The organism is Actimicrobium sp. GrIS 1.19 (assembly GCF_035984655.1).
Lineage (GTDB): Bacteria > Pseudomonadota > Gammaproteobacteria > Burkholderiales > Burkholderiaceae_D > Actimicrobium.
The window spans coordinates 55,852-110,035 of the sequence record NZ_JAXCHT010000013.1 but is presented as its reverse complement, the minus strand read 5'-3'; the positions used below and the strand labels follow the sequence as shown (position 1 = coordinate 110,035).

General features: G+C 60.2%; 58 protein-coding genes, 1 tRNA gene and 3 pseudogenes (2 of these 62 running past the window's edge). 25 read left to right on the top strand and 37 right to left on the bottom strand.

Features of this window, described 5'->3' with window-relative positions; all coding sequences use genetic code 11:
* The 7 genes in view from cobA to RCH09_RS11190 are tightly spaced (at most 27 nt apart) and all read right to left on the bottom strand, a layout consistent with a single transcriptional unit that may run on beyond the window.
* Positions 1-353: the start of a uroporphyrinogen-III C-methyltransferase gene (gene cobA / locus RCH09_RS11220; protein ID WP_326941174.1), read on the bottom strand. 370 nt of this gene lie to the left of the window's left edge; only the first 353 of its 723 coding nucleotides appear in the window; it begins with the start codon at positions 351-353; the stop codon falls past the left edge of the window.
* A gap of 3 nt (positions 354-356) precedes the next feature.
* The gene (locus tag RCH09_RS11215; RefSeq protein WP_326941173.1) at positions 357-1,685 is read right to left on the bottom strand and encodes a sulfate adenylyltransferase subunit 1; all 1,329 of its coding nucleotides are present in this window, start codon (positions 1,683-1,685) and stop codon (positions 357-359) included.
* The gene (gene cysD, locus RCH09_RS11210) at positions 1,685-2,620 is read right to left on the bottom strand and encodes a sulfate adenylyltransferase subunit CysD (RefSeq protein WP_326941172.1); all 936 of its coding nucleotides are present in this window, start codon (positions 2,618-2,620) and stop codon (positions 1,685-1,687) included. The genes RCH09_RS11215 and cysD overlap by 1 nt, the downstream gene beginning before the upstream one ends.
* 19 nt (positions 2,621-2,639) lie before the next feature.
* On the bottom strand, positions 2,640-3,353 hold the full coding sequence (locus tag RCH09_RS11205) for a phosphoadenylyl-sulfate reductase (RefSeq protein WP_326941171.1): 714 nt from the start codon (positions 3,351-3,353) through the stop codon (positions 2,640-2,642).
* On the bottom strand, positions 3,350-3,871 hold the full coding sequence (locus RCH09_RS11200; protein ID WP_326941170.1) for a DUF934 domain-containing protein: 522 nt from the start codon (positions 3,869-3,871) through the stop codon (positions 3,350-3,352). Before RCH09_RS11200 ends, RCH09_RS11205 begins: the two co-directional genes overlap by 4 nt.
* Positions 3,864-5,561: a nitrite/sulfite reductase gene (locus tag RCH09_RS11195; protein WP_326941169.1), complete on the bottom strand. Its 1,698-nt coding sequence runs from the start codon at positions 5,559-5,561 to the stop codon at positions 3,864-3,866. Before RCH09_RS11195 ends, RCH09_RS11200 begins: the two co-directional genes overlap by 8 nt.
* A gap of 27 nt (positions 5,562-5,588) precedes the next feature.
* Positions 5,589-6,362, bottom strand: a complete 774-nt coding sequence (locus tag RCH09_RS11190) for a sulfite exporter TauE/SafE family protein (RefSeq protein ID WP_326941168.1) — start codon at positions 6,360-6,362, stop codon at positions 5,589-5,591.
* 128 nt (positions 6,363-6,490) lie between these two features.
* On the opposite strand from RCH09_RS11190, the gene RCH09_RS11185 reads away from it, so the two are divergent.
* The 5 genes from RCH09_RS11185 (at position 6,491) to map (ending at position 11,363) form a co-directional block, all read left to right on the top strand.
* Positions 6,491-7,432 carry a CysB family HTH-type transcriptional regulator gene (locus RCH09_RS11185; RefSeq protein WP_326941167.1) on the top strand — a complete coding sequence of 314 codons (942 nt, stop codon included), beginning with the start codon at positions 6,491-6,493 and terminating at the stop codon, positions 7,430-7,432.
* A 10-nt stretch (positions 7,433-7,442) separates the two neighbouring features.
* The gene (locus RCH09_RS11180; RefSeq protein ID WP_326941166.1) at positions 7,443-8,093 is read left to right on the top strand and encodes a class I SAM-dependent methyltransferase; all 651 of its coding nucleotides are present in this window, start codon (positions 7,443-7,445) and stop codon (positions 8,091-8,093) included.
* A gap of 10 nt (positions 8,094-8,103) precedes the next feature.
* Positions 8,104-10,176, top strand: a complete 2,073-nt coding sequence (locus RCH09_RS11175; protein ID WP_326941165.1) for a TonB-dependent receptor family protein — start codon at positions 8,104-8,106, stop codon at positions 10,174-10,176.
* Positions 10,177-10,317: 141 nt separating this feature from the next.
* A complete protein-coding gene (locus tag RCH09_RS11170) occupies positions 10,318-10,572 on the top strand; it encodes a ParD-like family protein (RefSeq protein ID WP_326941164.1) in 255 nt (84 codons plus the stop codon).
* Positions 10,572-11,363, top strand: a complete 792-nt coding sequence (gene map / locus RCH09_RS11165; RefSeq protein ID WP_326941163.1) for a type I methionyl aminopeptidase — start codon at positions 10,572-10,574, stop codon at positions 11,361-11,363. Before RCH09_RS11170 ends, map begins: the two co-directional genes overlap by 1 nt.
* Before the next feature lie 191 nt (positions 11,364-11,554).
* Here the strand turns inward: map and RCH09_RS11160 are convergent, their stop codons facing one another.
* Positions 11,555-11,938 (bottom strand): tautomerase family protein, encoded by a 384-nt coding sequence (locus tag RCH09_RS11160; protein ID WP_326941162.1) that lies wholly within the window; start codon positions 11,936-11,938, stop codon positions 11,555-11,557.
* Positions 11,939-12,095: 157 nt separating this feature from the next.
* Here RCH09_RS11160 and RCH09_RS11155 point away from each other — a divergent pair, with 157 nt between their 5' ends.
* The 4 genes from RCH09_RS11155 to RCH09_RS11140 all read left to right on the top strand — a co-directional run bounded on the left by RCH09_RS11155 (position 12,096) and on the right by RCH09_RS11140 (position 15,530).
* Complete coding sequence (locus RCH09_RS11155) at positions 12,096-12,998, top strand: LysR substrate-binding domain-containing protein (protein WP_326941161.1); 903 nt, start codon at positions 12,096-12,098, stop codon at positions 12,996-12,998.
* Between the two features lie 116 nt (positions 12,999-13,114).
* Positions 13,115-14,452 (top strand): hypothetical protein, encoded by a 1,338-nt coding sequence (locus RCH09_RS11150; RefSeq protein WP_326941160.1) that lies wholly within the window; start codon positions 13,115-13,117, stop codon positions 14,450-14,452.
* Positions 14,453-14,555: 103 nt separating this feature from the next.
* Entirely contained in the window at positions 14,556-14,768 is a 213-nt protein-coding gene (locus RCH09_RS11145; RefSeq protein WP_326941159.1) for a hypothetical protein, read from the top strand.
* A 183-nt stretch (positions 14,769-14,951) separates the two neighbouring features.
* Entirely contained in the window at positions 14,952-15,530 is a 579-nt protein-coding gene (locus RCH09_RS11140) for an ATP-dependent Clp protease proteolytic subunit (RefSeq protein ID WP_326941158.1), read from the top strand.
* 193 nt (positions 15,531-15,723) lie between these two features.
* On the opposite strand, the gene RCH09_RS11135 is transcribed toward RCH09_RS11140, so the two are convergent.
* Genes RCH09_RS11135 through RCH09_RS11115 form a run of 5 tightly spaced genes read right to left on the bottom strand, consistent with a single transcriptional unit; the run spans position 15,724 to position 22,183 of the window.
* Positions 15,724-17,184: an efflux transporter outer membrane subunit gene (locus RCH09_RS11135; RefSeq protein WP_326941157.1), complete on the bottom strand. Its 1,461-nt coding sequence runs from the start codon at positions 17,182-17,184 to the stop codon at positions 15,724-15,726.
* An 11-nt stretch (positions 17,185-17,195) separates the two neighbouring features.
* Positions 17,196-18,326 (bottom strand): ABC transporter permease, encoded by a 1,131-nt coding sequence (locus RCH09_RS11130; RefSeq protein WP_442785029.1) that lies wholly within the window; start codon positions 18,324-18,326, stop codon positions 17,196-17,198.
* On the bottom strand, positions 18,323-19,462 hold the full coding sequence (locus RCH09_RS11125) for an ABC transporter permease (protein ID WP_326941155.1): 1,140 nt from the start codon (positions 19,460-19,462) through the stop codon (positions 18,323-18,325). Before RCH09_RS11125 ends, RCH09_RS11130 begins: the two co-directional genes overlap by 4 nt.
* A complete protein-coding gene (locus RCH09_RS11120) occupies positions 19,452-21,188 on the bottom strand; it encodes an ATP-binding cassette domain-containing protein (RefSeq protein ID WP_326941154.1) in 1,737 nt (578 codons plus the stop codon). The genes RCH09_RS11125 and RCH09_RS11120 overlap by 11 nt, the downstream gene beginning before the upstream one ends.
* Positions 21,188-22,183, bottom strand: a complete 996-nt coding sequence (locus RCH09_RS11115) for an HlyD family efflux transporter periplasmic adaptor subunit (protein ID WP_326941153.1) — start codon at positions 22,181-22,183, stop codon at positions 21,188-21,190. Before RCH09_RS11115 ends, RCH09_RS11120 begins: the two co-directional genes overlap by 1 nt.
* 82 nt (positions 22,184-22,265) lie before the next feature.
* On the opposite strand from RCH09_RS11115, the gene RCH09_RS11110 reads away from it, so the two are divergent.
* The gene (locus RCH09_RS11110; protein ID WP_326941152.1) at positions 22,266-22,937 is read left to right on the top strand and encodes a TetR/AcrR family transcriptional regulator; all 672 of its coding nucleotides are present in this window, start codon (positions 22,266-22,268) and stop codon (positions 22,935-22,937) included.
* 9 nt (positions 22,938-22,946) lie between these two features.
* Here RCH09_RS11110 and RCH09_RS11105 read toward each other — a convergent pair whose 3' ends face one another.
* Positions 22,947-23,720, bottom strand: a complete 774-nt coding sequence (locus RCH09_RS11105) for a ParA family protein (protein WP_326941151.1) — start codon at positions 23,718-23,720, stop codon at positions 22,947-22,949.
* Between the two features lie 204 nt (positions 23,721-23,924).
* Between RCH09_RS11105 and RCH09_RS11100 the strand changes: the two genes are divergently transcribed.
* Positions 23,925-24,956, top strand: a complete 1,032-nt coding sequence (locus RCH09_RS11100; RefSeq protein WP_326941150.1) for an ABC transporter substrate-binding protein — start codon at positions 23,925-23,927, stop codon at positions 24,954-24,956.
* Positions 24,957-24,960: 4 nt separating this feature from the next.
* On the opposite strand, the gene RCH09_RS11095 is transcribed toward RCH09_RS11100, so the two are convergent.
* Positions 24,961-25,800 (bottom strand): IclR family transcriptional regulator, encoded by an 840-nt coding sequence (locus RCH09_RS11095; protein ID WP_326941149.1) that lies wholly within the window; start codon positions 25,798-25,800, stop codon positions 24,961-24,963.
* A gap of 84 nt (positions 25,801-25,884) precedes the next feature.
* On the opposite strand from RCH09_RS11095, the gene RCH09_RS11090 reads away from it, so the two are divergent.
* Positions 25,885-26,895: a fumarylacetoacetate hydrolase family protein gene (locus RCH09_RS11090; RefSeq protein ID WP_326941148.1), complete on the top strand. Its 1,011-nt coding sequence runs from the start codon at positions 25,885-25,887 to the stop codon at positions 26,893-26,895.
* Positions 26,896-26,925: 30 nt separating this feature from the next.
* Entirely contained in the window at positions 26,926-27,477 is a 552-nt protein-coding gene (locus tag RCH09_RS11085; protein ID WP_326941147.1) for a VOC family protein, read from the top strand.
* A gap of 33 nt (positions 27,478-27,510) precedes the next feature.
* Here the strand turns inward: RCH09_RS11085 and RCH09_RS11080 are convergent, their stop codons facing one another.
* From RCH09_RS11080 to RCH09_RS11060, 5 genes and pseudogenes are all read right to left on the bottom strand, one after another.
* A complete protein-coding gene (locus tag RCH09_RS11080) occupies positions 27,511-27,909 on the bottom strand; it encodes a hypothetical protein (RefSeq protein ID WP_326941146.1) in 399 nt (132 codons plus the stop codon).
* Between the two features lie 95 nt (positions 27,910-28,004).
* Complete coding sequence (locus RCH09_RS11075; RefSeq protein ID WP_326941145.1) at positions 28,005-29,066, bottom strand: acyltransferase family protein; 1,062 nt, start codon at positions 29,064-29,066, stop codon at positions 28,005-28,007.
* A 387-nt stretch (positions 29,067-29,453) separates the two neighbouring features.
* Complete coding sequence (locus RCH09_RS11070) at positions 29,454-29,906, bottom strand: alpha/beta fold hydrolase (RefSeq protein ID WP_326941144.1); 453 nt, start codon at positions 29,904-29,906, stop codon at positions 29,454-29,456.
* A complete protein-coding gene (locus tag RCH09_RS11065; protein ID WP_326941143.1) occupies positions 29,843-30,262 on the bottom strand; it encodes an alpha/beta fold hydrolase in 420 nt (139 codons plus the stop codon). Before RCH09_RS11065 ends, RCH09_RS11070 begins: the two co-directional genes overlap by 64 nt.
* Positions 30,252-31,514: pseudogene (locus RCH09_RS11060) on the bottom strand (RNA-guided endonuclease InsQ/TnpB family protein). The gene RCH09_RS11065 and the pseudogene RCH09_RS11060 overlap by 11 nt, the downstream one beginning before the upstream one ends.
* Positions 31,515-31,622: 108 nt before the next feature.
* Between RCH09_RS11060 and RCH09_RS11055 the strand changes: the two are divergent.
* Together RCH09_RS11055 and RCH09_RS11050 are read left to right on the top strand one after the other, a co-directional pair.
* Positions 31,623-32,120, top strand: coding sequence for an RNA polymerase sigma factor (locus tag RCH09_RS11055; RefSeq protein ID WP_326941142.1), 498 nt, complete (start codon positions 31,623-31,625; stop codon positions 32,118-32,120).
* 148 nt (positions 32,121-32,268) lie between these two features.
* A tRNA-Ser gene (locus RCH09_RS11050) sits at positions 32,269-32,358 on the top strand.
* A 48-nt stretch (positions 32,359-32,406) separates the two neighbouring features.
* Here the strand turns inward: RCH09_RS11050 and RCH09_RS11045 are convergent.
* Together RCH09_RS11045 and RCH09_RS11040 are read right to left on the bottom strand one after the other, a co-directional pair.
* Positions 32,407-32,682 carry a methyltransferase family protein gene (locus tag RCH09_RS11045; RefSeq protein ID WP_326941141.1) on the bottom strand — a complete coding sequence of 92 codons (276 nt, stop codon included), beginning with the start codon at positions 32,680-32,682 and terminating at the stop codon, positions 32,407-32,409.
* A gap of 199 nt (positions 32,683-32,881) precedes the next feature.
* Positions 32,882-34,375 (bottom strand): hypothetical protein, encoded by a 1,494-nt coding sequence (locus tag RCH09_RS11040; RefSeq protein ID WP_326941140.1) that lies wholly within the window; start codon positions 34,373-34,375, stop codon positions 32,882-32,884.
* A gap of 269 nt (positions 34,376-34,644) precedes the next feature.
* On the opposite strand from RCH09_RS11040, the gene folE reads away from it, so the two are divergent.
* The 3 genes from folE to RCH09_RS11025 all read left to right on the top strand — a co-directional run bounded on the left by folE (position 34,645) and on the right by RCH09_RS11025 (position 36,066).
* Positions 34,645-35,364 carry a GTP cyclohydrolase I gene (gene folE / locus RCH09_RS11035; RefSeq protein WP_326941139.1) on the top strand — a complete coding sequence of 240 codons (720 nt, stop codon included), beginning with the start codon at positions 34,645-34,647 and terminating at the stop codon, positions 35,362-35,364.
* A gap of 15 nt (positions 35,365-35,379) precedes the next feature.
* A complete protein-coding gene (locus tag RCH09_RS11030) occupies positions 35,380-35,805 on the top strand; it encodes a BLUF domain-containing protein (RefSeq protein ID WP_326941138.1) in 426 nt (141 codons plus the stop codon).
* 108 nt (positions 35,806-35,913) lie between these two features.
* Positions 35,914-36,066, top strand: a complete 153-nt coding sequence (locus tag RCH09_RS11025; protein ID WP_326941137.1) for a hypothetical protein — start codon at positions 35,914-35,916, stop codon at positions 36,064-36,066.
* Here RCH09_RS11025 and RCH09_RS11020 read toward each other — a convergent pair whose 3' ends face one another.
* Together RCH09_RS11020 and RCH09_RS11015 are read right to left on the bottom strand one after the other, a co-directional pair.
* Positions 36,067-37,047 (bottom strand): 2-dehydropantoate 2-reductase, encoded by a 981-nt coding sequence (locus RCH09_RS11020; RefSeq protein WP_326941136.1) that lies wholly within the window; start codon positions 37,045-37,047, stop codon positions 36,067-36,069.
* A 132-nt stretch (positions 37,048-37,179) separates the two neighbouring features.
* Positions 37,180-38,196 (bottom strand): porin, encoded by a 1,017-nt coding sequence (locus RCH09_RS11015; RefSeq protein ID WP_326941135.1) that lies wholly within the window; start codon positions 38,194-38,196, stop codon positions 37,180-37,182.
* Between the two features lie 377 nt (positions 38,197-38,573).
* On the opposite strand from RCH09_RS11015, the gene RCH09_RS11010 reads away from it, so the two are divergent.
* On the top strand, positions 38,574-38,816 hold the full coding sequence (locus RCH09_RS11010; protein WP_326941134.1) for a hypothetical protein: 243 nt from the start codon (positions 38,574-38,576) through the stop codon (positions 38,814-38,816).
* A 292-nt stretch (positions 38,817-39,108) separates the two neighbouring features.
* Here the strand turns inward: RCH09_RS11010 and minE are convergent, their stop codons facing one another.
* From minE to minC, 3 genes are read right to left on the bottom strand one after another with little or no spacing between them, the layout of a single operon-like run.
* The gene (gene minE, locus RCH09_RS11005; protein WP_326941180.1) at positions 39,109-39,372 is read right to left on the bottom strand and encodes a cell division topological specificity factor MinE; all 264 of its coding nucleotides are present in this window, start codon (positions 39,370-39,372) and stop codon (positions 39,109-39,111) included.
* Between the two features lies 1 nt (position 39,373).
* Complete coding sequence (gene minD, locus RCH09_RS11000) at positions 39,374-40,189, bottom strand: septum site-determining protein MinD (protein WP_326941133.1); 816 nt, start codon at positions 40,187-40,189, stop codon at positions 39,374-39,376.
* Positions 40,190-40,218: 29 nt separating this feature from the next.
* Positions 40,219-40,947, bottom strand: a complete 729-nt coding sequence (gene minC, locus RCH09_RS10995) for a septum site-determining protein MinC (RefSeq protein ID WP_326941132.1) — start codon at positions 40,945-40,947, stop codon at positions 40,219-40,221.
* A 161-nt stretch (positions 40,948-41,108) separates the two neighbouring features.
* Here minC and RCH09_RS10990 point away from each other — a divergent pair, with 161 nt between their 5' ends.
* Together RCH09_RS10990 and RCH09_RS10985 are read left to right on the top strand one after the other, a co-directional pair.
* On the top strand, positions 41,109-42,011 hold the full coding sequence (locus RCH09_RS10990) for a recombination-associated protein RdgC (RefSeq protein ID WP_326941131.1): 903 nt from the start codon (positions 41,109-41,111) through the stop codon (positions 42,009-42,011).
* Positions 42,012-42,135: 124 nt separating this feature from the next.
* Complete coding sequence (locus tag RCH09_RS10985; RefSeq protein ID WP_326941130.1) at positions 42,136-42,486, top strand: hypothetical protein; 351 nt, start codon at positions 42,136-42,138, stop codon at positions 42,484-42,486.
* Positions 42,487-42,561: 75 nt separating this feature from the next.
* On the opposite strand, the gene tnpA is transcribed toward RCH09_RS10985, so the two are convergent.
* Entirely contained in the window at positions 42,562-42,978 is a 417-nt protein-coding gene (gene tnpA / locus RCH09_RS10980; RefSeq protein WP_326941129.1) for an IS200/IS605 family transposase, read from the bottom strand.
* A 21-nt stretch (positions 42,979-42,999) separates the two neighbouring features.
* Between tnpA and RCH09_RS10975 the strand changes: the two genes are divergently transcribed.
* The gene (locus tag RCH09_RS10975; protein ID WP_326941128.1) at positions 43,000-44,340 is read left to right on the top strand and encodes an RNA-guided endonuclease InsQ/TnpB family protein; all 1,341 of its coding nucleotides are present in this window, start codon (positions 43,000-43,002) and stop codon (positions 44,338-44,340) included.
* Here the strand turns inward: RCH09_RS10975 and RCH09_RS10970 are convergent.
* On the bottom strand, positions 44,337-45,188 hold the full coding sequence (locus RCH09_RS10970) for a class I SAM-dependent methyltransferase (RefSeq protein ID WP_326941127.1): 852 nt from the start codon (positions 45,186-45,188) through the stop codon (positions 44,337-44,339). The two genes, RCH09_RS10975 and RCH09_RS10970, sit on opposite strands and share 4 nt — an antisense overlap.
* A 103-nt stretch (positions 45,189-45,291) precedes the next feature.
* On the opposite strand from RCH09_RS10970, the gene earP reads away from it, so the two are divergent.
* Positions 45,292-46,470 carry an elongation factor P maturation arginine rhamnosyltransferase EarP gene (earP, locus tag RCH09_RS10965; protein WP_326941126.1) on the top strand — a complete coding sequence of 393 codons (1,179 nt, stop codon included), beginning with the start codon at positions 45,292-45,294 and terminating at the stop codon, positions 46,468-46,470.
* Between the two features lie 111 nt (positions 46,471-46,581).
* Positions 46,582-47,157 (top strand): elongation factor P, encoded by a 576-nt coding sequence (locus RCH09_RS10960; RefSeq protein WP_326941125.1) that lies wholly within the window; start codon positions 46,582-46,584, stop codon positions 47,155-47,157.
* Positions 47,158-47,248: 91 nt separating this feature from the next.
* On the opposite strand, the gene RCH09_RS10955 is transcribed toward RCH09_RS10960, so the two are convergent.
* The 6 genes and pseudogenes from RCH09_RS10955 to RCH09_RS10930 form a co-directional block, all read right to left on the bottom strand.
* The gene (locus RCH09_RS10955) at positions 47,249-48,487 is read right to left on the bottom strand and encodes a beta-ketoacyl-[acyl-carrier-protein] synthase family protein (protein WP_326941124.1); all 1,239 of its coding nucleotides are present in this window, start codon (positions 48,485-48,487) and stop codon (positions 47,249-47,251) included.
* A gap of 5 nt (positions 48,488-48,492) precedes the next feature.
* Positions 48,493-48,735 (bottom strand): phosphopantetheine-binding protein, encoded by a 243-nt coding sequence (locus RCH09_RS10950; protein ID WP_326941123.1) that lies wholly within the window; start codon positions 48,733-48,735, stop codon positions 48,493-48,495.
* Between the two features lie 34 nt (positions 48,736-48,769).
* On the bottom strand, positions 48,770-49,603 hold the full coding sequence (locus RCH09_RS10945) for an alpha/beta hydrolase (RefSeq protein ID WP_326941122.1): 834 nt from the start codon (positions 49,601-49,603) through the stop codon (positions 48,770-48,772).
* A gap of 113 nt (positions 49,604-49,716) precedes the next feature.
* Entirely contained in the window at positions 49,717-49,866 is a 150-nt protein-coding gene (gene cydX / locus RCH09_RS10940; RefSeq protein ID WP_326941121.1) for a cytochrome bd-I oxidase subunit CydX, read from the bottom strand.
* Positions 49,867-49,883: 17 nt separating this feature from the next.
* Complete coding sequence (cydB, locus tag RCH09_RS10935; protein WP_326941120.1) at positions 49,884-51,026, bottom strand: cytochrome d ubiquinol oxidase subunit II; 1,143 nt, start codon at positions 51,024-51,026, stop codon at positions 49,884-49,886.
* A gap of 8 nt (positions 51,027-51,034) precedes the next feature.
* A pseudogene (locus tag RCH09_RS10930) lies at positions 51,035-52,414 on the bottom strand (cytochrome ubiquinol oxidase subunit I); the annotation flags it as partial.
* Between the two features lie 123 nt (positions 52,415-52,537).
* Here RCH09_RS10930 and RCH09_RS10925 point away from each other — a divergent pair.
* The gene (locus RCH09_RS10925) at positions 52,538-53,803 is read left to right on the top strand and encodes an RNA-guided endonuclease InsQ/TnpB family protein (protein WP_326941119.1); all 1,266 of its coding nucleotides are present in this window, start codon (positions 52,538-52,540) and stop codon (positions 53,801-53,803) included.
* Between the two features lie 57 nt (positions 53,804-53,860).
* Here the strand turns inward: RCH09_RS10925 and RCH09_RS10920 are convergent.
* Together RCH09_RS10920 and cydP are read right to left on the bottom strand one after the other, a co-directional pair.
* Positions 53,861-54,052 (bottom strand): annotated as a pseudogene (locus RCH09_RS10920) (cytochrome ubiquinol oxidase subunit I); the annotation flags it as partial.
* Positions 54,039-54,184 carry the 3' portion of a cytochrome oxidase putative small subunit CydP gene (gene cydP / locus RCH09_RS10915; protein WP_326941118.1) on the bottom strand. 67 nt of this gene lie beyond the right edge of the window, so only the last 146 of its 213 coding nucleotides appear in the window; its start codon lies beyond the right edge, outside the window; the stop codon is at positions 54,039-54,041. The gene cydP and the pseudogene RCH09_RS10920, both read right to left, overlap by 14 nt.

Genomic DNA, 54,184 nt, shown 5'->3' with positions numbered 1-54,184 from the left:
ACCACTTCGACCGCAATGCCATGCGCTTCAAGCGTGCGCAATTCTTCGTCAGCGCGTCCGAACAGCATCGGGTCGCCGCCTTTCAAGCGGACTACGCGGGAATAATGTCGGGCCGCGTCGACCAGCTGTTCATTGATGGCAATTTGTGCCATCGAACGCTGGCCAGCGCGCTTGCCGACCGACACCAGCACGGCTTGCGGACACAGCGCCAGCATCTCCGGCGTGACCAGGGCGTCGTACAGCACGACCTCGGCGTCAGCCAGCAGGCGCGCACCGCGCACCGTGATCAGATCTGCTGCACCCGGACCGGCGCCAATCAGCCAGACCTTGCCGAAGGCGCGCTGCGCAACCATTCTTCAGTCGAGCCGGATCATGCCTGCGGCCACGGTCTGATGCGTGACTTCATCGATCAGGATGAACGCGCCGGTCGAGCGGATCGCGTCGTAGGCATCGGCCGCCAGCGGTTGCTGCACGGTCAGGCTGATGCGCGCGATGTCGTTGAGCTTCAGGCCGGTGGCAGGGTGGCGTTCTTGCGTATTGATGTCGAGCAGCGTATCGATCTTCGTCACCTTGGCCGCGACCTGGCGGGTGGTGTGCTTGAGCCAGTACTTGCGGCGCAGGTCGAGCGGTTCTTCCGACAGCCAGCAGACATCGGCGTCGACGTTCTTGAGCAGCGTGGCAGGCCGGTCGGCGCTGACCAGCATGTCGCCGCGCGAGATGTCGACGTATTCGTTGAGCAGCAGCGTGATCGACTGGCCGACCACCGCCGAGGTGAGCGAGCCATCGAGCGTGACGATGTCCTTGACGGTCGCGCTGTGGCCGTTCGGCTGCACCGTCAGCTTGTCGCCGACGCTGATCTTGCCGGCTTCGATGCGGCCCATGTAGCCGCGAAAGTCGTTGGCTTCGTGGCCGTTGGTGCGCGCCACCAGTTGCACCGGAAAGCGCAACGGCTCGTCGTGCGATTCATCGTAGACGCTCAGCGATTCCAGCAACGAAATCAGCGTCGGTCCCTGGTACCACGGCATCTTCGGACTGGCGGTGACGACGTTGTCGCCGGCCAGCGCCGACAGTGGAATCGGCACGATGTTCTTCAGGCCGAGCGTGGCGGCGAATTCGGCGTACGCTGCGACAATGCGGTCGTACACGGTCTGGTCGTAATTCACCAGATCCATCTTGTTGACGGCCACGATGACGTGTTCGATTTTCAGCAAATGGGCGATGGTCGAATGGCGCTTGGTCTGGGTCAGCAGATCGACGCTGCCGTCGTCGCCCAGCTTCACTTTCGAGACATCGATCAGGATGATCACGGCATCGGCGGTGGACGCGCCGGTGACCATGTTGCGGGTGTACTGCTCGTGGCCCGGCGTGTCGGCGATGATGAACTTGCGCTTCGGCGTGGCGAAGTAGCGGTACGCCACATCGATCGTGATGCCCTGTTCGCGCTCGGCTTCGAGGCCATCGGTCAGCAGCGACAGGTCGATCGTGTCGCCGACGGTGCGCTTGTGCTTGGCGCGAGACATGGCATCGAGCTGGTCGGCGAAGATGCCCTTGCTGTCGAACAGCAGGCGGCCAATCAGCGTGCTCTTGCCGTCATCGACGGAGCCGGCGGTGATGAAGCGCAGCAGGCCGCGCTCGGCACTGTGCTGGACTGGAATTGCGGCGGCTGTTGCGGATGCGGCGGTCATCAGAAATACCCTTCTTTCTTGCGTTTTTCCATCGATGCTTCCGAGGTCTGGTCGTCCATCCGGGTGGCACCGCGTTCGGTGATTTGCGTCACGGCCGTTTCGGCGATGATCGCATCGACGGTGTCGGCGTCCGACGCCACCGGGCAGGTGCACGAGATATCGCCGACGGTACGGAAGCGCACCATCATGGTTTCGACGGTTTCGCCGGCCAGCGGCGGCGTCAGGGGCGTGAGCGGCACCAGCAGGCCGTTGCGCGGGATCACTTCGCGTTCGTGCGCAAAATAGATCGGCGGCAGTTCGAGTTTTTCGCGGGCGATGTATTGCCAGACATCGAGCTCGGTCCAGTTCGAGATCGGGAACACGCGCATGTTTTCGCCCGGATGCACGCGGGTGTTATACAGGTCCCACAATTCGGGCCGCTGCGCTTTCGGATTCCATTGGCCGAACTCGTCGCGGAACGAAAAGATGCGTTCCTTGGCGCGCGCCTTTTCTTCATCGCGGCGGGCGCCGCCAATGCAGGCGTCGAACTTGTACTGCGCAATGGTTTCCAGCAGCGTCACGGCCTGGGCGGCGTTGCGCGAATCGGTCAGCGGATTGCGCAGGCGCACCGTGCCGCGTGCAATCGAATCCTCGACCGAACCGACGATCAGGCGCTCGCCCAGTTCGGCCACGCGCTTGTCGCGGAAGGTGATCACTTCGGCGAAATTGTGGCCGGTGTCGATGTGCACCAGCGGGAACGGAAATGCGCCGGGATGGAAGGCTTTTTCGGCCAGTCGCAGCAGCACTACCGAGTCCTTGCCGCCCGAGAACAGCAGCGCCGGATTGGCGCATTCGGCGGCGACTTCGCGCATGATGTGGATGGCTTCGGATTCGAGCCAGTCCAGATGACGGCTGCTGGCCGCATCCAGGAAAAGTTTTTCGACTGCTGTGTTCATGTGACCTTCAATCTCGAATTCAGGTAGTGGATTTGATGCGAATCAGCTTGCCGTCGACCATGTGCAAACCGCATTCCTTGGTGTCGGCGTTTTCCCACCACCAGCGCCCGGCGCGCACGTCTTCGCCCGGTTCCACGGCGCGGGTGCAGGGTGCACAGCCAATCGACGGATAGCCGCGATCATGCAGCGGGTTGTAGGGCACCTCATTGTCGCGGATGTACTTCCAGACATCGGCCTCGGACCAGTCGGCCAGCGGATTGAACTTGGTCATGCCGTGCGCAGCATCGAGTTCCTGCACCGGCAATTCGGTGCGGGTGGCCGATTGCGAACGACGTTGCCCTGTCACCCATGCCAGCTTGCCGGCCAGTGCGCGGCCGAGCGGCTCGACCTTGCGGATGCCGCAGCATTGCTTGCGCAGATCGATGCTGTCGTAAAACGCGTTGAGGCCGTGATCGTTCACATAGGCGTCGACGGCAGCCGGATCGGGCCGGAAGCATTCGACGTCATAGGCGTACTTTTCCTTGATGGTGTCGAGCATGCCCAGCGTCTCGGCATGCAGGCGGCCGGTCTCCAGCGTGAAGATGCCGATCGGCAGGCCGCTGCGCAGGATCATGTCGGTCAGCACCATGTCTTCGGCGGCCAGGCTGGAGGCGAACACCGCCGGTGAAAATTCGAGCACGATCCGACCCAGCGTGGCCTTGGTGTCGGCGACCAGGTTGTCGTAGTCGCTCATGACGGCGCTCCCGGACGCTCGGCGCGGCGAAACAGAGGGGTCTTCTGGTCCCACGAGGCCTGATAGGCTTCCGAAAAATCGGTCAGTCCTTTCAGCGCGTCGTGGATATTGCGGTCTTCACGGGTGGCGAAGGCATCGAAGCCAACGCGGCTCATGTAGAACAACTGATCGCGCAAGACGTCGCCAATGGCGCGCAATTCGCCTTCGTAGCCGAGTCGCATGCGCAGGTTGTAGGCAATCGAATAGCCGCGGCCATCGGCGAACTTGGGGAAGTCCACCGCGATCAGTGCAAACTGCGCCAGATCGTCCTTGAGGCTCTCGGGCCGGTCGGCGTTGCCGAGCCAGACGGCGCGTTCGGGACGTTGCAGAAGCGTTGCGCGCTGCGCTTGCCAGACCGCCAGCGGCACGATCACCTTGCCTGCCGGGATCGCCACCGATTCGGCGCTGTCGCCTTCGGCCAGTCGGAGTACTTCCCAGTCATCACTGACGATGGCGCGGTGCTTGATGATGTCACGCATATGCGTCTTCTCCGGAAATGTGATGCTTGGTCTTGATCGGGGTGGCATACACATGGTCCTTGAACGGTGCCACGCCAATGCGTCGGGTGGTGTCGATGAACAGCTCGCCTTCGTAGCGTTCGCGCACATAGACTTCCAGCAGACGTTCGATCACCACCGGCATTTGCTGCGCCGAGAACGACGGCCCGATGATCTTGCCGATCGCGCTTTCGTTGCCTTGCGCGCCGCCGATCGAGACCTGATAGAACTCGGCGCCATCCTTGTCGACGCCCAGGATGCCGATATTGCCGACATGGTGATGGCCGCAGGCGTTGATGCAGCCCGAGATGTTGAGTTCGATGTCGCCGATGTCATGCTGGAAGTCGAGATTGTCGAAGCGCTCGGCAATGGCCGCCGCGATCGGGATCGACTTGGCCAGCGCCAGCGAACAGAAATCGCCGCCGGGGCAGCAGATGATGTCGGTCAAGAGGCCGATGTTCGGCGTTGCCAGGCCGTGTGCCTTGGCTTCCTTGAACAGCGCGTACAGATCGGATTGCTTGACGTCGCCCAGCACCAGATTCTGTTCATGCGTGACGCGGATTTCGCCAAAGCTGAAGCGGTCGGCCAGGTCGGCGATGAACTGCATTTGTTCGCAGGTCGCGTCGCCCGGCGGCACGCCGGTTTTTTTCAGGGACAGCAGCGCAATCGCGTAGCCCGGCACCTTGTGGGCGCGCACGTTGCGGCGGGTCCAGGCGTTGAAGGCCTTGTCGTCGGCTTTCCAGGTCTCGACGATGGCCTCGTCACCGGCAAAGGTCTCGTACGGATGCGGCTGGAAGAACGAGGCGACGCGCTCGAATTCTTCCTGCGTCAGCGTGCTCGGACCATCCTTCAGATCGACCCATTCGGCCTCGACCTGGCGCTGGAATTCCTCGATGCCGATGGCCTTCACCAGAATCTTGATGCGGGCCTTGTACTTGTTGTCACGGCGGCCGTGCTGGTTATACACGCGCATGATGGCTTCGGTGTAGGTCAGCATGTGCTGCCACGGCAGGAAATCGCAGATCACGCTGCCCAGGATCGGGGTGCGGCCCATGCCGCCACCGACCATCACGCGCAGGCCGAGTTCGCCGGCGGCGTTGTGCAGCACGGTGTAGCCGATGTCATGCACGGCGGTCGCGGCGCGGTCTTCGACGGCGCCGTTGAAGGCCAGCTTGAACTTGCGCGGCAGGTAGGCAAACTCGGGATGGAAGGTGCTCCATTCGCGCATGATTTCGGCCAGCGGACGCGGATCGATCAGCTCGTCGGCGGCGACGCCGCAGAATTCATCGGAGGTGATATTGCGGATGCAGTTGCCGGAGGTCTGGATCGCATGCATCTCGACGGTGGCGAGGTCGGCCAGAATCTGCGGCGTGTCTTCCAGATTGATCCAGTTGAACTGGATGTTCTGGCGCGTGGTGAAATGGCCGTAGCCGCGGTCATACTTGTGCGCGATGCTGGCGAACATGCGCATCTGCGCCGACGACAGCATGCCGTAGGGGACGGCGATGCGCAGCATGTAGGCATGGCGCTGCAGGTACAGTCCGTTTTGCAGCCGCAGCGGCAGGAACTCTTCCTCCGTCAACTCGCCCGAGAGGCGGCGGCGTACCTGATCGCTGTACTGTGCGATGCGTTCCTTGACAATCCGGGTGTCATATTGATCGTAACGATACATCCTCAATCCTCTTGCTCAATGGGGGTATTAAAAAACCAGTTTGAAGGCCACGCCGGTGAGCGTCATCGCCAGCAGGGTGCGCAGGATTTTTTCCGGCACAGCGCGCGCGGCCAGCGAGCCAATGGTAATGCCGGGCACCGAGCCGATCAACAACATGGCCAGTAACTCCCAGTTGATCGAGCCAATCCACCAGTGGCCCAGTGCGGCAATTGCGGTCAATGGTACGGCATAGGCGATATCAGTGCCGGCAATCTCGGCCGGCGACAGGCGCGGATACAGCAGCACCAGCAGCGTGGCGCCGACTGCGCCGGCGCCAATCGAGGAGATCGTCACCAGCGTGCCGAGCACGGCGCCTGCCACCACGGTGGCGACCACCAGTCGGGTACCCTGCAACTGGCGCTCGGGATGGGCGGTGATCCAGTGCTGCATGCGGGTGCGGAAGACGATGGCAATCACGGTCAGCAGCACCGAGCCGGCGATCGAATACCGGATGATCTGGCCGATTTCCTTGTCCAGCGCGCCAAAATATTTCAGCGCCAGCGTGGCCAGCACCGCCGCCGGTAGTGCGCCAAGACACAGGCGCCGCACGATATCCCAGTGCACTGTGCCGCGATACCGGTGCGCGAACGTGCCGGCGACCTTGGTCGCCGAGGCAAAGGCGAGGTCGGTGCCCACCGCCACGGTCGGCGAAATGCCGAACAGCAGCGTCAGCAGCGGCGTCATCAGCGAGCCGCCGCCGACGCCGGTCAGTCCGACCAGCAGTCCAACGGCAAAACCCGAAACGATATAAGAAAGAGTCATGACATTCCAATGAAAGTGGCCGCAATCGTAATAAACTTGGCCTTGAATGCCAAGGACTGAGTATCTATTTGCTTATATGCATATTCGGTATAAGCAAAATCGCAATTTGTTCCACACAGAAGGTCGCCATGAATTTGCATCAATTCCGCTTCGTGCGTGAAGCTGTGCGCCAGAATTACAACCTGACCGAAGCCGCCAAGGCGTTGTTCACCTCGCAACCCGGCGTCTCGAAAGCCATCATCGAGCTGGAAGAAGAGCTCGGCGTCGATATCTTCACGCGCCACGGCAAGCGCATTCGCGGACTGACCGAGCCGGGGCGCGCAGTGCTCAAGGCGGTCGAAGTGATCATGCAGGAGATCGACAGCCTGAAAAGCATCGGCCGCGAATTCGCCGCCCACGACAGCGGCAGCTTCACGATAGCGACCACCCACACCCAGGCGCGCTATGCGTTGCCGAAGGTGGTGCAGGCCTTCACCCAGCGCTTTCCGAAGGTGCGCTTGTCATTGTTGCAAGGCAACCCGAAGCAGGTGGCCGAGATGGTCCTGAGCGGCCATGCCGATATCGCGCTGGCGACCGAATCGATCACCACGGTCGACGGCCTGCTCTCGATTCCGTGTTACCAGTGGGAGCACGTGGTGGTGGTGCCGCCCGAGCATGCGCTGCTGCGCTCGAAATCGCTGACGCTGGAAGAAATCGCCGCGTATCCGCTGATTACCTACGACGCCGCGTTCACCGGCCGGGCCAAGATCGATCACGCATTCCAGTTGCGCAACCTGAAACCGGACGTGCTGCTGGAGGCGATTGACGCCGATGTCATCAAAACCTACGTCGAACTGGGTCTGGGCGTTGGCATCATCGCCGGCATGGCGTACGATGCCGAGCGCGACAAGAATCTGAAAATGATTTCCGCTGGCCATCTGTTCGGCACCAACGTCTCGCGTGTGGCGATCAAGCAGGGCGCCTACCTGCGCAGCTATGTGTACACCTTCATCGAACTGCTGGCGCCAACCCTGAACCGCAAGCTGATCGAGCAGGTCATGAGCGGTGAAAAAGAAATGTACGAACTGTAGAGGCAATGCCATGAACCTGAACACCAACATCACCGCGTACTACGCGCAACGCGCCGCTAGCTATGAAGAGGTGTACGCCAAGCCGGAACGCCAGGCCGACCTGCCGGCGGTGCGCGAATTCGTGCGCAACGCGCTGGCCGGCCAGCGCGTCTGCGAAATCGCCTGCGGCACCGGTTACTGGACCGCCGAAGCGGCCGCCACCGCGCTGCACGTGCATGCCACCGACATCAATCCCGAAGTGCTGGAGATCGCCGCCGCCAAACACCTGCCGGCCGACAAGGTCACGTTTGCGCTGGCCGATGCCTTCACGCTGGACGTCGACCAGCCGTTCACAGCCTGCTTCGCAGCCTTCTGGTGGTCGCATGTGCTGCGCGACCAGCAGGATGACTTCATGGAGCGCCTGCGCGCCCAGTTTGGCAAGGACACCTTGCTGGTGATGATCGACAACGTGTATGTCGAAGGCAGCAGCACCTCGATTGCGCGCACCGATTTGCGTGGCAATACCTTCCAGATCCGCACCTCGGCCAACGGCGAACGCTTCGAAGTGCTGAAGAATTTCCCCAGCGACAGCAGCCTGCGCAAGCGCCTGGCAGCGCATCTGCGCGATATCCGGATTCAGCGCGTCGAGCATTACTGGATGCTCACCGGGCGATTGAAGTAAGTCCCCATCCATGATTCGCCGTCGCGCCCTGGCCGCGTTGGGCTGCACGCTGCTGTCGCCGGTGGCCCATGCGCAGTCCACTACCGACCCGGTGCTGGAGCCGGTGGTGGTCAGCGCCAGCCGGTCCTTGCAACGGCGCTTCGACGCGCCTGCCGCCATCGATGTGGTGTCGGTCGATCCCTTCAGTGCGATGTCGCCGCTGGTCAACCTGTCCGAGCTGGTCGCGGCGGTGCCGGGACTGCAGGTGCGCGAGCGGCAGAATTTTGCGCAGGATTTGCAGATGTCGGTGCGCGGCTTCGGCACCCGCTCGACCTTCGGTGTGCGTGGCGTGCGGATCCTGGTCGACGGCATTCCGGCGACCATGCCGGACGGCCAGGGCCAGGCCGCCACCGCCAGTCTGACCGCCGCGTCGCGCATCGAAGTGCTGCGCGGACCGATGGCGCAGCTGTATGGCAATGCCGCCGGTGGTGTGGTGCAGATTTTTACGCAGGACCCGCCGCGCGGCGTCACGCCCGCGTCGGGGCGGATCTCGGTTGGCGCGGGCTCCAATGGCCAGCAGCACATCACTGCCTCGGTGGCAGGTGCTACGGAACAGGTCGGCGCGCTGCTCGACGTGTCGCATTTCACCACCGACGGCTACCGCGATCACAGCGCGGCCGAGCGCAATCAGTTGGCGGCCAAGGCGGTGTTGCACCCGTCGAGTGAGACCACGGTCACGGCCACCGCAAATTTTTTCAATCAGCCAAAGTCACAGGACCCGCTCGGACTCACGCGCACGGACTTCGACCGCAATCCGCGTCAGGTCGTCGGCGGCGCGCTGTTCTTCGATACCCGCAAGACGATCGCGCAGCAACAGGCCGGTCTGGTGATCGCCCACCGGCTATCCGACAGCGACACGCTCAACGCGCGCGTCTATGCCGGTGCCCGCCAGGTGTTCCAGACCCTGGCCTTGAGCGGTGCGGTGGCCAACTCGTCGGGCGGCGTGGTCGATCTCGACAGCGATTACCGCGGGCTGGGCCTGAACTGGAACCACAAGACCCGCCTCGATGGCCTGCCCCTGAACTGGACCGTTGGTGTCGAAGCCGACCGCCTGAGTCAGGCGCGCAAGGGCTTTGTCAACAACGCCGGCGTGGCCGGTGCCTTGCGCCGCGATGAAATCGACAGCGCCAGCAACCGCGATGCGTTCGCACAGATCGATTGGCAGTTCGCGCCGCAGTGGCGCGCCACCGCCGGCCTGCGTCACAGCGCCGTGCGCGTCGGCGTCGACGATCATTTCATCACCGCCGCCAGTCCCGACGACAGTGGCGGCGTCACGTACCGCAATACCAGCCCGGTTATCGGACTGGTGTGGCAACACAGCGATGGCCTGAATCTGTATGCCAACCTCGGGCGCGGCTTCGAAACCCCAACGCTGGCCGAGTCGGCCTACAACGCCAGCGGCAGCGGCCCCAACCTCGGCTTGCGGCCATCCACCAGCACCCAGGCCGAGATCGGCGCAAAGCTGGTCAGCGGCGTGCACGCGCTCGATCTGGCGTTGTTCGACGCACGCAGCCGCAATGAAATCGTGCCGTCGTCGGTCAGCAACGGACGCTCGATTTTCCAGAATGTCGATGGCGCGCAGCGGCGCGGCATCGAAGCATCCTGGCTGGCAAAGTGGGGCAGCCTGACCACACGGATGGCGTACACGTGGCTGGACGCGCGCTTTCTCGACACTTTTTCGAATGCGCAGAACGGCGCCGTCGCAGCCGGCAACAAACTGCCTGGCGCGCCGGCGCACAGCCTGTATTCGGAAGCGCAATACCGCGTCAGCGACGCCGTCAGTGCCGCGCTGGAAATGCGCGCCGAAGCCCGCGTCTTCGTCAATGACATCAACAGCGAAGCTGCGCCGGGTTATGCGGTGCTCAATGCGCGCGCCGGCTATGCATGGCAGCTCGGGACGGTCAAATGGTTCCTGTTTGGCCGCATCGACAACCTGCTCGACAAGCAGTACGCCGGATCGGTCATCGTCAATGATGGCAATGGGCGCTTTTACGAGGCTGCGCCGGGACGGCGGGTGTTTGTGGGGCTGCGGGCGGGGTTGTAGTTCGGCTGCCACCGCACTGATAGACAAACAATGACCTCACAGCGAGGCGCGTTCGAACGCCTCGGACCTCACACAGGACTGACCAACACCAGACTATATGAAACGTATATAATTCGCATACATTTCATATGGAGTCTGCTAATGGGCATTGTAAAAATTTCGGACCAGATGCACGAGAACTTGCGGGTGGCAAGCAATGCCCTGAGCAGATCGATCAATGCGCAGGCAGAGCACTGGATGCGCGTCGGCATGCTGACCGAGATGCACCCGGACCTGGACTACCGGGAAATCTGCCAGCTGTTGATACGGGCTGAACTGGCGGGCGGGTTGAACATCGCGATGGCTGTCAAAGGCGAACTGGGCAAGCCCAGTACGTCCTCGGCGGGAAAACACTGATGGCCCGCGACATCCTCATCAAGTCCGCCGAGCAGATCGCGCTGGGACGGCGGGCTGGCCAGCTGGCCGCCGAGGTGCTCAGCATGATTGAGCCCTACGTTGTCGCGGGGGTGAGCACGGAGGCGCTCGACCGCATCTGCCACGACTACATCGTGAATATCCAGGGGGCCATTCCTGCCAACGTCGGGTATCACGGCTTTACCAAGACCATCTGCGCCTCAGTCAACCAGGTGGTGTGCCACGGCGTCCCCTCGGCCGACAAAATTCTGAAGCAGGGCGATATTCTCAACATCGACGTTGCCGTCATCAAGGATGGCTGGTTCGGCGACACCAGTCGCATGTACTTCGTCGGCGCGCCCAGCGTGTTGGCGCGGCGCCTGGTGGAGACGACCTACGAAGCCATGCTGGCCGGCATCCGGCAGGTCAAGCCTGGGGCGACCGTGGGCGACATCGGCCATGCCATTCAGACAGTTGCGCACCTGGAGCATTTCAGCGTGGTGCGCGACTATGTTGGGCACGGCATTGGCGAGGTCTACCACGAGGATTTCCAGGTGCCGCACTACGGGCGGCGCGGGCAAGGGATCACGCTGGAGCCGGGCATGGTCTTTACCATCGAACCGATGATCAACGCAGGTAAATGCGAGACCAAACAACTGAACGATGGCTGGACGGTCGTGACAAGAGACAGGTCCTTGTCTGCGCAGTTTGAACACATGGTGGTCGTGACGCCGTCAGGCTATGAGGTGCTCACGCCCTGGCCTGGAGGCACGAGGGCTTACGCGCCGGTTTGACACCTGGCGTGTGCAGGGCTTGGCGCCAAGCGATTGTGTCGATGGCCTGGAGGCACCGTCCGTTCGGGGGCGCCATCGGGAGATGCCCGGAAATTGAACAAAGAAGGACACCCATCATTCTCCGGAATGAAACCACAGATCGTGGGTGTCCGATTTTTCATCAGCGCGTCGCTCAGTCGAACTCGCAGCTATTAAACGTATTGCGCCTCCCCATTCCCCAAGGACCAGTTTTCTTTCTTCACCTCGACGAGGTTGATAAACACGTCTTCGCGGCGCAAGCCCACACGTTCCTGCAAACCATCGGCCAATGCCCGGAAGTACGCCTTCTTCAGTTCCAGTGTCGCTCGCCCTTCGTTGAGCGTGATCTGGATGATGATGGCGTTTTTGCTTCGTTGAATATCGAAGTAGGTCGGGTCGATCACCAAATTCGTGGGCGCGTGCTCGGAAATAATGTGGAAGCGATTGTGCTCGGGAACGTTTAGTACGGCAATCGTCGTGTCGTAAACCACGTCGCTGATCGCACTGAGATAGTCGGATGGCCGGCCTTGCGGAACATGGATGTGAACGAGTGGCATGTAAGGCTCCTGGGAAATGGGGACGCTGGGTGGATTGGGCCAGGAAGCTGCGTCATGCGAACGTCACCGACAAAGCAATCCTGTGCAGCCATTCTGATGGCGCCGCGACTACCGGACAAATGACTTTAATAGGGTTATGGAATAGCATGGCTATCCCATGAAAAATCTCCCACCATTGCGATCCCTGGTCGCTTTTGAGGCCGCAGCACGGCACCTGAGCTTTTCGAAAGCCGCTGCGGAACTGTACGTAACGCCAGGCGCTGTCGGCCAGTTAATCCACCGGCTGGAAGAGTGGTTAGGCGTAAAACTGTTTTATCGGGAGGTGCGCAAGGTCTCCCTGACGGATGCGGGCGCTGCATACTTCGGGCGTATCGGTATGGCCCTGAGCCAGATTTCGCATGCCAGCACGCTGCTCAAGCAAAGCGGCCGCAATGAGATACGCATTTCGATGCCTCCCAGCTTTGCCAGGAAATGGTTTGTTCCGCGCATGGTGCGATTCATGGATCTCCACCCTGAAATCAGCCTCAGCATCGATGCGAGCGCGGCGCTGGTTGATTTCGACAATGGATCAATTGATATAGCGATCCGGCATTTCAAGGCGGAGGAGAACAGCAGGTTCGATGTCGAATTGCTTTTTGTGGACCAACTGCGGGTGTTTTGCAGCCCAATGTATTGGAAAATGCTGGCACCGCAATCCGCGGAAGGTTTGGCAAGCGCGACGCTGCTGGCAACCAAAATTCATCCCTATTGGGAGCGCTGGCTCCAGCAATTTACGACGTTGTCCGAACGCCAGATTGGCGCAATCTCCACCATCAATTTCGATGCATCCCATCTGGCGGTTGACACGGCCAGGCACCATCAGGGCGTCGTCCTGACGAGTGCGTCTCTCGTGGAGCAGGAAATAGCGAGCGGCGAGTTGATCGAACCGTTTGAAGCCTGCCTTCCCATCGATGAAGGCTACTATCTCGTTGGCCCGAAGGGGGCGTTCGCGCTCGGTGGTGCGGTTGAGGCGTTAAGGGTTTGGCTGAGGCAGGAGAGTGGCGCGGCCACGCAGGAATAAAGTTAAATTGGAAGAAACGAAGAAATAAGGACACCCATCCCCTTCCGAAATGAACCAGAGGGTGTGGGTCTCCCGTTTTTCCTGGTCTTCTCTGGCCGTCTCTTGAAAAAATAAAAATGCCTTTGCTCAAACTGTCGATCGTTCTGTTTTCTGTCCTGGTATCAGGCTTGATCTTGTCCAATGATTCGTTGTTCGGTTCAAATGACGGCAAACCAACCATCGCGACAACCAGCGGTCGCATGCCAATCTTCGCAAATAATCCGGTTAACTATAAAAACAGGCATGCCGATGAATCCGGCGTCATGAACGTGTTTATCAGCTACGGACAGTCGTGGCGGTCGCAGTCTCAGCCGGTAGCAAGTCCGGATCTGATCAAGGACGAGTCGCAAGTGCTCGCCTTTGCGCCCAAAGCGAAGAAAACAAATGCGCTATTGCCTGCGATTAGCGCTCCGTGGGTCGCGGAGCAATATGGCGATTTCGAAAAACTGCGTTGGGAAAATACGGTGGCTGGCAGCCCCGCCAATGCCTCTGGCAATATTGGAAATATCGCCGCCCGTACTTTCGCGAAATTAGCCAACGTCAATAAATATTCGCCTGTTCAGGTTGTGGATGTCGGCATGGCGTACCCGGCATATACGTGGCAGCAACTCCAACCGGGCACACCGCCGTGGACGGTGATGTTAAACGCCATTCGTAAAGTCAAAGCGATCAGCAATGCCAAGGGGAAGGCGACGCGTTGGCTTGGGGTTGGCTGGACCCATGGCATCTTTTCCCCAGCCGACAACTTTGACTACTATGAGCAGTTGACGGAGATGGTGGCGGCATTCGATAAGCTGAGACTGAATGATGCTGGCGGTGGAACACCAGGCCCGCTCCACTACTTCATCGATATGTACGCGGGTGTTTCTGAAATGACAGTTCAAGCGCCGAACACGTTAAGGCAACTGGATTTTGCCACTGCCAATGCGGCCCGCATCCATCTCGTGAACCCACGCTACCCCTACCAAATTGCTGCGGGTGATAACGTGCACCACACCGGCATGGGCTATGCGCAATATGGCGAAGTAGAGGGCCTGGCCAAGTACACGACCCTTGTTGAAGGGAAAAATTGGGAGCCGCTGAGAATCGTCTCCGGCAAGGTCGCCGGGTCGAAAATATTGCTGACAATATCTGCACCAATGGACGGTTTTGGTACTCCGGAAATTGATGTGTCGCAGATCGAACGCGCACCCCAATTCGGATTTCACGTCAAGGGAAATGGCGTCGAAATCCCGGTGAAAAGTGTGGCGTTTCCCGATGCGACGACCATTGCCCTGCAACTTTCTTCGTCTGCGTCGACATCGTCCAGTCTCGAAGTGTCCTACGCCTGGTATGGCCCCGGCGCGCCCTTCGGAACGCACGTTGGCGTATGGGGCAACATCAAACGTCAAGGCCCGCCATCCGTGTTGTTTTAAGGGAAAACGATCGATCTGTGGTTGTGCAACTACGTCGGGATAATTCAGAAGTCGTTAAAAAAATAATCGGAACGAGTGTCGCGCAACCGGGCAGGCACAACGCATGTCGCAAGGCGATCGCCGATCAGGAACCTTGCCGCCCAAGCGCTTCACAATCGATACCATCCGCACCGCCAGCAGATTGGCGCTGCGCGCCGCGTCGGTCTTTACCATCAGCCATGAGTGGAATCAGGGACACCCAACATCTCGCGATATCTGTGCCTACCTTTGCAGGCATTCGGTCGCGCCAGTCAAGGTCGGCGCAGCGGTTCAATAACCGGTCAGCGGCAACAGGCAATCGCGCGTGTTAAGCCCGCCGTCCGATTCTTTGCTGCCACAACCGGCTGACACAACCAGTTCGCGGCATCGCGCCACAAACGGCAGCGGTCGTGGGGGGATTTTTCGGTTTACACTGCTGCTCTGATATTCGCTCAATTTCACTGACCCCCGGAGGCACCTCATGGAAGAAAAAATGGACACCAAGGCATCGGTACGCGATGCCTTTCTTGAAGAGAAAGCGTTCAAGTCCCGCACCGTACTGCTGTTCGGCCAGATCAACGATTCCGTCGCGCGTGATGTCGTGCGCCAACTGATCGCGCTGTCCGGCGAATCCACAGCACCCATCAATTTCCTGGTCTGCTCGCCAGGCGGGCATGTGGAATCGGGCGATGTGATTCATGACGTGATCCGCTTCATCGAGGCTCCGGTCAACATGATCGGCAGCGGCTGGGTCGGCAGCGCCGCGGTCAACGTATTCCTGTCCGTCCCGATCGAGCGCCGCTTCTGTTTGCAGAACACGCGCTTCCTGATTCATCAACCGAGTGGCGGCGTTGGCGGTCAGGCCTCGGACATTGCCATCCAGGCCCGCGAAATCATTCGCGTGCGCGAACGGATTGGCGCGTTGATCGCCCGGGAAAGTGGACAGACGCTGGAAAAAGTGAGCGCCGATATCGACCGCGATTTCTGGATGTCGGCATCGGAAGCGATTGAATACGGTCTGGTGTCAAAATCCATCGTCAGCGCCAGGGAAGTTGCGTGACGGCCAATGCCGCAGCGTTGACGAGCATGGCATGACGGGGCATTAAATAAATAATCCGGATGCGCGTCGCACACCTGCGGCGGCGTCCGGGTGCCTGGTTGTTCTGACAGCGGTGCATGGCAGGTCATTGCTGGAAATCGGGCTTCGGTCAAGCCCTTACGCCCACCGATCAAGCACAACGCAGGTAGCACGTCTATTGCCGATCCGGCACCGTTCCCCCCAATACCTTCACAATCGACACCATCTGCACCGCCAGCAGATTGAAGCTGCGCGCAGCCTCGCTCTGCGCCATCAGCCACGCGTGGCGGGCTTCGAGCGCAGCCAGATAATCGGTCATGCCCTGCCGATAACGCGCGTCGGCCAGCGCATCGGCGATCCGGCTGCTGTTTTCCTTGTTGTCCAGTTGGCGGCCATGCTGCTGCTCTGCCGTGTAGCTGGTCAGCGCCGAGTCAATCTCATGCCACGCCTTCAAGACGGTTTGCTGATACGCCACGGCGGCCTGTTGCTGTTCCAGTTGGCGCAAGGTAATCGCGCTGCGGCGTCGACCCTGGTCGAACAGCGGCAGCGTCAGGCTCGGTCCGATGGACCACTGGCGGCTGCCCCAGTCGCCGAAGTGATTCGCGCCGACCGACTCCAGCCCTGCGCTCGCGCCCAGCGTAATGCGCGGATACAGGTCGGCAGTCGCCACGCCGATGTTGGCGGTGGCGGCGTGCAGCGCGGCATCGGCGCTGCGGATGTCGGGGCGGCGCAGCGCCAGTTCGGACGGCACGCCCAGGCGCAGGTCGGGCAGCATCAGCGGCGCGGCGGCACTCAGCAATTCCGTCTGCAGTGCGCCCGGCGTCTGCGCGGTCAGCAGGGTCAGCTGATTGATGTGCTGGGCTTCGTCGTCCTGCAATCCGGGCAGGCGCGCGCGCTGGTTGGCCAGCGCGTTGCTGGCGCGGATCACATCCAGTTCGGTGCCAAGGCCGCCCTTGACGCGCGCCGTGACCAGCTCCAGCGCTTCCGCACCGACGGCGATGTCAGCCTGTAGCAGCTGCAATTGACGCTGCGTGCCGCGCAGCTCGACATAGTTGCGCGTGACTTCGCCAAGCACCGCCAACCGTGCCTGGTCCAACAAGGCCAGCGAACCGGTCACGTTGGCGTCGGCCGCTTCGATCACGCGCGCGGTATGGCCCCACAGATCGAGTTCCCACGAAGCGTCGAAGCCGCCCTGATACAGGTCGAAGGGCGCGCTCAATACGCCGATCAGTTGCTTCCGGTTGTTCGGTGCAATCGCATCGATCAGGCGCGTGCCGCTGCCGAATTCGCTTTGCCGCTGGCGCGATTCGGCGCCCCGCGCATTGACCTGCAGGTTCTGTGCGGCGGCCAGCTTGCGTTGCGTGCGGCTCTGCGCAAAACGTAGCGCGGCGGTTTGCAAATCCGGATTGGCGGCCAGCGCGCGCGTTTGCAGGCGCACCAGTACGGGGTCGTCGAACAAGGTCGTGATGTCGCGCACCGCGCCGGTTTGCTGGCGCAATTGCGGATCGGCCAGGCTGGCGGCGCCGCCGTGCCAGTCGGCCCAGTCGGCCGGCGCGTCGAGCACCGGTGGCAGGTAGTCCGGCCCGACGGTAGTGCAGCCGGCCAGCAGCAAGATCAACAGGGAGAGTGCGCGCATGATGGTTCGATTCAGACAAGTCGATTGCGAAACAGCCAGGCCGCCAGCGGCAGCGTGACGGCCGCCATGATCCACAGCGGGGCCAGGTTATGCAGCATGGCGCCAAGGCCAATGCCTTCCAGATACACGCGCTGCACCAGATCAATGGCAAAGCGCAGCGGATTGATCAGCGTGGCGATCTGCAGCCAGTGCGGCATGTTGCGAATCGGCGTGGTCAGGCCCGACAGCAGCATCATCGGCATGATCAGCACAAAGGTGCTCAGCATGGCCTGCTGCATGTTGGTCACCAGTGCCGAAATCGACAGGCCGATGCCAACCGCCGCCAGCGTAAAAAATCCCAGCCCGATGTAGAGCGTCAGCAGCGACCCGGCCATCGGCACCTTGAACCAGAACAGCGTCACCAGCAGCACGATGGTCGACTGCAGCATGCCGATCACCATCGACGGCAGCGCCTTGCCGATCATGATTTCGAGCGGCGCCATCGGCGTCACCAGCAGCTGGTCGAAGGTACCCTGTTCGCGTTCGCGCGCCACCGACAGCGCCGTCAGCAGCAAGGTCTGGATCATGCTGAGCGCGGCGACCATGCCGGGCATCAGGTTCCAGCGCGTCTCGAGATTCGGGTTGTACCAGGCGCGGGTGGCCACGGTCAGCGGCGCCACCGCCGCGCCGTGCTGCTGGCGCCATTGCACGTTGAAGGCATCGACCACCGCGCCGACCGAGGCCGCCGCCGCGCCTGCGGTGGTGGAGTTACGGCCGTCCAGGATCAGCTGCACGGTTGCGGTTTCGCCGGCATTGAGTTGCTGCTCGAAGCGCGGACCGATGCGCAGCACCATCAATGCTTTTGCGGTGTCGACCACCGGGGCGATCTCGGTATCGGTGCGCAGCGTCGCCACGCGCTGGAACACGCCGGTGCCATCGAGCCGGGCCAGCAGCGCGACGGCCGCCGCACCGTGGCTTTGATCGAGCACCGCATACGGCACATTGGTCAGGTCATAGGTCGCGGCATAGCCGAACAGGAGACTCTGCATTAGCGCCGGCACCAGCAGGATGACGCGGCTGGACGGGTCCTTCAGAATCACCAGGAATTCCTTGCGACACAGATTCAGAATCCGCCGCAGCACCGTGAGGATGGCCGTCATCATCGGTCCAGACTCTTGCGCGTAACGCGCCATGCGAGGGCCAGCAGCAGGCTGGCGTACAGGGCCAGGATGGCGCAATTCCTGAGTATCATCGGCCACACGTCGCCGGCCAGAAACAGGGTGCGGATCAATTCGACAAAGTAGGTCGCCGGCACCACGCGCGAGACCCAACGCACCACGTCCGGCACATTGCGCAGGTCGAACAGAAACCCGGACAGCATCAGCGACGGCAGAAAACTCGCCAGCAAGGCGATCTGGCTGGCCAGAAACTGGTTGCGCGTCATCGATGAAATCAACAATCCCAGCGCCAGTGTCACCAGCAGATACAGCATCGAACTGAACACCAGCAGGGCCAGCGTGCCCAGCATCGGCACGTAAAACAGAAAGCGCGCCGACAGCAGGCACAGCAGCAGGCCGAGCATGCCGACCACGAAGTACGGAAGCAACTTTGCCAGCAGGATTTCGAGCGGCCGCACCGGGCTGACAAACAACGCTTCGAGGGTGCCGCGTTCCCATTCGCGCGCCATTACCATTGCGGTCAGGAACGCACCGACCAGCGTCATGATCAGCACGATCAGGCCCGGCACCAGATACCAGGTGCTGTCATTGCTGGCGTTGAACCAGATGCGCTGCTCCAGGCTGACCATGCCGCTGGCGGCGGGTGCGCGGCCGGCGCGTTCGGCCTGGCGCAGGGCCCACTGCGCCAGCGCGCCGCCCAGATAGCTTTGGATGATGCCGGCACGACTGACATCGGCACCATGCACCAGCACCTGGATGCGACCATGGCCGGCTGCCAGTTGCGCTGAAAAATCGGAGGGGATGCGCACGATCGCGTCCACCGTGCGTGCGCGCATCAGCGCTTCGGCCTCGTGCATCGACATCAGCATCACCGGCGCCAGCGACGGTGACAGGCGCAAGCCGGCAACCACGTCGGCGGCGGTCGGCGACGGATCTTCCAGCACGATGGCGACAGGCGCATTCTTGACGTCGAGCGAGAGGCCGTAACCAAACAACAGGATCAGGAAAATCGGCAGCACGATGCCGATCGCGAGATTGCCGGGATCGCGAAGCAACTGGCGAAATTCCTTGCGGGTGAGGGCCGTCAGGCGGCGCCAGAAGCCGAAGCGGTCAGCCGGCATGACGGGCCTGCTCGACGATGGCGATGAACGACTGTTCCATGTTCAGTCGTTGCAAGGCAGTGCTGCCGGCCTGAGTGCGCACCTGTTCCGGCGTGCCCAGCGCCAGCACCTGGCCGGCGTCCTGGATCACGATGCGATCGCAGTATTCGGCTTCTTCCATGAAATGGGTGGTGATGATGACCGTGATCCCGGTTGCCGCCAGCGCCGTGATGCGACGCCAGAAGGCGCGCCGTGCTTGCGGATCGGCGCCGCTGGTGGGTTCGTCGAGGAACAGGATTTCCGGTTCGTGCAACAGGCCGGTGGCCATCGCCAGTCGCTGGCGAAACCCGCCGGACAGCTCGCCGCTGGCATGGTGTTCATGGCCGTGCAGATTGAATTGCGTCAGCACCGCTTGCATGCGCTCACGCAGGCGCTGGCCGCCCAGGCCGTATGCGCCGCCGAAGAAGTGCAGGTTTTCGGTGACGGTGAGGTTGGCGTACAGCGCGAATTTTTGCGAGACATAGCCGATCTTCCGACGTGCCCGCGCCGGCGCATGGCGCAGGTCCACGCCCGCCACCTGCAAGAAACCGCTGCTGGCCGGCAGCAGTCCGCACAGCATGCGGAAAGTGGTGGTCTTGCCAGCGCCGTTGGGGCCGAGCAGTCCGAAGATTTCACCGCGCGTGACGGTGAAGCTGGTGCTCGCCACGGCCGTGAAGTCGCCGAACTTGCGCACCAGATCGCGCACTTCAATGACCACCTCGGCAGTGCGCGGCGCGCTGGGTGCAGTGACTTCGGCAACCGGCTCCGGGGCCGCCTGCAGCAGCACCATGAAACCGTCTTCCAGCCGCGCCGGGGTGGGCCTGACGCTGGCGCCGGCCAGCAATGCGGCCACGGCGTCGCCGTCGCCGTCGCCGGGACGGCGGATGAAGCGCACCTCGCCGCCCTGCGGCACGGCATCGAGGATGTGATCCGACGCATCCAGCAGGCGCGCCTGCAAGGTGCGCGGCGGCTGCTCGGCAGGCGCCGTCGCAATGAAACACAGGCCGTCGGCGTGCGCGCGCAATGCCGCTGGCGTGCCCTGCGCCAGCAGTTTGCCGTCGGCCAGCAGATATACCTGCGCGCAGCGTTCGGCTTCATCCAGGTAGGTGGTGCTGATGACCACGGTGAGCTGTTCCTGATCGATCAGCTGCTGCACGATTTCCCATAATTCACGGCGCGACAGCGGGTCGACGCCGACGGTCGGCTCGTCCAGCAACAGCAACTCGGGCGAGCGCACCAGCGTGCAGGCCAGTCCCAGTTTCTGCTTCATGCCGCCCGACAGCTTGCCGGCCAGGCGCGTGGTGAAACGACCAAGATCGGTCATCTCCATCAGGCGCGCATAGCGCACCCGTCGTTGTTCCAGCGGCACGCCGTGCAGATCGGCATACAGGTCGAGGTTTTCCTGCACGCTCAAGTCGTCGTACAGACCGAAGCGCTGCGGCATGTAGCTGATGCGGTTTTGCACCGCCTGCGGATCGACGGCGACGTCCATGCCCAGTACCTGCAGGCTGCCTTGATCGGCGCGCATCAGGCCGGCGCACAAACGCAGCAGGGTGGTCTTGCCGGCGCCGTCCGGGCCGACCAGCGCGGTCAATGCACCGCGTGGCACGTCGATCGCGATGTCGTTCAAGGCGTGCACGGTCTGGCCGGTTTGCTTGACCAGAAAGCGCTTGTGCAGCGCGCGACCGAGCAGTGCCATCGCCGCCATCAGCGCAGCGCTATGCGCACGGTGGCCGGCATGCCCAGACGCAGGCGATCGGTCGGATCGTCCACCAGCACGCGCACTTCGTAGACCAGGCTGGTGCGCAATTCTTCGGTTTGTACCGTCTTGGGCGTGAATTCGGCGACCGACGAAATGGCGCCGATGCGACCGGTGATCGGCTGTTGCGGATGGCTGTCGGTCACCACGCTGGCGGCCATGCCGGTGCGGATGCGGCCGAGATCGACTTCGTTGACATACGCGCGCACCCATTTCGGATCGGTGATCGCCAGCGTGAAGACCGGACGCTGCGGCGAGGCCATGTCGCCGGGTTCCAGCAGGCGCGAGCGCACCACCGCCGCGACCGGTGCGGTCAGTTGGGCCTGGGTGAGTTGAAATTCGAGCACGGCCAGTTCGCTGGCGGCGACCTCGACTTGCGCCGTGGCCTGGGCAATGTCTTCCTTGCGCGGGCCGGTGTCGACCAGTTGGCGCGTCTTGCGGATTTTATCGAGCTGGGCTTGCGCCACCCGTTGGCGGGCGCTGGCGCTGTCGAGATCCTGCTGGCTGACGCCGCGTCCGGCGGTGCTTTGCGCGACCGCCTGCAGTCGCGCCAGTTGCTGCGCGGCCAGCGCGGCATCGGCCTCTGCGGCAGCCACTTCGGCACGCGCCTGGCTGCGTTCCTCTGGCCGGCTGCCGGCCTGCAGGCGCTGCAACGCCTGCTGTTGCGCGCTGCGCTGGGCCCGGGCTTGCGCCGCACGCAGCGTCAGTGCGCGGGTATCAAGCTGGCCCAGCACCTGGCCGGCCTTGACGTGGTCGCCTTCCTGCACAGTCAGGGTGGCGATGCGCTCGCTGCCGTTGAAGGCCAGCGACACCTGGCGGATATCGACATTGCCGTACAACACCAGGGCATCGGCATCCGGCGCGGGACGGCTAAAGTGCCACGCGGAAAAAGCACCGACACAGATAACGACGACTGCTGCGACAATAGCGAACTTTTTGTTCATGGCGGTGGCGTGGGCTTGGGCAGCTGGAACTATAATTCAAATTCGAATTTAAAGTATAAAAAAATCACTCCGGATTGATGTAATGCCAGCCAAAGAGAAACAGATTCCCGCAGTCCGACGTGCTTCACGCAGCGATGGCGAGGCCACGCGCCTGCATCTGCTCGACACGGCCGGTCGGGTTTTGGCCGAGCGCGGCTATGCCGATGCCACCAGCAAGGAAATCTGCCTGCGCGCGGGCACGCCGCTGGCATCGGTCAACTATCATTTCGGCAGTCGCGAGGGCCTGTATGAAGCCGTCCTGATCGAGGCGCATCGCCAGCTTGTCAGTCTGGATGATCTGACGGCGTGGGCAGCGACACAGGACGATCCGCGCCTGAAACTGGGTGCGGTGCTGTCGCATCTGGTGGCGTTGTCGACGCGCACCGATGCCTCATGGGGTGTGCGCGTGATGCTGCGTGAAATCATGGCGCCGTCGCAGGTGCTGCCCAAGCTGGTCGAGAAAGCGGTGCGGCCGAAAGCCGCGGTGATGCTGGGCCTGATTGCCGCCGTGCTCGGTCTGCCGGCAGGCCATCCGGCGGTGCAGCGTTGCCTGTTGTTGTCGGTGTTGCCGGCCATCCTGCTGATTGCCATGCCGAAAGTCGTGCTGTCGAAGGTGTTGCCCGCGGTCGGCGCCGACAGCCCGGCGCTGGCCGACGACTGGTTGCGCTATGTGCTGGCCGGGCTGGATGCGGTCGGGGCGGCGTATCGGGATTGAGCGACCGGCCTAGGCCACCGCCTGCAGCTCCTGATACAGGGTGGCGAATTCGCCGCTCAGCTTGTGGGTTTTGTCCAGATGAATCATCGGCAGGCAGCGCCCGTGCGATTCGCGGATGACGATCGAGCTCGACAGTTTGCTGTTGAGCACCGGCAGGCCTTCGGCCAGCAATTCGTCGACCAGCCGTTGCGGCAATTTTGCGCGCGGCTGGAACTGGTTGACGACGATTCCTTCGATCTGCAACTCCGGATTGTGGTCGGCGCGAATCTCGGCGACGTTGTTCATCAGCGTGTACAGCGCCTCGCGCGAAAAATCGTCGCAGTCAAACGGGATCAGGCAGCGGTCGGCCGCGATCAGCGCCGACATCGTGAAGAAATTGTAGGCCGGCGGCGTGTCGATGATGATCTCGTCGTATTCCTTCGCCAGTTCGTTGAGCGCGTCGCGCAACTTGTAGATCTTGTGGCGCGATTCGAGCTTGGATTGCAGGTCGCCCAGCGACGGGTCGGACGGAATCAGGAACAGGTTGTCGAACGGGGTCGCGTGAACAAAGGTGCTGGCCGGCTTCGGATAAAAGCTGAAGCCCAGCATCTCTTCAAAGAAGGCGGCGATGGTCGGCTTTACTTCCTTGGCGGCGTCGCCGAGCAGGTAACGGCTGGAATTGCATTGCGGGTCGAGGTCGATGAGCAGGGTGTTTTTGCCCGATTGTGCCGCCACCGCAGCCAGATTGACCGCAATGGTCGATTTGCCGCAACCGCCTTTTTGGTTGAAAATTACGCGTTTCATCAGATTTTCCCCGCAGCTGTGGATGGGTGTCGCGGCATATTTGCTGCAACGCGTCATTATGGCAAAAAACGCCCAGGCAAACGGGATAAGGAAAAACTTCTTTGCGCCAGAGAGCCATTGTAAAAAGTGGTTAAAATGCCGGCACGATGTTTGTCATCAAGGCTTGATCGAATTTGCCGGGTTTGCGATCACGAAAAGGAAGCGATGCGATTCACTCTCGGCTATCGTGCCGCGTCATTCAAAGCACGGGTAGCGCTGCTGGTAGTGCTGCTGGCCCTCTGCCTGCTCGGCTGGTTTGTCCTGCGACCACCGGCGGCGCAGCCATTGGTGCTGGCGCCGGTGCGCATGGCCATCCCGTTGCGCATCATCAGTGCGCCAATGTTTGTGGGCATGGAGCAGGGCGCCTTTCGCAACGCGGGTGTGAACATCATCGCGCAGCCATTCGAGATGGCGCGCGACGCGCTGAAATCGCTGATGGACGGCAAATCCGACCTGACCCTGATTGCCGACACGCGGCTGATGTTTGCGTTGCTCGACGGCGCGGACATCGCCGTGCTGGCGAATGTGGCGCAAAGCCGCCGTTCTCTTGGCATCGTGACCCGGATTGATCGCGGCATCAATCGCCTGGCCGACCTGCAAGGCAAAAAAATTGGCCTGACGCTGGGCACCAACCTGCCGTATTTCCTCGACGCGCTCTTGCAGATCAACAGCGTCGGCAATGACCGGGTCAACTGGGTCGATCTCGATCCGGACGCATTGCACCAGGCCTTCAAGGCCGGGCGGATTGATGCTGCCGCCATGTTCCAGCCGTATCTGGCACGACTGGAACAGGAGATGGATGGGCGCGTGAAGGTATTTTTCGGCGAAGAGGTGTATGCCTTCCGGCTGGTACTGGTGGGACGGCCGGGTTATATCGACAGCCATCCGGAAGAAGTGCGGCGCGTGCTCAAGGGCCTGCTCACCGCCACCGATTCGATCCATGCCGACCCGGTCGCGGCGCGCCGCGTGGTCGGCAAAATGTTCAAGATGGACGACGCGCTGATGGCCCGGATATTCGATCCGGAAGACTATGTGGTCTCGCTTGATCAGGCGCTGCTGCTGGCGCTGGACGATCAAAGCCGCTGGGCCATGAAGGAACGGCTGGCGCCTGCGCGCGCAATGCCCAATTTCCTCAACGTGACGCGCTATCAGTTTCTTGAGACGGTCAAGCCGGGGGCAGTGACGCTGGTGCACTGACCCATCATCGATACCCCAGTCGCCGCGACAAGGCCGTCGCATGCCGCTTGGTCTCCATGGCGATCGCGCCATCCCATGCCTGCCGGATATGCGCTGACGACCCCACCACCGTGAGCGCAAAGCGGATGCGGCCATCATTGTCGAACACCGGCGCGGAGAACGCATTGAAGCCGGCCAGCAGTAGTTCTGCTGCGCGGCTGGATCCGGGCGGTCGCGCGGCGGCCGGGTCGAGATGGCCAATCATGCGCGCCAGGCCATGCTCGGCGGTTTCATTGAGCAAGGGTCGCAGGGCCGTCAAGGTATGCGGCGCCGCCAGTTTCTGACGCCGGTTCGAAGTCAGTTCCAGCTTAAGCAATGACGCGCTGTCCTGCTCCGGCAACCAGGTCGCAAAACACAATCCGCTCGCGGTGTAGGTCATCGGCATGACGCTGCCGATTTGCAGGTTGACCGTCACCGGCCGGCGCGATTGCAGCAGGCGCACATAGGTCGGCCCCAGATTGCCCCACACCGCCAGCGCGACCGTTTCGCCGGTGGCGTCGCGCAAACTGCTCATGGCGGCGTCGGCCAGCTGCATTGCGTCGATCCGGCCCAGCGATGCCAGCCCCAGTTCCAGTGCCAGCGCACCTAGGTCGTATTCGGCCGAGTGGGCATCCTGCTGCACCAGCCCGACCCGGATCAGGCTCACCAGATAACGATGCGCCTTGGCTGCGGGCATGCCGGCGGCCTTCGCCAGTGCCGACAGCGGCAGTGCTCCGGATGAGTCGGCCAGCACCCGCAGCAGTGGCGCGGCAACTTCGATGGATTGGATGCCCTGGCGGGCGGGCGGCAGTGCAGCTGTCGGCATATGTAAATCCGGGTTGATTCAGGGCAGGAATGGCATTACGATACATTCAATCAATTCCATATTCCATAACTTTCAGGATTTCCGATGAAGCTGGCAACATTGAAGGACGGCACCCGCGACGGGCAACTGGCAGTGGTTTCGCGCGATTTGAAGAGTGCCGTACTGGCCGATGCGATTGCGCCGACGCTGCAACGGGCGCTGGATGACTGGGCCTTCATCGCGCCGCAGCTGGAAGAACTGTATGCCGCGCTCAACCTCGACCGCGTCGAGCGCAGCTTCGCCTTCGATCCCAAGCGTTGCATGGCGCCGTTGCCACGCGCCTATCAGTGGGCCGATGGCTCGGCTTATGTGAACCATGTCGAACTGGTGCGCAAGGCACGCAATGCCGAGATGCCCGAGTCGTTCTGGCACGAGCCGCTGATGTATCAGGGCGGCTCCGACGATTTCATCGGACCGACCGACGACATCGTGCTGGAGTCGACCGACTGGGGCATCGATTTCGAGGGCGAGGTCGCCGTCATTACCGATGATGTGGCGATGGGCGCGGACACCGACGAAGCGGCCGGCCACATCCGGCTGCTGATGCTGGTCAATGATGTGTCGCTGCGCAATCTGATTCCGGCCGAGCTGGCCAAGGGCTTCGGCTTCGTGCAATCGAAACCGGCGACCAGTTTTTCGCCGGTCGCGGTGACGCCCGATGAGCTTGGCGCGGCATGGAAAGAGGGCAAGCTGCATTTGCCGTTACGCACCACCTGGAACGCCGTCAGCGTCGGCCAGCCGAATGCCGGTGTCGACATGGTGTTCAGTTTTCCGCAGCTGCTTGCGCATCTGGCCAAGACCCGCAATGTGCGCAGCGGCAGCATCATCGGCTCGGGCACGGTATCGAACAAGGACGCGAGCAAGGGCTATACCTGCATCGCCGAAAAACGCTGTCTTGAAATGATTGCCGATGGCGTTGCCAAGACCCCATTCATGCAGTTCGGCGACACCATCAAGATCGACATGCTCGACGCGGCCGGAAAATCGATCTTCGGCGCCATCCATCAACAGGTCACGCAAGCGCCGGCGCGCATCAAAAAAGGCCGTCACGCTTAACCCCGTTAATTTTTGTCAGGAGCACCGACCATGAATGCACCGAATGCCAGTCCCGCCGCCGTGTCGATCAATGGCCTGCATCACTTCGCCTGGCGCTGCCGTGACGCTGAAGAAACGCGTCATTTTTACGAAGACATTCTGGGCCTGCCGCTGTTTCATTACATCCGCGCAGACCACGTCCCGTCGACCGGCGAATACTGTCCGTACGTTCATATTTTTTTCCGCATGACCGATGGCTCGTGCCTGGCGTTCTTTGACCTCGGCGACAACCAGCTGGCGGCGCCGTCACCGAATACGCCTGCCTGGGTCAATCACATTGCGTTGCGCGTCGACAGCATCGCGCAACTGCTGCAAATGAAGGACCGGCTGGAAGCACACGGCATCGAGGTGCTCGGTGTGACTGACCACCGCGTCTTCAATTCGATTTACTTTTTTGACCCGAACGGCATCCGCCTGGAGCTGTGCGCGCAGCTGGCAGACGATGCGCAAATGCGCGCCGAGCAAACCGGCATACAACAAAAGCTCGATCTCTGGTCGCAAGAAAAAGCCGTGCGCCTGGCGGCCCAGCCGCTGCCGGGTTAGTCGCTGTTGCGGCCGGTCTGGCAAGGCGGAGTATCAGCGGCGTTGCTGCAGATCCAGCAGCAGATGAATCAGGTCCACCGCCATCGTCCGGTCGGTTGGACGGAGCTGGTTGAGGCTTTCGATCAGTTTCAGATCGTCGGGCGGAAAGGTCGGCCCGAGTAACGGTTGCAGGTGCATTTCCTCGCCGTCGAAGCGCAGCCACTCGGCGCTCACGCCAAGCCAGTCGGCCAGCGCCCGCAAGCGCTCCTGGGTCGGGATCGATTCTCCCTGCAGCCATTTGCGGGCAGCGTGCGCTGTCACGGGCCGTCCGTCGAAGCGCACATTGAATTCCCGCGCAAGCCGGGTCGGACTGTCGGACGGATAGCCGGCCCGATGCAGCGACTCTTTCAGTCGCGAACTGAAGTTTTGTTGCTGAGAGGGATTGACCGACATCATGACCGATAATTGAGAACGAACATGGTCAGGGTGCGCGAAGCGATCTCTTTCAGGATTGAGGTCGCACAAAAAATGTGAAGATACCGGGCCGATCAGGCTTGTATGCCACCCAATCTTGCTGCCTGATTCATTTCATGCTCGGCCCAGCGGCGATTCAGATACAGCCGGACCGGATTTTCGAAGCAATAGAACGACAGGGTGCCGAGCGCAACCCCCAGCACCAACCCGAGCGGCTTGGAGATGGTGCCGTCGAGCACGCGTGAAAACAGTGGCATCTGCCACAGGTAGATCGAAAACGAGCACACCCCGAACCACCGAAGAATGCGCAGTGACATCCATTGCTTGATCAGCGCTGGGAAATTTTCTGCGTGGTTAACCACCACCGCCGCCAGCACCGGTGCAACCAGGATCGAGACATTCCACAGGAAGGCATAGCGCGGATTGAACGTGATCGCTGCCGCCGCCAGCGCCACGATCGGCACCACCGGCGAGGTATTGAACCAGCCGGACTGTTCCCGGTTGCGCAACACACTGATCGCTGCCGACGCGATCAGGCCCAGCGCAGCGACCTCGGTGTGGGTGCGCCACGGCGACGTGCCATCGGTAATCAGGCCGGTCATGTACAGCAGCGTCACGCCCATGATGGCCAGCACGGCGCCGAGCATGAACATTCTGGTGCTCAGCCTGCCGCGCGTCTTTGCAATCAGAAAGGCGCCGGCGGCAAGGAACAGGTAGCTATGCTCCTCGACATTGAGCGACCACAGGTGGCCATTCGACCAGTTGCCCGCCCAGATCGAAATCTGCGCTGGAAAATACGTGCCCATGAACAGAAATGTACTGAGCAGCTCGTCGAGCGGAATCACATATGGCTTGGGCTGACCATAGCGTGCGTAGAAATACATCACGACGATGAACAGCCACAGGGTCGGCACGATGCGGCTGAAGCGCTTGGCAAAGAACGACGACAGCGGCACTTTCTTGATGAACAGCAGCCGGGCCATGAAAAAGCCGGACAGGACGAAAAACAGCATCACCCCGAGGCGACCCAGATACCAGAAGCGGGCCGGGCCGAAATGGCCGATCAGGACCAGGATGATGGCCATGCCGCGCCAGCCGTCGAGGTAGGGGACATTGGTTTGATTCAGGGTCGACATGGGCAATACCTTTTCGGGTTGCAGTCAACGTGGCCAGTGAAAACAGGTCCTGCCTGGCCATGGATACGGACGTCAACACTGGAAATCGACCGGCCGGCGCACGACACGGATGCGGGCGCGCGCCAACAGGCAAATGAGAAAGCGAGCGATGGAAAGGATGCGAGACGGCGAGGATGGGAAATTGCCGTGTTGCCCTGAAGGCAAACCTGGCACGGGCAGTCAACGCCCGAGTGGACTTTCACTGCGTTTCGCAGCGGGCACTATTTCCTGTAAGTAATTGATTATAAAGACGTTTTGACCGTGCGCTGTCGCAAATGGTTCCATCTGATGCCTCCGGCCCACCGCCAATGTTTCCCTGTCCTGCGGAGCGAGCGCTGACCGTCGCGATCAGGTTGCCGCCTGCGCATCGTCGGCGCCGCGCAGCGCCAGCAGTCTGCCCAGCAGCACATCTACGTCATCGAGCCACCACCAGTGGTCATCACCCTCAAGTTCGACCAGCGTGGCTCCCGGAATGTGCGTCGCCATGAATCGCGAGGCTTCGATGCGCACCGCCCGGTCCCCGCGGCGGTGGAGCAGAATGGCAGGACAGCGCACGCTCGGCAGCAGCGGCGTGACGTCGACATCGCGCAACTGGTCCAGGATGCAGGTGATCATTCCCGGGCTGCTGGACAGGCGCAACAGGCGAGCCCACCAGTCGTTCAGCGTCGGATCATCGGCGTGCGACGGGGCAAACGCGGCGATGCTGTGGCTGGTGCCCCACTCAGCGACCAGGCGTTTCAGCCACAGGTCGTACTGGTGTGGCTGCAGCGCGGCGCCGAGGGTAACGCTGCGTACAAGCATAATCCCGCGACCCGCCGCGGATGCGCGCAGCACAATTGAATCGCCACCGGGCCCCCTTCCGAGGCGCCGAATACCACCGCGCGCTTGCTGCCGGCGGCATCGAGCACGGCCAGCACATCGCTTACCGCGGTCGCCATTGATGGCCTTTCCAGCGTACGGTCCGACAGGCCGACGCCGCGCCGGTCGAAAATGATCACGCGGAACTCGCGCGCCGCGCGCGCCAGGAAATGCGCCAGCTGCGGCTGCTCCCACACCATCTCCACGTTTGACACAAAGCCAGGAATGTTGACATCCTCCCCGCCCTCAGCCTGACGGCTGGCGCTTGCGCGCAAAGGACGGAGATTCCTACTGTGCATACAAAACCTCTTGCATGTCGCTTCGGTGGGTTCCTGCTGCTGACGGCCTGACAGCGCCGTTCACTTCACAGGCGATCCGGGCCATGTCCGGCCCTTCTTCATTGCTCGGTTGAGACAGTTGCGCCAGGGCGCGGTCCAGCACGTTGATCGCGCCCACCACATCAGCATTGTTCTCGTACCAGCACACGGTACAAAGAAACGCCGACTGGCTTTTGCGGTTAGCCTTGTCGACGTGCCCGCAGCACGGGCACGTCTGGCTGGTGTAATGGGCAGGCACCTGCATGAAAAAGCCACCGTTCCAGTAGAGCTTGTAATCGAGCTGCCGTCCAAACTCGCCCCAGCCTTGGTCGAGAATCGCGCGATTCAACCCCGCCTTGGCACGTACGTACGTACCTGGGGTTTCAATCGTGCCTTTCGACGACCTGGTCATATTCACGATCTTCAAGTCTTCGACGGCGACCAGCCCGTGGTTATTGCTGATGGTCGTTGTCGCCTTGTGAATGAAGTCGGCTCTTGCATTGCCAATATCACGGTGAACCCGTGTGAATTTGGCCTTGGCTTTTTTCCAGTTGCTGCTGAATTTGACTTTTCTGCTCATGCGGCGCTGTTATTTCGCCAGGCGTTGGTGCTTCTTGAAACTGTCCAACGGTGCGACGAAGGAGCCATCCGACAAGGTGACGAAGCGGTCGATGCCGACGTCAGCACCGACGGCGCTGATAGCCGTTGGTACCGGCTCGGCAACTTCGCGCTCAGTCTGAATCGACACGAACCACTTGCCTGCTTTTGACGACACGGTGATGTTCTTGATCGTACCGGCGATGTCACGGCTGCTGCGGTAGCGGATCCAGCCGAGCTTGGGCAGGAAGATCCGGGCGTTGTCCGGCTCCACCTTGAATTGTTTTGCGTCCGGGTAGCGGAAACTGTCACCGCGGCCCTTCTTCTTGAACGTGGGGAAGTCGGCGCGGCCGGCAAAGAAATTCTGGTAGGCGCGATCGATGTCTTTCAGTGCGTGCTGCAACGGGTGGTTGGGCGCGTCAGCTAGCCACGGGGTTTCGCTGCTGTGGCGCCAGCCGGTAAGCAACTTCGCCATCGATTCATAGCGGATGAACTTGCCGCCGGCTACGCGATTTTCCTGCTGTAACGCCAATGCCTTGTTAAAAACAAACCGGCACGCGCCGCCAAAGCGTCGCAGCGTGCGCTGGTGCAGGCCGTTGGGCATCAGTTCGTATTTGAAGGTTTGGCGTCGGATCATGTTCTAAAGATACAGAGTCGAAATCGATCGTGGCAAGCTTAAGGCGAAAAAAAATGCAAGGACGGCTGCGCCGTCCGCGTTATCCTTCCCCGCCCTGAAGGACGAGGTTTGTCACGCATTCCGATCAATCAGTTATTTACCGAGCACTACGCGCATCTGGTCAGGTTCGTGCAACGCTGCGTGCGCAACATCGAAGACGCCAAGGACGTGGTGCAAAACACCTTCCTCGAGAGCATGCGCTGCGCCGACCGTTTCACCGGCGCCCCCAAACCGTCGACCTGGCTATTCGGCATCGCCCTGAACCTTGCACGCAATCACGTGCGCCGCAACTACCCTGCCCACGCCCGTCATGCCGACGAAAGCCTAATCGAGGATATGGTCGACATGTCGGGCGACCCGGCCGACCTGATCGAAAACCAGCAACTGGCCGACAAGGTCGAGCAAATGTTGTCTGAATTGCCAGAGCGCATTCGCGAAACCTTCGAAGCCGTGCTGGAGAAGGACGCCAGCTACGCCGATGCCACCGAAAAAATGCACATCCCGATTGGCACCGTGCGTTCGCGCCTCTCGCGGGTACGCGAACAGATTCGCATGATCATCGAGTAGCGCCGGCTTGCCGGCCAGTTTGGTGCGCCCATCTGCCTGATAGGTGGGCCCGGGCGGAAATAGTTCTCCAAAAGAAAAGTTTTTGGCCCACAAGCTGCAATTTCAATTTGTTCCGGCACCGATCGAATGGCATAATGCGCCCTCCAGCGGAGGTGTGGCCGAGCGGTTGAAGGCACCAGTCTTGAAAACTGGCGACGGAGTGATCCGTTCGTGAGTTCGAATCTCACCGCCTCCGCCAGTAGCGCGTCAGCAAGCTCCCCAAACGGGAGCTTTTTTTTGCCGGTCATCAACGCACCGGGCGCTGGCGTCGCCGGCGCGGTATCGAAAACGGCAACAGGGCGGGCACCTTGCGGCGGTATGCGCAATAGGCCTGGCCGATAGTGCTGGCGAGATCGCGCTCTTCAAGAAACAAGGTCGCCGTGACGCTGTACAGCGTCAGCACGCCGGCCAGCAGCGCGAGGCCGACTGTCATCAACGGCGTCGCCCAGAGCGCAATGATCAGGCCCGCCTGAATCGGGTGATGCACATGGTGATACGGGCCCCGCATCGAGCTGGAAGTCACCAACGTCGCCGAATTCCGCAAGGCCGCGGGTGCATCTCACCACGGCGTCGGCGGAACCTTGGTGCGCCGATTGGCGGCATTACGTGAGCGCAGTCGCGGCAGTAGCTGCCGGCTACGCCGCCGCGGCTGGCCGTTTCCGGCTTGCTGGCGGCATCGGTATGGTGCGCGCCGGCAAGATCAAGGTTGGCGATATCGACGATCAGCTGTCTGATTTGCGCCGTGCATTCAGTGCGGGCGCCCCGCTTGTCGCACCCGCTGCCGAGGCTCTGGAATTCGTGTACACGGCGCGCCGTATCCATGCGTAGGCCGAGTGTACGTTGCCACGACGCGCGGGCCGAAGGACACTGTGCAGCCAGTCCTGAAACTCTTCGATTTTTTGCTGTTTCTGCGCCGCGTCGATGTCGGGATCTTTATTCATAGCGAGGTATTCGCCGTAGCGCTCGGCAATTTGTCGCAGGGTCGTGGTGCTTTTCACCGCGGTGCCGGCGTCGTCGGTCGTGCCGGCCTTGATGCCCTTTGCGCCGTTGATGGCCACATTGAGGACTTTTTGTTCCATATCCCGCCCTGGTCCGCCGGATAGTTGAAACGCAGTTTGCGCCATCGCATTGACGCCCACAGCAGCCGCTGTCGCACCAATCGGCGCGGCCGGCCCGGCGATGCTGGCGAGCTGGCCGGCACGGCGGGCGCCAATCGATTCCCGATTGCTTTTCCATTCGGCCCGCGCGTTGCGGTACGTCAATTTGTACTCTGCCTCGATACGCAACATCGGCTCGGCGGTAGCGAGCGCCTCACGCAGCCTGTGCAGGGCATTGGCCCGATCCGCGCGTGAGTCGCTGTCATCGATGGCGCTGGCGGCCTCCAGTGCTTCATGCAGTTCCTGGGCCGCAGCCTTGATGCCACCGCCGCCGACGAACTTGTCGCGCAGTTCGAGCATTGCCATCGACGCCTGCATGATGCCTGGTGCGGTCTCCATGGCGCGGGTGGGTTTGGCGGCGCCGTGTGGAATGTTGTCCTCGTTGCCTTTGTAGTCAAGCCGGTCTTCCCCGATAAGAAATGCAGACGGACCGTTCAACAACTGGACGCCAATACGCGCACCCGATGTCGCAACAATGCTGGTCGGGTCCTTGGCGGCGACCACGCCGACACCCAATGCGCCTACGATCGCGTTGATCATTTCCATCCGATACAGGTGCAGATGATCGGTACCGGCGGCCCGGATGCTTGCCCAGAGGTCTTCGTCCGCCGGATTCTGGCCCACCGCCATCAGGAAGGCGTTGAAGGCTTCCTGCTCATACTCCTTGCGTGATTTCAGTTCCGGGAACAGTTTGGCACCAACGGCGGGCCGGCTCGACTTGCGGCGCCACAAGCGTTCTTCTTCGAGCAGGGCGATCATCCTGGCGTATTGCACTACGTCGATCTTGTCGGGGCTTTGTTGCCGCATTTCGCCTAGCCAATTGGCGCATATTTCTTCGGTTTGCAAGGCCCAGCCGTTGGCAACGCATCGGAAGGCCGGGGTGGCGAAGACGAAGTGGGGTCGGACCACCTGGGTTGCGCGATTGCCCAACACCGGCCCGGCGTTGGCGCGATCCGTTTCCCGCCGGTTGCGCTGTTGCGCCTGGCATTCCACCAACAGCGGATTCAACGGCGGCGCTGTCTGCGCGGGCGGCGGCGAGGGCGGGCGTTTTCGGAACAAGGTTCGCATCAGAATTGGTGGCTGCCAGAGTTAAATATCGCATTCTGCCGAGCCCGCCCAAACCGGCGGTGCGTTTGTCCGTGTGTGGTGGTCTCAGCGGGTGTCGAGAGGAACCGTCTGCACGTGGGTGGGCGCAGTGGGGTTTTGGTTCCGTTGCGCCAGGCCTGCGGTGCCGCCAACGACGGCTGCGCAATTCAGTTACCATGCTGGAGGGGTAACTGTTGCCGGTTCGGTTGTTCCCGCCATCATCATTCTTATTGCCTATTCCAATGACACTGAACACTCCCAAGCCCGACGCATCCGCTGATGCTGCCACGCCCGTATCGCAATTGATCCGCCAGCGCATCGAAGCCAGCGCCACGCGGTTCCATGCCAACGACAATATTGCCGCTTTTATCGAGCCGGGTGAGCTGGATGCCTTGCTGGTCGAGGTACAGGGCAAATTGCAGGGTGTGCTGGAAAGCCTGGTGATCGATACCAGCAGCGACCACAACACCCAGGACACCGCGCGGCGCGTGGCCAAGATGTATATCAACGAGATTTTTCGCGGCCGCTACACGCCGATGCCGGCGTTGACGGAATTTCCGAATGCGTCACATCTGAATGAATTGATGATCATTGGCCCGATCACCGTGCGCAGCGCCTGTTCGCATCACCTGTGCCCGATCATGGGGCGGGTCTGGATTGGCCTGATGCCCAATGAGCATTCGAACCTGATCGGCCTGTCGAAATATGTGCGCATCGCCGACTGGATCATGAGCCGGCCGCAGATCCAGGAAGAGGCCGTGGTGCAACTGGCCGACCTGCTGCAGGAGATGATCCAGCCCGATGGTCTGGCGATCGTCATGGAAGCCGATCACTTTTGCATGCACTGGCGCGGGGTCAAGGACACGGATGCGAAGATGGTCAACAGCGTGATGCGCGGATCATTTCTGAAGGACGTCAATCTGCGCCGCGAATTTCTGTCGCTGCGCAACGGTAAACAATAATCGGGAGATTGCACCATGCTGGTTCGCTTACTGTACGCAAGTCGCACGAACGACAAGATCGCGCCCGAACTGATCAACGCCATCATGACCCAGGCGCGCGCCAACAACCCGGAACGGGGTCTGACCGGCATCCTGTGTTTCAGCGATCACATCTTCATTCAGGTGCTCGAAGGCGGGCGCGACGCGGTCAATGCGCTGTATGGCCAGATTCTGCGCGACACACGTCATCACGACGTGCAGTTGCTGGACTATGCCGAAATTACCGAGCGGCGTTTCGCGGGCTGGACCATGGGCCACGTGAACCTGGCCAAGCTCAATACGTCGGTGCTGCTGAAGTATTCGGAACTGCCGGAGCTCAATCCTTTCGTCGTTTCAGGCAAGGTGTCGATGGCGTTGCTCGAGGAATTGATTGCGACTGCAGCGATCGTCGGCCGGGCCTGAACCGTGCCGGGAAATAGTTTAACGAATGTTGGTTTGCGCACAGAGCGGCGCGCCGTTAGAGCAGAAGATCCGGGTACTGAAACGATCTCTACTCCAACGAAAGCCGCCATGAAACCTTCTGCAAAAGTTCGCTCCTTCGGTGCCTTTTTCGTCAGCGCCGTATTTATGCTGCTGACGTTCGCGATTGGCGGCGCAGCATTGGCGGACTGGATGCCGGACGGCGACGGTCTGCCGGTCGACATTGCAGCGTTGGCTGAATAATCAATCCGGATAGAGCCCGCGCGTTCGCGCAAACAGGCGCACCAGCCCGAACAGACTGTCGATGTTGGGGGTGGCAATTCCCAGGCGCTGGCCAATTTCATGCACGGCGCCGATCAGCGCATCGATTTCCAATCCTTTCCCCGCCTCGACATCCTGCAGCATCGATGTCTTGAACGCGCCCAGCTTGCGCGTGAGCTGCATTCTTTCTTCTCCGCTCTGTGCGATCGGGCAGCCAATTTCCGCACCGATAACGGTGGCTTCCTGCATCGCCTTCAGGCATAACGCGCGCACCAGCGGATCATCCAGCAATTTGTCGCAGGTGGCGCCAGTGATGGCCGACAGCGGATTCATGGTCATGTTGCCCCACAGCTTGTACCAGATATCGCTGCGGATATCGGCACCGGCATCAGCGTCAAAACCGGCCTGATTCAAGAGCGCGGCGACCTGCGCCAGCCGGGTGGATAGTCCGCCCAGTGCCTCACCCACGATCAGGCGATTGCCAAAACCTGGCCGCACCATGCCTGGCTCCGGTGCGCTGCACGTCAAATGCACCACGCAACCGATGATCTGCTGCACCGGTATCGCCCGACGCAGCGCGCCAGTTGCGTCCAGGGTGTCGAGTCGCATGCCGGCATGGGGTACCGCCGGATTCTCAAAGAACCACCATGGCACGCCATTCATTGCGCTGAGCACGATGGTATCCGGTCCCAGCAGCGGATGAATCTGCGTCGCGACGTCGGCCAGTCCGGTGGCCTTGACCGCCACCACCACCAGATCCTGCACGCCAAGACGGGCTGGATCGCTTTCGGCACGGACCTTAACGGCGACGGTGCTTGCACCGCTGTCGATACGCAGTCCATGCGTGTTGATCGCATCAAGGGTGCGGCCACGCGCGATCATGGACAAGCCATCCTGATGCCGGGCCAGTCGCGCCGCGATTAATCCGCCGACCGCCCCTGCGCCAATCACCGTAATTTTCATATTCAGTCCTTAAGACGATTTCCTGTTCATGCCGGCAGTGTAGTCGGCAATCGCATCGGGCATAAAAAAAGGCACCCGAAGGTGCCTTTTCACATTGCTTGCATTACAGCAGGCTCGCGCCTGCAGCAACCATTAGAACGTGTGGCGAACGCCGACGTCGAACAGTTTGTCGGTTGCACCAGGAGCTACGACGTTGAGCGAAGCAGCGCCGTCGTTCTTGGTGTTCGAGTACGACGTGTACAGGTTGGTACGCTTCGACATCGCGTAGGTGTAACCCAGAGCGTATTGCTTCGACTCAGCCTGGTTAGCCAGAGCCTTGTCGGTGCGACGGGTGTAGTCGAACAGGAAAGCGTGCGGGCCAAATGGCACGGTAACGCCAACCATCTGGTCACGATGGGTGATCGAGTTCGAATCGTTACGATCGTAGTCGAACAGGGTGTGAACCTTGACGACTGAGAAATCGTAAGTCGCGCCGGCCAAAGTGATCTTCTCTTTGTTGGTGTCGGTTGCGTTCTGGATGTTGTGCTGGGTCAGCGAAACCAACAGTGGGCCGTTTTCGTATTGCGCCGAAGCGGTTACCTGGGTGCTTGCCTTGCTGTTACCAGCAACTTCACCGAAGCCATACTGGAATTGACCAGTGAAGCCAGCGAAGTTAGGCGTTGCGTAGCTGACCGTGTTGTCCATACGGCCGCTCGATTTTCCGCCAGCGACGTCAAGTGAGCCACTGTCGTTGAAGAAACGCTCGGCGCTACCGGCCAGGCCGATGTGGAATGGATCGATTGCATCGAGTGCATTACGCAGCAATGTGGTTTGACGACCCAGTTTCAGGGTACCCAGACCGCTGTTCAGGCCAACGTAGGCTTGACGACCGAAGGCCTTGTTGCTTTGACCGAAACCACCTTGATCGACGTTGATGCCGGTTTCCAGAACGAACAGACCTTTCAGACCGCCACCCAGATCTTCGGTACCGCGGAAGCCCAAACGGCTGCCCGATTGAATACCGCTGTCAAGACGGGTCGTGCTGGCTGTACCGTTGTTGTCACGGGAAACGCCAGCGTCAACGACGCCGTACATGGTGACCGAAGTCTGGGCCGAAGCGGCACCAGCGAACGCGCCAAGAATGGCGAGTGCAAAAAGCGATTTTTTCATTATGAGTTTCCTGGTTAAAAATTAAAGGTGTTCCGGACCGCCGTGCTGCCATCAGGTGTCGATGCCAAAAAAGTTTGGCACCAGCCGGGCACTACCGCTGAATCGTGTCAACGCGAACGATATAACAGCAAAATGACCGCTTAGTGACTTAATGGAACCATCACCACGTTGCCATTGCGTTATACGACTACGTCGGCTGTCAGAAGTTGCATGCCAACCAAAAAATGACTGCTTGTCCATCGCGGCTATTCGAGCGCCTGATAACGACAACGCTTGAACCTGCACGCAATACACTCGGCATTTCATGTAAAGCACGAATTCAGAACCTCAACTGTTCGCCTGTCTCTTGTCGCTGCTTACTCCCAGCTTTGGCTTGCGTGGCGTACGAATTTCGTTCTGAACCGCATCGCAGCAATTTTTCGATTAACTACACCGATGCGCAGGCCGAATTCTATTCGATTTTAAAAAAGCATGCGCGCAGCCTGCTTTTGCGCCTGCCTGACTTTCCGGTGATCGCTGGACGAAGGCCGATTGCACCGCACCAAAGCTGGCGTCAAGAGGAATTGATGTCAAATATGAATGTCTCATTATCGCAACATTTTTATCAAAAATTGACGTGAGTATTTATATGTGTATCGCATTAAATTCGGGCATTGACACGTCAAAAACCAGGAAGTGCTCCCGCTGTCCATCAGTAAACATCATGTGATCGGCAATGGGGATTCTCGTCGGAGTCAATTTTTAGGGATTTGTTTTTCCCGTGAGGAACAAGGAGGGCGTGGGCATTTATTGCCATTTGACGGCATTTGCAGATATTTATTTGCGTGTGTGGGACGCAAATACCGTGCAAAGCGTCTGTTTACTCCCCGTTAAAAGAGGCCTGTCAACATAATCGTTGGCAGGCACTGCCTTTTATGCGCCGGGTGCGGCATCCGGTAACACGACATTGACATCCAGCACTTCCAGATTGCCTTGGCGATCCAGTGAAATTTTGATGTCGTCCGCATTGACCTTGGTGTATTTCGAAATCACCGCGATCAATTCCTTGTGCAGCGCCGGTAAAAAGTCGGGCCCGGCGCGGCCGTTGCGCTCCCGCGCAATGATGATCTGGAGGCGCTCTTTGGCCGCGTTGGCAGTCTTGGGCTTGTTTGCGAATAAAAAGGATAAGAGAGCCATTTTATTTTCCCCTGAAGATGCGCTGCAGGAAACCTGGTTTTTCATACGTGGTAAAGCGCAGCGGCACGTCTTCGCCGAGGAAGCGTGACACCAGATCGTGATACGCCTGTGACACGTCGCTGCCTTCTATATGAATAGCCGGGTTGCCTTGATTCGAGGCGGCCAGCACCGATTCCGATTCGGGAATGATGCCCACCAGCGGGATGCGCAGGATTTCCTGGACGTCGGTGTAAGACAACATCTCGCCGGCTTCGACGCGCTTGGGGACGTAGCGTGTAATCAGCAGATGTTCCTTGACCGGTTCGCCACCGTTCTGGGCGCGGCGCGATTTCGCCTGAATGATGCCCAGGATCCGGTCCGAGTCGCGCACTGACGAGACTTCCGGGTTGGTCACGATGATCGCTTCGTCGGCGAACGTCAGCGCCATGACGGCGCCGCGCTCGATGCCGGCAGGCGAATCGCAGATGATGTATTCAAACCCCATTGCATCGAGGTCCTTGAGCACGCGCTCGACACCTTCCTCGGACAGGGCATCCTTGTCGCGCGTTTGCGAAGCCGGCAATACATACAGATTGTCGCAATGCTTGTCCTTGATCAGGGCTTGATTCAGGGTCGCTTCATTGTTAATGACGTTGATCAGGTCATACACGACCCGCCGTTCGCAGCCCATGATGAGGTCGAGATTGCGCAGGCCGACATCGAAATCGAGCACGGCGGTTTTATGGCCGCGCAGGGCGAGTCCGGAAGCGAAACTCGCGCTCGAGGTGGTCTTGCCGACACCACCTTTACCGGACGTTACAACGATGACTTTTGCCACAAAAAAACTCCTTTCGGGGAAGTTGACAATCAGGAATGGATTGATAGTACGTCGAGCCGGTCACCGACCAGCCGAATTTGTACGGGATGCGCTCCCAGGCCTTCCGGGTAGCCGTTGTCGAACGTGCGATAGATGCCTGCAATCGAGACCAGCTCGGCCTCCATTGTTGCCGCAAAAATGCGCGCGTCGCGATTGCCGCTGGCGCCGGCCAGCGCACGGCCGCGCAACGGCGCATAGACATGTATGCTGCCGTCGGCAATGACTTCGGCGCCATTGTTGACCGCCGCCGTGATGATCAGGTCGCATCCGCGTGCGTAAATACGCTGCCCGGCACGCACCGGCGTATCGAGGATCATCGTCGTTGCGGCCGGATTGCTGGCAACCGGTGCAGGCGCGGCTGCGCGCACTGGTTGCGGCGCTTCCGCCACGCGCGGCCGGGCGCTGCGATCGAGCGTCAAACCATTGGCTAGGATTTCGGCTTCGAGCTCGGCGGGCGCATTGCGCACCGCAACCGCATGCAGCCGGTACGATTTGAGAAGGCTGACCAGCGCCGGCCAGTCCAGCCGATTGTCGGCCAGGTTCAATGCCGACAGATCGATCACGGCCAGTTCGTCTTCAAAAAAATCGGATTCGCCGCCGGTCATCTCGCGCATCGCGGCGTCGAGCCGGGCGGGGTCGGTTTGATGCAGAATTGCGGAAATCGCGACTACAGTGGATATCTTGATGTCGATAGGTTTGCTGGTCTGGTTTTTTTGCATGAGGCAGTCTTGGTGAGGCGAATTGTACGGCTCGCCGGGTGCTGTGCGATATGCGGGCTTCTGGCCAATTGGCTTCACATTATACCGCCTTGGATCCACCCAAAAATCTGAAAATCGCCGGGAGCCGCGTGTAGAATACGATCCTTTTTCGTCAGACTGCCATGTGGTTCAAGAACCTTCAGATTTACCGTCTTCCCGCACCGTGGGACATGAATGCCGAGAAGCTCGAAGCGGCACTCACGCCACAAACTTTCCAACCCTGCACCAGCCTGGACATGCAGACCCAAGGCTGGATCTCGCCGCGCGAGAACGGCATTCTGGTGCACTCCGTCAATCAACAACTGCTGATTGCGCTTGGCACCGAAAAGAAACTGTTGCCAGCCAGTGTCATCAATCAGGTGTCCAAGGCCAAAGCCACCGAGATCGAAGAACAGCAAGGCTTCAAGCCAGGGCGCAAGCAAATGCGCGAAATCAAGGAGCAGGTCACCGATGAGCTGCTGCCGCGCGCATTCAGCATCAACCGTACGACCTGGGCATGGATTGACCCGGTCAATGGCTGGCTGGTTATCGATGCCGGCACTGCCGCCAAGGCTGACGAAGTCATCAAGTTGCTCATCAAGGGCATCGACAAACTGCCGCTGGAAGCCTTGCACGTCGTGCAGTCTCCGGTGTCGGCAATGACCGAATGGCTGGCCGCCGACACGGCCCCAAAGGGTTTCACGGTGGATCAGGATACCGAACTGCGCGCGCAGGGCGAAGGCAAGGCGACGGTGCGCTATGTCAGCCAGACAATCGAGCCGGATGATGTCCAGCGCCACATTGCCAGCGGCAAGCAGTGCACCCGCCTGGCAATGACTTGGGCTGATCGGATTTCCTTTGTGCTGACGGAGTCATTGACCATCAAGCGCGTGGCTGCGCTGGATGTGATCAAGGAAAATGCCGACACCTCGTCGCGCGACGATGACGAGCGCTTTGATTCGGACCTGATGCTGATGACCGGAGAGCTGGCGAAGCTGCTGGATGACCTGGTTTTTGCATTGGGCGGACAGATGCAGGTGAAGTAAGCAGGCAAACGGTGGGCTGCGAGACAGATTCCTGGAAACATCTCCTTACGTGCCTTACCGCAGCAGCCTGTCCGCATGTCGGCGCAGGGTATCTAATGAGGCACATACTCAAAGGAGATCCAGCATGAACAAAATGATGACTATCGCTGCAGGCATTGCCACTGGTGCAGTTTTACTGCTGGCATCCTTGCCCGCCAGTGCCGGGGGCGTCGACATTGGCGTCAATATCGGGCTGCCAGGCGTCTACCAGCAGCCGGTCTATGTCCAACAGCAGCCGGTCTACGTGCAGCAGCGTCCCGTCTACGTGCAGGAACGTTACGAAAGTGACTGGCGCGAGCGTCAGTTTAGGGCGCGTGAGTGGCAAGAGCGCCATCGTCATGAGGACAACGACGGCTATCGTCGCCATGACAATGACCGGGATCACGACCGCGATCGCGGCTATGAGCGCGGACATGGCCGCGGACACGACGATTGATCGGTTGCGCGGCAAACCTCGCCCTTCAGGGCGGGGTCAAGAGCGCGGACGGCAAAGTCGTCCGGTTTGGTGCGTCTAGTGTGGTGTTTGCTGCTGTTCGATGTACTGCCGGATAACGGCAATGGGTGCGCCACCGCAGCTACCGGCAAAGTAGGAAGGCGACCATAGCGCGCCGCCCCATAGCTTCTTGCGGATGCTCGGGTAGTTCTTCTTCCGAATCATGCGGCTGGAAACGCCTTTCAGGCTGTTGACCAGATTGGAAACGGAAACCTTGGGCGGATAGTTCACCAGCAAGTGCACATGGTCATCCTCGCCGTCGAACTCCACCAGTTCCGCTTCAAAGTCCGTGCAGACGCTGGCGAACATCGGGCGCAGGTCGTCAAGAATTTCTTTTGTGAATACTTCACGGCGGTATTTTGTCACGAAGACCAAATGCACATGCATCAGGAAAACGCATTGTCTTCCGTGTCGAATATCGTTGTCATTGCTCATAGACCAAACTATAATTGAAGTATGCAACGCTTACAAGCCTACAAATACGAACTGATGCCCGATGGCGAGCAAGAGCGCGATATGCGCCGCTTCGCTGGGTCATGCCGGTTCGTCTACAACAAAGCGCTAACGATGCAACAGGAGAACCACGAGGCGGGCAACAAGTTCATTGGCTACGTCGCCATGGCGAAGCAATTGACTGGGTGGCGCAATGGTCCCGACACACCTTGGCTGAAGGACGCGCCGTGTCACCCACTGCAACATGCCTTGAAAGATTTGGAGAAGGCGTACAAGAATTTCTTCGAGAAACGCGCCGACTTTCCAAAATTTAAGCGCAAGGGTAGCGGTGATACTTTTCGCTACCCCGACTCGAAACAGATCAAGCTCGATCAGGGTAACGGCCGAATCTGCCTTCCCAAGCTCGGCTGGCTGCGCTACCGCAACAGCCGTGATGTGCTGGGCGAGGTCCGCAATGTCACCGTGAGTCAGTCGGGCGGCAAGTGGTTCGCGTCGATCCAGACGCAACGCGAAGCCGAACAGTCGCTGCCCACGGCGACCACCGCCATCGGCATCGATGTCGGTATCGCCCGCTTCGCCACGTTCAGCGATGGAGACTTCGTCGCGCCGCTCAACAGCTTCAAGAAACACCAGCAACGCCTTGCGCGCTACCAGCGCCGCATGAGCCGTAAGGTCAAGTTCAGCAGTAACTGGAAGAAGGCGAAGGCCCGCGTCCAGAAGATTCACACCGGCATCGCTAACGCCCGCAAAGACTTCCTGCACAAAACCACAACAACGATCAGCCAAAACCACGCGCTCGTCTGTATTGAGGATTTGCAGGTACGGAATATGTCCAAGTCTTCCAAAGGCAATAGCGAACAGCCCGGCAAAAAGGTAGCGCAGAAATCTGGCCTGAACCGTTCCATTCTCGATCAGGGTTGGGGCGAGTTCAGACGCCAACTGGCATATAAGGTAGTTTGGCACGGCGGAATGTTAATGGCCGTTCCGCCTCACCATACAAGCCAGACGTGCCCGGCCTGTGCCCATGTATCGAAAGAAAATCGGCAAACACAAGCGAAATTCCTGTGCGTCGATTGCGGTTACGAAAATCACGCCGATGTGGTCGGTGCGATCAATGTTTTAGCGCGAGGACATCGCGTCTTAGCCTGTGAAGAGACGGCGCAGTCAGGCCGCTCGATGAAGCAGGTTCCCACCGAAGCGACTCGCAAATCATCGCGCAGCGCCGTAGGAATCCCCGTCCTAAAGGGCGGGGAGGATGTCAACCGTCCCGCCTGGTTTCTGTACCTGATCACCCAACCTCCGATTGCATCGGGGGTTTTTTTTGGTTCACGCGATAGCCGTTAGTCCACCTGCGTGACAAAAAACCGTTCAGCCATTTCTTCCAGTCCGACCGAGGCCAGCACCTCCTGCAAACGTTCAGCCGGACGTCGGCGCGGCAGATCCTTGTAGGTCGCGATGATCAGTTCGTTTTTCATCGAATGCTCCCACCCGACCAGTTCGGTCACGCTGACCTGATAGCCATGTGCTTCCAGTTGCAGGCAGCGCAGCACATTGGTGATCTGACTGCCGAATTCGCGTGTGTGCAGCGGATGGCGCCACAATTCGGTGAGCGCATTTTTTCCCAGCGACTTGCCCTTCAGCCGATTCAGCACCGAAGCGACTTCCGCCTGACAGCACGGCACCAGCACCAGATGACTGGCGTTCTTCTTGAGGGCAAACTGGATGGCATCATCGGTTGCGGTATTGCAGGCATGTAGCGCCGTGACAATGTCGATTTTTTCGGGCAGCAGTTCCGAGTTGATCGAATCAGCGACCGACAGATTCAGGAACGACATGCCGGGAAAATTCAGCCGAAGGGCGAGCGCCTCGGATTTCTTGACCAGTTCGTCACGGGTTTCAATTCCGTAGATGTGTGACGCGTCGGTCCGTGATTTGAAGAACAGGTCATACAGGATGAAACCAAGGTACGACTTTCCGGCGCCGTGATCGACCAGCCGGATGCCGCTTTGATCGTCACTGTCGCGCGTGGCCAGAACCGCGTTCATCAATGGCTCGATGAATTGGTATAAATGATAAACCTGCTTCAGTTTGCGACGGCTGTCCTGATTCAGTTTGCCGTCGCGGGTGAGAATGTGCAGTTCCTTGAGCAGTTCGATCGACTGGCCGGGGCGAATTTCGGGAATGTCTTGCATCGGGTAATCCTTGCTGGGTGAGGGCGGCAGTATACGCGCTACACGCAATGCGTTCTTCGGCATAATGCGCTTTTCCTCGCTGCCTGAAACCGAATCCGCAAAAATGCTCCCGACCCGATCCTCTCTCGCCCTGTTTTGCAAGGTTGTCGACAACTATGGCGACATCGGTATTTGCTGGCGTCTTGCAAGGCAGCTAACGCAAGAGCACCATCTGGCGGTGTCGTTGTGGGTCGATGATCTGCGCAGCTTTCAACGGCTTTGCCCCGAGGTCGCATTGGAAGCCGACGTGCAACAGATTGCCGGTGTGACGATTCGCCAGTGGCGTGATCAGGACGGCGTGTTTGCGGTCAGGGACGTGGCCGATATCGTCATTGAGTTTTTTGGTTGCGATATTCCGCCTGGCTACATTGCCGCGATGGCGCAGTGCCGCCCGCGCCCGCTGTGGTTCAATCTCGAGGGATTGAGCGCCGAGCAATGGGTGGAGGACTGTCACACCCTGCCTTCACCGCATCCGCGCCTGTCGCTGACGAAGCATTTCTTCTTCCCGGGCTTCACTGCACGCACAGGCGGCTTGTTGCGCGAAGCAGCGTTGGACATTGAGCGCGACGCATTTCAGGCAGGTCGATCGGAGCTGGCCGGTTTTCTTGGACAATTCGGCGTCACGCCAGCGGAAATCGTCTCGACCAAGGTATCCCTGTTTTGCTATCCGCACGCGCCGGTTCGGGCCCTCTTCGACGCCTGGCAAGCTGGCGCTGAGCCCGTCACCTGCCTGGTGCCGGAAGGCGTTGCGGTTGAAACCGTTGAGGGTTTTCTCGGGGTACGCGCGGCAGCAGGCGCCGTGCAGACGCAGGGCGCGCTGACAGTGCGGGTCTTGCCATTTGTCGCGCAACGCGATTACGATAAGATTCTGTGGGCCTGCGACGTCAATGTCGTGCGTGGCGAGGATTCGTTCGTGCGGGCGCAGTGGGCGGGCAAGCCGTTTGTCTGGCATATCTACCCGCAGGATAAGAACCTGCACCGCGTAAAACTGAAGGCCTTCCTGCAAGCTTACGCACCGGATATCGACAGCGTGACCGCGTTCTCGTTGCACTGGAATGGCGCGGTCGCAGATGAAGCAAACTGCGCGACAGACTGGCCTGCGATGTGGCGGGCATTGCAGGATGATCGGGCCGCGATTGCGCTCAGGGCGACGACGTGGCAGCAGGAAATGTTGGCGAATGGCGATCTGGCTGGCAATTTGATGCGGTTCGCGGCTGTGCTGCGGTCGGTACCGGAAGATTAGAAGGTATAATCTTGGGCTAATTTCCAACGAATTCGATCAAATGTGCGCTGAGGGGCTTTTGACCAACAGGCGACGTTGATTTTCATGCAACCCACCTTACATACACACTTTATGAAACCTGCAAAAGAAGTTCGCGTCGGCAATATCATCATGATTGACAGCAAGCCGATGATCATCTTGCGTTCTGATGTCAATGGTTCAAGCCGCACGGGTTTTACGTACAAATGGAAGATGAAGAACCTGCTGACCAATAGCCCGCAGGAAAACGTCATGCGTGGCGACGACAAGTTCGACGTGGTCGTGCTCGATAAAAAACCGGTGACGTATTCGTATTTCGCAGATCCGTTGTTCGTGTTCATGGATGCCGAGTACAACCAGTTTGAAATCGAAGAAGAGAACCTGGGCGATGCGTTGCATTACCTCAAGGACGGCATGGAATGCGAAGCCATTTTTTATGACGGCAAAGCCATTTCGGTAGAGCTGCCGACCACTCTGGTGCGCCAGGTGATCTACTCGGAGCCTGCGGTCAAGGGCAATACGTCCGGCAATGTGCTGAAGGAAGCGACCATTGAAAATGCAGTCGAGGCACATCGGCACACGGTTCAGGTACCGCTGTTTGTTGCCCAGGACGACATGATCGAGATCGATACCCGTACCAACGAGTACAAGCGCATCATCCGCAACTAAGTAGCCGCAATCGTCCCGAAGCAATTCGGGCGAGGCAAAAAAAAAACACTGCTGAATTCGACAGCAGTGCTTTTTTTGCCTGACGCGGTCGTCAATTGTTCGGGAATGGCGTAGCGATCAGTGCCACATTGCTGCCGCCGAATGCGAACGAATTCGACATCGCCGCGCGTACCGACTGGTTCAGGCGGGCCTCGTTGGGAACATAATCCAGATCGCACAGCGGGTCCGGTTGGGTCAGGAACGCGGTGGGCGGGACTGACTGGGTGCGCAGGGCCTGCACCGTCAGGACAAATTCCAGCGCACCGGCTGCGCCAAGTGTGTGACCGTGTACCGCTTTGGTCGAGCTGACCATCAGTGCCGCGGCATGGGCGCCAAAGACTTCCTTGATCGATGTGGTTTCGGCGATGTCGCCTGCCGCAGTGGCGGCGCCATGGGCATTGATGTAGTCGATCCCTGCGGCCCCCATGCCGGCCTGTGCCAATGCCATGCGCATCGCGCGCGCCTGTCCGTGCGGGTCGGGTTTGGTCATGTGGGTCGCGTCGTTGCTGGTGCCATAGCCGACCAGCTCGGCCAGGATGGTGGCGCCGCGCGCCTGCGCCGATGACAACGATTCAAGCATCACTGCTGCACCCGCTTCACCCAATACCAATCCACTGCGATCCGACGAGAACGGCTTGCAGGAACGTCGCGCATCGTCGGGATCTGCAAAGGCAATGACCCGCAATGCCTCCCACGAGGTCATGACGCCGAAGGTGAGCAACGCTTCCGAGCCACCGGCCAGCACCCGTGGTGCGTAGCCGTGACGGATGTGCCGAAATGCCTCGCCGATGGCCTGCGCCGACGAGACGCAGGCACTGCTGAAGGTCATGACGCTGCCGCCGAATCCTGCCTTGAGCGCGATGTGCGAGGCCGAGGAATTGTTCATGCCGGCGACGATGGACAGCGGTCGGACGCGATTCTTTTCGGCGACGAACAAGTCCACATAGGCCGCCTCAAGCGTATTTGCGCCGCCCATGCCGGTGCCCCAGAACACGCCGCTGTCGGTGAGGTCATGTTGCGTCGGGTCGATGCCGGCTTGCTGCAGCGCCTCACTGGCTGCAATCCAGGCGAGCAGGGCAACGCGATCGAACAGCGGTGCTTCGGCTTTCTTGATCAGGTCCGGCAGGGGAAAACGAATTTGTGCGGCAACTTGCGCGATGTGGTGATGGGCGGAATCGACTTGCGCCAGATCGATTCCCGATTGCGCGCCGAGAGCCTGGGTGAAATTGGTGTCAGCGCCGATCCCAAGCGCCGAAATGGCACCGATTCCGGTGATGACGACGCGTTCCATCCCGGTCAGGCTGCCGGTTTGTTGTTGATCAGACGGTCGATGTTGTCGGCGATGTCCTGCACGATCACCAGGCTCGGACGCTCGTCGCCGAAGCTGATATCGAATTCATCCTCGAGATCAAACATCAATTCCGCGACGGTCAGCGAATCGGCGCCCAGCGTTACCAGTTCGGTGTCGGGCAGGATCGTGTTGACATCGAGTTCGAGGCGCTCCGACAACAATTTTGCTACGGTAGAAAAAGAAGTCATGAAATCAGTTCGGGTGAGTGATGCGGCAAAAATGTTACGCCGATTTTTTTTCTGGTTGGCGCCAGGATTGGATTGCCTGATCGAAGAAGCCGACCGTCTCGCTGGCAACCAGTTCCTTTTCATTATCAAGTGTAATGATGTGATAACTGTCATGCAAAATTATCTTCTTCTTCATTGTCGAGGCAATGCTGCGTTCGACCAGATCCGCGCTCTTCGGTGTTGCCACATCGTCTTCTTCGGCATGCATGATCAGCGTCGGACAACGAACGGTCGCAAGCGTTTTCCGAACGCGACGAATCAGTCGGTCCGCCTGGAAGATGCCTTCTGCGGACAGGCGTGCAGCGCCAGCAGCGGACGAGGTTGATACTTCCATCTCCCGCGCGATCCACTTGCGCAGGTTGGCATTCTTGATGCCGAACGGATAACGTTCCTTGTAGGAGTACAAATAGCGTGCCGGGGTGTAGTAGGCCAGCGGCAGCAGGAACCGGTATTTGGGGATGCTCCAGCCGTCGTAGCTCAGCGTGGTCGCCAGCAACGAGAGTGCGGCGATTTCGTCGGAACGTTCGCTCGCCAGACGCAGCGCCAGCACCGCGCCGATGCACAGGCCGACCACGGAGACGGAATCATGGTTACGCTTGAGCGTATCGAATTGGCGCTGCACTTCGTCATACCATTGCTCGCTGCGGGTCGTCGCAAACGAGGTATTCTGGCCGCTGGCATAGCCATAGCCGGGAATCAGCGGAATGGTGACCGAGTAGCCGGCGCGCTGCAATTTTCTGCCGACAAATTGCATTTCAAGCGGATTGCCGAGCAATCCGTGTAGCGCCAGCACTGCATGCGGGCCGCCTGATAGTTCTATGGACCGCATGATGGTGGGCGACTTCCGGGAAAGTGAACGTAAGTAGGAGCTCGATTTTGGCGCATTATACCGTGATGCCGGTTCGCCGTTCGTGAACCGCACGCATGTTTTTGAGCCAATCGCTACCCCTCCTTGCGCGACTGCTCAAAATTGCGAACTGTCTCTTTTTCGTCACGTTGGCCAAATGCGTAATTGGCCTCCAGCCACATCACATTGATGATGTCGAAGGCCAGTGCCAGGCCAAGTCCGAGAATCCAGGTGAAATACCACATTGCCCGCTCCTTGAAGATCAATATGCGCCGTGTTCGTTGTCGCGAATGTGTGCCAGCGTGACCTTGCCGCGCATGATCCGGTACACCCAGCTAGTGTAGAGGATCACGACTGGCATCATGATCACGACGATCCAGAACATCAGTCCGAGCGACTTCTGGCTGGCCACGGCATCCCAGACGGTCAGACTGCTGGCCGGGTGCGACGACGACGGCATGATGAACGGGAACAGTGTGACACCGGCAGTGAGGATGATTCCGGCGACTGCGGTGCCACTGGCAAGAAACGCAGTGAGGGCAAGTCGTCGCCAGCTCGCCAGGAAGCTGCCGAGTGCGGCAAGCAGGGCCACGGCCGGGATGGCAGCCGTTGCCGGCCAGCGGACATAGTTCGCCATCCAGCCGCCGGCTGCGGTACAGACGGTTTTTGCCAACGGCATGAAGGCACTGTTGGGATCGGGCATGGCGGTGATCCTGAATCCCTGGATGCCGTTGGCGACCCAGACGCCGCCGCCGATGAACAATCCGATGACGATCAGCGCGGCAATCATCGCGGCCGCGCGGGCCCGCCGCGCCACCTCGGCGTCGGTTTTCACCTGCAGGAACGTAGCGCCATGCAAGGCCAGCATGGCGACGCTCAGCAGCCCGGCAAGGATGCCGAACGGATTGAGCAGGGCAAAAAAGTCGCCGGTATATTCCATGCGCATGGTGTCGTCATAGTGAAACGGCACACCCAGCAGCAGATTGCCAAAGGCCACGCCAAACACCAGCGAAGGCACGAAGCCGCCGGCAAACAGGCACCAATCCCACGTCGAGCGCCAACGCGGATCGGCAATCTTGCTGCGGTAATCGAAACCGACCGGCCGGAAGAACAGCGCAAACAGCACCAGCATCAAGGCAATGTAAAAGCCCGAGAACGCCGCGCCATACAGTAGCGGCCAGGCCGCAAACAGCGCGCCGCCAGCGGTAATGAACCAGGTCTGATTGCCCTCCCAGGTCGGGCCGATGGTGTTGATGACGACACGCCGTTCGCCATCGCTGCGGCCGACGAAGGGCAGCAACATGCCGACGCCCAGATCGAATCCGTCGGTTAGCGCAAAGCCGATCAGGAGCACACCGATGAAGCCCCACCAGATGATTTTCAGTGTTTCATAGTCGAATGGCATGATCGGCCTCAGGCGGTGGCGGCAACAGGATGTTCAAAATGGTAGCGGCCCAGGTGCAGGCTGCTCGGGCCAAGTCGCACATACTTAATCATCAGGAACACTTCGATCACCAGCAGCAGCGTATAAAAGCCGAGGAATCCGGCCAGGCTGAACTACAGGCTCGACGGTTGCAGGGTCGAGGCGGACAGATGGGTCGGCAGCACCCCGGCAATGGTCCACGGCTGGCGTCCATACTCGGCCACCACCCAACCCAGCTCGGCGGCGACCCAGGGTAACGGAATGCTGCAGACTGCCAGCCGCAGCAACCAGCGCTGCGGCGTCAGCCGTTTGCGCACCAGGAAATAGAACGCGCTCGCAAAAATGAACAGGAACAGCAGGCCCAGTCCGACCATCGCGCGGAACGACCAGAACAGCGGGGCGACATTCGGGATGGTGTCATTGACCGCCGACTGGATTTGTTCTGGCGTCGCATCGATCACGTTGGGCGTGTACTTTTTGAGCAGAAGACCATAGCCGAGGTCGGCTTTCAAACGGTTGAAGTCGGCGCGCGCTTCGGCTGATTTGTCGCCGGACTTCAGGCGGGTCAGGGCGGCATAGGCCAGCATGCCGTTGCGAATGCGCACCGCATGTTGCTGCTTGAGCTCCTTGATGCCGGTTACCTTCCCGTCGGTGGAGCGGGTCGCAATCAGGCCCAGCACATACGGAATCTTGACGGCGTAATCCGTGTGCTCGGTCTGGTTGTTGGGCAGTCCGATGACGGTGATGCCGGCAGGGGCCGGCTGGGTTTCCCACTCGGCTTCAATGGTAGCCAGCTTGACCTTGTTGACTTCGCCATCGGTGTAACCCGATTCGTCGCCCAGCACAATCACCGACAGCGTGGAAGCCAGCCCGAAGGCAGCGGCGATCGCAAACGAGCGCAGCGCGAATGCGGTATCGCGCGCCTTGAGCAGGTAGAACGATGACACGCCCAGCACGAACATCGACGCAGTCACATACCCGGCCGCGACCGTGTGGACAAACTTGACCTGCGCCACCGGATTGAAAATGACATCCTTGATGCTGCCCAGCTCCATGCGCATCGTTTCGACATTGAATTCCGCGCCGACCGGGTTGTTCATCCAGCCGTTTGCAATCAGGATTCACAGCGCCGACAGACTGGACCCGAGCGCGACCAGGAAGGTCACCAACAGATGCTGCTGGCGCGAGAGCCGGTCCCAGCCGAAGAAAAACAGCCCGACGAAGGTCGACTCCAGAAAGAAGGCCATCATCCCTTCGATGGCCAGCGGCGTGCCGAAAATGTCGCCGACATAATGCGAGTAGTAAGCCCAGTTGGTGCCGAACTGGATTTCCAGCGTGATGCCGGTCGTCACGCCCATTGCAAAATTGATCGGAATGCGTGACAAACCTCGTCCTTCAGGGCTGGGAAGGATAACGCGGACGACGACGCCGGCCTTGCCTTTGTTTTCGCCTTACTCTTGCCACGATCGATTTCGACTCTGTATCTTTACAACATGATCCGACGCCAAGCCTTCAAATACGAACTGATGCCCAACGGCCTGCACCAGCGCACGCTGCGACGCTTTGGCGGCGCGTGCCGGTTTGTTTTTAACAAGGCATTGGCGTTGCAGCAGGACAATCGCGCCGCCGGCGGCAAGTTCATCCGCTATGAATCGGTGGCGAAGCTTCTCACCGGCTGGCGCCACAGCAGCGAAACCCCGTGGCTGGCTGACGCTCCCAACCATCCTTTACAGCACGCGCTGAAAGACCTCGATCGCGCCTACCAGAATTTCTTTGCCGGTCGCGCCGACTTCCCAACGTTCAAGAAGAAGGGCCGCGGTGACAGCTTTCGCTATCCGGACGCAAAACAATTCAAGGTGGAGCCGGGCAACGCCCGGATCTTCCTGCCCAAACTCGGCTGGATCCGCTACCGCAACAGCCGCGACATCGTAGGCTCCATCAAGAACATCACTGTGTCGACAAAAGCAGGCAAATGGTTCGTGTCGATTCAGACCGAGCGCGAAGTGGCAGAACCTGTGCCGGTGGCAACCGACGCCGTCGGTGTCGACGTGGGCATTACCCGCTTCGCCACCCTGTCGGATGGCTCCTGCGTCGCACCATTGGACAGTTTCAAGAAGCACCAACAGCGTCTGGCGAAATACCAGCGCCGGATGAGTAGGAAGGTCAAATTCAGCAGCAACTGGAAGAAAGCCAAGGCCAAAGTAACGCAGATTCACGTTGACATTGGCAATGTAAGAAACGACTTCCTGCACAAGGCGACAACGACCATCAGCAACAACCACGCGCTGGTCGCCGTCGAAGACTTGAAGATCGTGAATATGACCAGGTCGTCGAAAGGCACGATTGAAACCCCAGGTACGAACGTGCGTGCCAAGGCGGGATTGAATCGGGCAATTCTCGACCAGGGATGGGGCGAGTTTGGCCGGCAGCTTGAATATAAACTCTACTGGAACGGCGGGTATTTTATGAAGGTGTCCGCCCACCACACCAGCCAGACATGCCCGTGCTGCGGGCATGTCGACAAGGACAATCGTAAGACCCAGTCGGCATTTCTGTGTACCGTGTGCTGGTACGAGAACAATGCTGATGTCGTAGGCGCGATCAACGTGCTGGATCGCGCCTTGGCGCAACTGTCTCAACCGAGCAATGAAGAAGGGCCGGACACGGCCCGGATCGCCTGTGAAGTGAACGGCGCTGTCAGGCCGTCAGCAGCAGGAACCCACCGAAGCGACGTGCAAGAGGTTTTGTGTGCGCAGTAGGAATCCCCGTCCTTTGCGCGCAAGCGCCAGCCGTCAGGCTGAGGGCGGGGAGGATGTCAAGCCGAACAGCTTGCCCCAGAATTTGGTCATGTCCCGGTAGATTTCCTTGCCGGTCATCAGATACACCGATTCCATGATTACAAGTATTCACGACAGGCCGAGTGTCAGCGGTACGAACAGGAAATGGTACAGCGCGGTTGCGCCGAATTGCAGGCGCGACAGGGCGATGACTTCGTCAACGGGGATCATTGGGGTTCTCGCGGCGGGGTGGGGGAACGGGGGCCGGCGCCGACAGCAGGTGCTGTTCGACCTGCGGTGTCGGCATGCGCATTTTCCTGGTTTGCGGGGCGGAGAAGAAAGCGCTCCAGAGTAGCCACAGCA

Excerpts from the sequence above, each read along its gene's own strand:
- RCH09_RS11215 (WP_326941173.1), bottom strand. The coding sequence starts at position 1,685 with ATGACCGCCGCATCCGCAACAGCCGCCGCAATTCCAGTCCAGCACAGT.
- cysD (WP_326941172.1), bottom strand. The coding sequence starts at position 2,620 with ATGAACACAGCAGTCGAAAAACTTTTCCTGGATGCGGCCAGCAGCCGT.
- RCH09_RS11205 (WP_326941171.1), bottom strand. The coding sequence starts at position 3,353 with ATGAGCGACTACGACAACCTGGTCGCCGACACCAAGGCCACGCTGGGT.
- RCH09_RS11200 (WP_326941170.1), bottom strand. The coding sequence starts at position 3,871 with ATGCGTGACATCATCAAGCACCGCGCCATCGTCAGTGATGACTGGGAA.
- RCH09_RS11195 (WP_326941169.1), bottom strand. The coding sequence starts at position 5,561 with ATGTATCGTTACGATCAATATGACACCCGGATTGTCAAGGAACGCATC.
- RCH09_RS11190 (WP_326941168.1), bottom strand. The coding sequence starts at position 6,362 with ATGACTCTTTCTTATATCGTTTCGGGTTTTGCCGTTGGACTGCTGGTC.
- RCH09_RS11185 (WP_326941167.1), top strand. The coding sequence starts at position 6,491 with ATGAATTTGCATCAATTCCGCTTCGTGCGTGAAGCTGTGCGCCAGAAT.
- RCH09_RS11180 (WP_326941166.1), top strand. The coding sequence starts at position 7,443 with ATGAACCTGAACACCAACATCACCGCGTACTACGCGCAACGCGCCGCT.
- RCH09_RS11175 (WP_326941165.1), top strand. The coding sequence starts at position 8,104 with ATGATTCGCCGTCGCGCCCTGGCCGCGTTGGGCTGCACGCTGCTGTCG.
- RCH09_RS11170 (WP_326941164.1), top strand. The coding sequence starts at position 10,318 with ATGGGCATTGTAAAAATTTCGGACCAGATGCACGAGAACTTGCGGGTG.
- map (WP_326941163.1), top strand. The coding sequence starts at position 10,572 with ATGGCCCGCGACATCCTCATCAAGTCCGCCGAGCAGATCGCGCTGGGA.
- RCH09_RS11160 (WP_326941162.1), bottom strand. The coding sequence starts at position 11,938 with ATGCCACTCGTTCACATCCATGTTCCGCAAGGCCGGCCATCCGACTAT.
- RCH09_RS11155 (WP_326941161.1), top strand. The coding sequence starts at position 12,096 with ATGAAAAATCTCCCACCATTGCGATCCCTGGTCGCTTTTGAGGCCGCA.
- RCH09_RS11150 (WP_326941160.1), top strand. The coding sequence starts at position 13,115 with ATGCCTTTGCTCAAACTGTCGATCGTTCTGTTTTCTGTCCTGGTATCA.
- RCH09_RS11145 (WP_326941159.1), top strand. The coding sequence starts at position 14,556 with ATGTCGCAAGGCGATCGCCGATCAGGAACCTTGCCGCCCAAGCGCTTC.
- RCH09_RS11140 (WP_326941158.1), top strand. The coding sequence starts at position 14,952 with ATGGAAGAAAAAATGGACACCAAGGCATCGGTACGCGATGCCTTTCTT.
- RCH09_RS11135 (WP_326941157.1), bottom strand. The coding sequence starts at position 17,184 with ATGCGCGCACTCTCCCTGTTGATCTTGCTGCTGGCCGGCTGCACTACC.
- RCH09_RS11130 (WP_442785029.1), bottom strand. The coding sequence starts at position 18,326 with ATGATGACGGCCATCCTCACGGTGCTGCGGCGGATTCTGAATCTGTGT.
- RCH09_RS11125 (WP_326941155.1), bottom strand. The coding sequence starts at position 19,462 with ATGCCGGCTGACCGCTTCGGCTTCTGGCGCCGCCTGACGGCCCTCACC.
- RCH09_RS11120 (WP_326941154.1), bottom strand. The coding sequence starts at position 21,188 with ATGGCGGCGATGGCACTGCTCGGTCGCGCGCTGCACAAGCGCTTTCTG.
- RCH09_RS11115 (WP_326941153.1), bottom strand. The coding sequence starts at position 22,183 with ATGAACAAAAAGTTCGCTATTGTCGCAGCAGTCGTCGTTATCTGTGTC.
- RCH09_RS11110 (WP_326941152.1), top strand. The coding sequence starts at position 22,266 with ATGCCAGCCAAAGAGAAACAGATTCCCGCAGTCCGACGTGCTTCACGC.
- RCH09_RS11105 (WP_326941151.1), bottom strand. The coding sequence starts at position 23,720 with ATGAAACGCGTAATTTTCAACCAAAAAGGCGGTTGCGGCAAATCGACC.
- RCH09_RS11100 (WP_326941150.1), top strand. The coding sequence starts at position 23,925 with ATGCGATTCACTCTCGGCTATCGTGCCGCGTCATTCAAAGCACGGGTA.
- RCH09_RS11095 (WP_326941149.1), bottom strand. The coding sequence starts at position 25,800 with ATGCCGACAGCTGCACTGCCGCCCGCCCGCCAGGGCATCCAATCCATC.
- RCH09_RS11090 (WP_326941148.1), top strand. The coding sequence starts at position 25,885 with ATGAAGCTGGCAACATTGAAGGACGGCACCCGCGACGGGCAACTGGCA.
- RCH09_RS11085 (WP_326941147.1), top strand. The coding sequence starts at position 26,926 with ATGAATGCACCGAATGCCAGTCCCGCCGCCGTGTCGATCAATGGCCTG.
- RCH09_RS11080 (WP_326941146.1), bottom strand. The coding sequence starts at position 27,909 with ATGTCGGTCAATCCCTCTCAGCAACAAAACTTCAGTTCGCGACTGAAA.
- RCH09_RS11075 (WP_326941145.1), bottom strand. The coding sequence starts at position 29,066 with ATGTCGACCCTGAATCAAACCAATGTCCCCTACCTCGACGGCTGGCGC.
- RCH09_RS11070 (WP_326941144.1), bottom strand. The coding sequence starts at position 29,906 with ATGCTTGTACGCAGCGTTACCCTCGGCGCCGCGCTGCAGCCACACCAG.
- RCH09_RS11065 (WP_326941143.1), bottom strand. The coding sequence starts at position 30,262 with ATGCACAGTAGGAATCTCCGTCCTTTGCGCGCAAGCGCCAGCCGTCAG.
- folE (WP_326941139.1), top strand. The coding sequence starts at position 34,645 with ATGACACTGAACACTCCCAAGCCCGACGCATCCGCTGATGCTGCCACG.
- RCH09_RS11030 (WP_326941138.1), top strand. The coding sequence starts at position 35,380 with ATGCTGGTTCGCTTACTGTACGCAAGTCGCACGAACGACAAGATCGCG.
- RCH09_RS11025 (WP_326941137.1), top strand. The coding sequence starts at position 35,914 with ATGAAACCTTCTGCAAAAGTTCGCTCCTTCGGTGCCTTTTTCGTCAGC.
- RCH09_RS11020 (WP_326941136.1), bottom strand. The coding sequence starts at position 37,047 with ATGAAAATTACGGTGATTGGCGCAGGGGCGGTCGGCGGATTAATCGCG.
- RCH09_RS11015 (WP_326941135.1), bottom strand. The coding sequence starts at position 38,196 with ATGAAAAAATCGCTTTTTGCACTCGCCATTCTTGGCGCGTTCGCTGGT.
- minE (WP_326941180.1), bottom strand. The coding sequence starts at position 39,372 with ATGGCTCTCTTATCCTTTTTATTCGCAAACAAGCCCAAGACTGCCAAC.
- minC (WP_326941132.1), bottom strand. The coding sequence starts at position 40,947 with ATGCAAAAAAACCAGACCAGCAAACCTATCGACATCAAGATATCCACT.
- RCH09_RS10990 (WP_326941131.1), top strand. The coding sequence starts at position 41,109 with ATGTGGTTCAAGAACCTTCAGATTTACCGTCTTCCCGCACCGTGGGAC.
- RCH09_RS10985 (WP_326941130.1), top strand. The coding sequence starts at position 42,136 with ATGAACAAAATGATGACTATCGCTGCAGGCATTGCCACTGGTGCAGTT.
- tnpA (WP_326941129.1), bottom strand. The coding sequence starts at position 42,978 with ATGAGCAATGACAACGATATTCGACACGGAAGACAATGCGTTTTCCTG.
- RCH09_RS10975 (WP_326941128.1), top strand. The coding sequence starts at position 43,000 with ATGCAACGCTTACAAGCCTACAAATACGAACTGATGCCCGATGGCGAG.
- RCH09_RS10970 (WP_326941127.1), bottom strand. The coding sequence starts at position 45,188 with ATGCAAGACATTCCCGAAATTCGCCCCGGCCAGTCGATCGAACTGCTC.
- earP (WP_326941126.1), top strand. The coding sequence starts at position 45,292 with ATGCTCCCGACCCGATCCTCTCTCGCCCTGTTTTGCAAGGTTGTCGAC.
- RCH09_RS10960 (WP_326941125.1), top strand. The coding sequence starts at position 46,582 with ATGAAACCTGCAAAAGAAGTTCGCGTCGGCAATATCATCATGATTGAC.
- RCH09_RS10955 (WP_326941124.1), bottom strand. The coding sequence starts at position 48,487 with ATGGAACGCGTCGTCATCACCGGAATCGGTGCCATTTCGGCGCTTGGG.
- RCH09_RS10950 (WP_326941123.1), bottom strand. The coding sequence starts at position 48,735 with ATGACTTCTTTTTCTACCGTAGCAAAATTGTTGTCGGAGCGCCTCGAA.
- RCH09_RS10945 (WP_326941122.1), bottom strand. The coding sequence starts at position 49,603 with ATGCGGTCCATAGAACTATCAGGCGGCCCGCATGCAGTGCTGGCGCTA.
- cydX (WP_326941121.1), bottom strand. The coding sequence starts at position 49,866 with ATGTGGTATTTCACCTGGATTCTCGGACTTGGCCTGGCACTGGCCTTC.
- cydB (WP_326941120.1), bottom strand. The coding sequence starts at position 51,026 with ATGCCATTCGACTATGAAACACTGAAAATCATCTGGTGGGGCTTCATC.
- RCH09_RS10925 (WP_326941119.1), top strand. The coding sequence starts at position 52,538 with ATGATCCGACGCCAAGCCTTCAAATACGAACTGATGCCCAACGGCCTG.